Below are 53,942 nucleotides of genomic sequence, written 5' to 3'. Positions count from 1 at the left end.
AGCATCTGCCCAACAAATAAGTACCATTATGTCAGTAGGTGGCAATTCATCATTCACGCTAATCCACGTTGGAACTTTGGATTTCATGAAATTCACGGCTTTTTTCCACATTGCCCAACCACTATTTACACGATGGTAAACATCAAAAAGGTCTTCTTCACTTAGATCAGTTTTGACGCCTTCAGCAATATCAAAACAACCAGCATTCATATCAAATTCGAGTACATCTAGATGTCCGGGAATCCAATATTTTTCTTTAAAGAAAGGTAATTGTTCAGACCAAAAAGCTTGTTTTGTTTTTAAATCAATCATTACCTAAGCCCTCAAATATTCTTCTTTAGTCCACTCAACAAACTCTTTATAAAGCTGCTGGGCAGGTTTATTTAATCGGTTGTGATAGTCGATCGTTATGCGCCGCCAAGCAACTGGTACCGCATAATGCTTTGTTAGAAACATTGCTTGGTCCATGCCTTGCCGGACTATTACGTAGCCCAGCAATTGCAAGTAGTACATAAAACCAAGCATGTGTTTTTGGCTCACTTTCTTGTACTGATCTTTCATGTTAGAAACCGTCCACTAATAAATAATCAGGGGTAGATTCTTGTTGAGTAGGTGTAGGATTCTCTAATTCATAGCGGCGTTTTCTCACATACCCCATTAGCTTCGGTTGAATCTGCGGATCTCGTGCAGCCACGTCTATTTCCAAAGCATCTAGCGTTGTAAGGTCTGGTGCAGTTTGGATTTGAACCATTAAAGAGGGTGGCTCATTAGCAGATGCCTTTTCTTTTTCTAGCTCTTCAAGACGTTTGTGAGTGGCGAGAAGGATAGGCTTCATTTGTTCGTCATCCCATGTGCGGGTATAACGATAAACCGCATTTACTTCTGCAGGTGTTTTTGACTCTTTTACACGCTGTAGAAGAGTATCTAGGGTTTGCTGATACTCATTGTTTTTTTCTTGCTCAGGTGTAGGCTGAGTTAAAAAATCTTCAGGTGAAGACACATAAGGTTGTTCTGTAATAACAATCGCACTATCTAAAGCTGATCCTATATTTTCTGAAATATCTTCGGATTGCACCAATGAGTCTTTAGAAGTAGTTACATTTGTTTGCTCAGTAATAACAATTGTAGGTTGTTTAACTTCATCAACAATTTCAGAAGTCTTTTCTACAACTACTGTCTGTGCACCTTTTGATTTCTTAGCACGCTGTTTCTTTGGTTCGTCACCTAGGCGAATAACACTAAAATCGTCACTAACTTCAAAACCTAACGCTTTAGATAGTGCTTTTAATTGAAGCTTGGCGTTTTCTGCATCACGTTGAACAAAGCCGCTATTAATAGATTCAATTAATGCGGTGGTTCTAAAATTCACGACGTAAATAGAAGGCGAATATGTAGTAATTACAAAAACATCCTGTCCCTCCTCATATTCATCAATAGTTAATGGCTTTGTGAATGTAATGCCAGCCAGCTCAATAGTTTCGATTTTGATGCAGAATTCAAAACCCGGTTTACCAAAAACAGAAGCGGGGAATTGATCTAAGTCAGAAAAGTCCAACATGTCTCCAATAGGACGACATAGAACAGTTTTACCTTTTTGAAGTGCTGCAAATGCTTCTTGAGCAGTTAAAATATTTTTCATGCTGTCATCCCCGTTTTCGCTAAGGTTTCAATTTCTTGTTTAACTGCCTTAAGTTTTGCCGCTTCAATTTGGATAAGGGCATCGATACCTAAGTGCTCACAAACTGTTTTTACATCGAGGCCACGTTCAGCAATAAAGTTTTGAAGTTCATCTCTTTGTTGATCTGAGATACCGTTAAATTCAGGTGGACTAATCCAAGTGCCACGTTGCTTATCAAACGTGCAATTCAATGCTTTAGCCCTCATTAACATTGCTTGGCGCATGTTCTGGTAATACATATGTTCTTTATCAAGCGACTCAGTTAATTGATTAAGGTCACCTGCATGCTCAGCTTCTTCACAGCTTTGTTTCCAGTTTTCTAGCTCTTCTTGGGCTTTAGCTGCTGCAAGTTGTGCAGGCGTTAAGGTGTTAATGTGATCTTTAGCTTGAGTAATCAGGTCAGCCAAGAAAGTAGGATGTGCTTTAAGATCTGGTACCCATACTTCACCAGTTTCACCACCTAAAGCACCTGAGTTTTTCGCATGATGTGTAGGCGAGGGTTTAAAATTAATAACGCGGGCATTTTTACCTTCACCTGTAGTAACAGTTGTTAGATAACCCATCACATCTGCGATACGGTAAAGCTCGTTACGGTTTTTACCACCTAGATCTGGTCGGTAAATAATTTGATCACCGTTTTGATCTTCTGAAGCGTGTGCAATGAAAACAACGTCTTTACCTAAACTGATCAAAGTATTGATGTATTGCTTGAACGTTTGGTTCGCTAATCCTTGAGCCTTTAACTTTAAAGAACCATCTTTTTGACGGTTATTTGCCGTAAGTAACAGGTGGGTTTTAATGCATTCAAGCATTGCACCCACGGTATCAATGACTACGGTTTTATAGGGTGCTAAGTCCTGCGGCGTAAGGTTTGCAACATCACTCCATTGTTGAACCTGTACAACCGCACCTCGACGTAATTCACCAGTACGGTGAGCACCACGGTCAAAGTCAAAAGAAATTGCTTTTTCCGCAGTAAAGCCCATCGATGATTTACCTAAACCCGGATCAGCGTATAGGTACACAATAATTGCTTGAACTAATAAAGTTTGGTCAGCAGTAATAATCGGTAGAGCCATTTTTATTATCCTTATCTTGAGCCAGTGAAGCCGCGCTTAGTTTTATAAGCTTTGCGGTCATAGGTAGGGATGTTTGTTTCACGCAGTTTTATAGCGAGCTGCTTTCTGCGCTGAAAATCGATTTCTTGGGTGAGTTCATTCCAAACTTTTGGATAAGAAGTTTGGAACCTGAACACATTTAAAGGCGTCTTAACTCCGTCTTTAACTTTGTAAAGAACTGAGCCATTAGCATTAGATGCGTACACTTGCCAGCCAATGCGAACAGAGTAGAGGCCCTTATCATCACGGCCTAAAAATGACATGTAGCCATCAGGGTGCTTTTTGAAATTAGTCATCTTTAAGCCTCCACCAACTTGTTACGTTCGATGAAGCCTTTTAGAAGACCATTGATGTTTCGGATGTCTTCAAATTCGGTGAAATCGTTATATGACTTACCATTAATGTCAGTGATTTCATTTACAGTGAGTTGGGTAATATCAACAGCGGTGAATTCAGAACCTGGAACGCCGTAGCTGTCTGGATAGGCTTCAAAATCAAAGCTAACGTTTAAACGGAAGCTATCTAATTTGATGACGGCAACGCCAGAATCTTTACCTGTGATTTTCGCGGTTAACACACCGTAAGTACTTGGTTGAATTTTAGGTGTAAAAAGAGTAGGTACTTCTTTTGTTTGGAAAGCTGGCTGCAATTGGCAAGCAACTAAAGAACCACCAGAAATTGCAAGAGCAGCCATGCTGACAAATGCAAATGAGTTGAAAGGAGGAGCTTTTACGTTCATAATTGATCTCGCAGTTTTGCAAAAGCACATCGGACCTGGGGAGGGGCGGTGTGCTTTTTTGTTGTCTGTGAGATAAATATCGCATTTCCGATATTATTAGTCAATAGGTAATCCGATATTTTTATAGAAAATCCGATTTTTTATGCTTTAATAGACAAAAGAAAACCCACACGGGGTGGGTTGGGTGAGAAGGGTAGTGTTTGATTTTTATTTATTGCTCATTACTTTGCTTCTGGCCTCTCTCGCCTCTTTACGAGCCTTAAGGGTTTTCTCAAGCATAGATATTTCTTTTAAATCACTCCATGCCAAAAAGAAACTTAATATTGAGGTTAAGCCTACAGATAAGACTAATGCTAAAAGATGCTGATTTGATAGTAAATTCAATTCATTGAAAACATACATTCCAAAAACAATCACTATAAATAAAATGGCAACATATAGTGATGATTTGCTCCTTATATCCACAGTGGACGTGAGGCGATCCCGCTCTGATTGATTTAAACCATCAAGCTTCAATGCATCGAGCATACCTTTGTAGGCTAGATAAATTTGACTTAACGGTAATAACAAAACAAAGGAAAATTGAACCAAGTTGATATTTACATCAAGGGCAAGAAATTTAAAAGTAACTGAAAAAATGACAAATAGAGCTACTAACACTAATGCAATAAATTTAGCGTTGTTGTAAAACGGCAAGTAGCGTTTAGCCATGATTAATCACCAAAATTAATATTGGTAGTCATCCAATTGTACAATTGAACTTTAAGGCCGTCGTTATAAACTTTATTATTGATTGTTTCAACAGATATTTTTCCACTCATCTTTAAGTTATCCGCTGTGACCTTAGTACCATCTTCAAGAGTTATAACATAATCATCATTATGTCTCATAGATGATGCAACAGTATCAATTACTTTTTGCCCGCTTTTGGATGTTTTTCGATTATAGGTGAGTGTTAATTTAAGCTTTAAATTAGCGTCATCAAGGCCATCTTCAAGTTTTAAATCATCCAAATCGACACCAAATGCAGTTTTTAAAACATCAACCACATTTTCTTCAATTTTGTAATCAATCTTAGCTGGTACGTTCGACTCTATTTTGTGAATCGGTTGCAATTCTGTTGATCCAATTCCAGATGAGATTGAGATGGTCTTGGCTGGCGTTGATTCCAATTTTTCTTTAATTGCCGGGTTCGGAGCATCTTTTAAGATTAAGGCACTATTCGCTGGTAAGGCTTTAGCTGCTTCACCCAAAAGCCAACCTAAATAAGACTCAAGAGTTCTTGCTGTTAATGATCTGGATTGAATAATTGCAACATGATTATCAATCACTCCAAAATATAAAACACTATCAATAAATTCTTTGCGCACTACTTCAACAGATTCATCCTCATCATCAGGTAAATCTTCCGTTAAGTAAGTTTTGATTGGGAATTCGGTAGCACTATCATTGTCTATTTTTAAAACAGCTTGAGCTTTACCAGACTCCACTATGATTAGCTCTCCAAAGAACATACTTTGATGTGAACTTGCGTGATTTATAAGGATAAAATCATCTTTAGTAGCCGATACAAATTGCTGCCTATTAATAGCTTTATGATAAAAAGAGTCTTTATCTAATAGTTGGGCTTTAAGTAAGTTTCCAAGGTTCGCGCCTTTTAGAAAGTCTACTTTTTTGTAGTGTACGGTTTTGTCTTTTACAACTGTCTTACTCATTATTTTCCCCACCCGATCTGTTGTAAAGACTGTGTCGGGTTCACAGTTTATTAATCTTTTGTGTTATTAATTTTCTGTCCTAGCTTTCCTTCTTTTACCAACTGCACGACCTGCTCATTAGTAAGCACAGGAATAAAGACTTTGTCGCCAATATCTTTAGAAAGAATCTTTACCTCTTCAGCAGTCAGCACCAAAGCTTCACCATGTTTAGCTGCATCATTGATACGAGCAATAATCTGGTTGATTGGTAGTTTTGAATTGTCCATATATCACCTAAAACCTTAATTTAACTTTTTCTAACACGCTTTGGACGTGATCCGCCTAATGGTCTAAATGCATCAATAACTAAGCCTACGAGCTCCATACCATCTTCAAATTCAATAATATTGGGATGGAAGTTGGGGTTTAATGCTTGCAAGTATTTGCGCTGGTCGCTTTCAATTACAAGCTTCTTAAAGGTTGCGTCTGAATTATTTCTAACAACGATGAGGTCATCAGCGATTAGATCGCAAACTTGATAGTTTGGATTAACTAAAATGTAGTCTCCCTCTTCATATCTAGGGGAATTACTTACTCCAACTACTCTCAAATAAAAACAACCATCTGGATCATCTGCACTAAGTGGTGGCAACCATTCATTTATTTTATTAGGATCGATAGCTTCTACTGATGTCATTGTCCCTGCCTGCACCCAAGAAAGAACGGGAATTAGTTTTTTAGTTATAGGCTCAACATTATTGTCAAACTTACTGACAATTCCTTTTTTTAGCTCTTCTGCGGTAACACCAAGTGCGGTAGCCAGCTCAAGTATAGAGCCTGTCGATTTGGCATTCCCTGTTTCGAGATCAGAAATTACAGATTGTTTGACACCTGACTTCATAGCCAGTTCTTTTTGAGTCATTTTCTTAGCTTTGCGAATTGCTTTTAAGTTTTCGCCCAAAGTAGCCATAAATTTGTCCATCGTTACTTCTATCGGAATTCTGATACATATTTCAATCGGTTTGGCTATTGAATAAATATCGGAAAACCTATATATTTAATAAAAATTATCGGAGACCGCCCATGAATCAATGGCAGAAGATGATCTCTGAGTTAAGGGAAAAGGGTCTTACTCAGACATTTATAGCCGCAGAAATCGGGTGCTCACAGAATTACGTTAGTGATTTAGAGCGCGGGTTATGTGGGAAACGCCTTTCATATGATCTAGGAAGAAAACTAGAAAATTTATGGAAGGAATATTGTTCAAAACAATTAACCGCTTAGGAACTAAACCATGAGCAAAGTATCAACCGAATTGAGTGCAAGTGCGAGAAATAGCATTACAAGGGTTTTACGCATTCTTGCAAACAGTAATAACTCCCAGATTGCTGAAAAGTTGGGGCTAGATCCAACTACATTTTCAAGATTTAAAAATGACAAGAAAAACAATGGCTTGTCAGATATTGAGAATGTTTGCGCAATGTTGGATTTGCTTGAATTAAAAATCGTACCGAAGAAATACAAGTTAATTCACAAGGAAAAGTTGGCAGCGCTTTTGAATCTATCAAAGGCTTATATGGGACGCCTAGGTTCAGTCGATGATCTTTTTCAAGATGACATTGAAGACTTTGGAATTAATGAAGAACTCGGATATTAAAAAACCGCTTCCTGCGCGAACAGGTTAGCGGTCACGTTCAATCGGAGAAGGACCAAATGAACTATTCAATATTAGCAGACATTGAACTAAATCGGAAGATTAGTTTGTTTCAAAAAGCGGTTGAGGCTTATGTGCTTAATCGAACTCTCGAAAACTCTATGGCATTGGCTAAAGCAAAAGCTGATTTAGCTGCATTTGTATTGAGAGGTGTTTGATGGGTGCATCAATTCCAATTATTAAGTTGATTGAAGCTATGAACGAACAGCCAATAGCATTCAACAAGCACTATGTATTTTTAGGATGTGGGATCAATGGGGCATTAATGCTCTCTCAATTGGTCTACTGGACTTCTCGCACTAAAGACAGTGAAGGTTGGATCTTTAAAACACATCATGAGTGGACTCAAGAAACTGGTCTTACTCGTCGTGAGCAAGATACGGCCAGAGCAACACTTAAATCACTTAAATTCATCTCTGAGAAAAAGATGGGTGTGCCTTGTCGTGTTTACTACCGTGTAGAGCGTGAAAACCTATATCAAGCTTTGATCGAATACTCTGAAAGCATTGATATTAATAGTATGCACAATTCCGCCATACTGAATGCACAGAACAGCCATACTGAATGCACAAATCCGCCAGACTGTATGCACAATTCCGCCATACTGAATGCACAAATCCGCCCATCTAATACAGAGAATACATACAGAGAATACACAGAGAATACTACAGATATTATTTGTGCTGATTCAGCACCAAAAACACAAAAATTCAAAGCGAAAGATTTCTTGTTGAAAAACGGAGTATCTGAGCAAACAGCAACAGAATATCTTGATCTTCGCAACAAGAAGAAAAAACCAGTAACTCAACGTGCTTTACAACTTGTTTTCAAACAAGCTCAGGAAGCAAAGCTAAGCAATGAGCGTGTATTCCAAATTATCGTTGTTCGTGGTTGGGAATCTTTCAAAGCTGCTTGGAACTGGCAAGAGACAAATGCAGAGCTTGAGCAATTAGAAAATCCAGTTGCTGAGCAGCAACAAACTATCCATGAACAACCAGCAACACAATTCAAAGGTGTTGCTAAGAAATTTAAGGGGATGGACCAATGATTGAATTATTTTCTATCCCTGTTGAGCAAAGCATCTTGTCTACGTTCATGACAATCGATCAGGCAGCAGATGAGTTTATCTCTCAGATCGATGCACAAGATTTCTATGCATCACAACACCAGATCATCTTTGCCCACATCAAGAGCCAATTGAATAAGGGTGAAGCGTTTGATGAGGTGACTGTATTCGAGTTGATTAAAGCTAATCCGCTTGAAGCAAACCAAATCGATGAGCAGTTTCTTGTGAACCTCATGAACCGCGCAAGCAATGTGAGCTTGTTAGTAACACACATCAAAAAGCTAAAAGATTTCTCTACTCGCAGAAAGCTTCAAGAGACTAGCAAGTTGATTAGTTCGATCGCTAACGACATGGCAACTCACACTGCTGAATCTGCTGTGAACAAAGCACAATCGTTAGTTCAAAACTTAGATTTTGGTGCTGGTGAGGAAAAGCTTAAACATGCTCATGAGTTTTCAAAAGAAGCTGTAAAAGAGTTCCTTGATCGCCACATGGCAATTCATAACCAAATGCCTTATGAGGGCGGTATCAAGACTGGCTTTACTGCTCTGGACAACAAACTAGGTGAAATCAGCAAAGGCGATCTAGTCATCATTGGTGCGCGTCCTTCAATGGGTAAAACAACGTTTGCTCAAAACATTGCAGCAGACATGATGATTAACCAGTCTTTACCAGTTCTGTTTATCTCAATCGAAATGAAGGGCAGACAGATTGCACAGCGTTTAATTAGTGGCATTGGTGGGGTAGAGCTACGCAAAGTATTAACAGGACATATTGATCCAAATAGCGACGATACACAGAAGGTGAATAACGCTGCTCTGGTACTTGAGAAAGCACCTTTGATGATCGACGACAACAACCGCGCAACTGTGGCAACTATCCGCAGATCAGCTAAGAAGGTTCAAGCCAAATACGGAAAGATTGGCGCAATCTTTGTTGATTACATCCAGAAAGTAACACCACTCACTAAAAACAACTTTGGTCGTTCTGACAAAGATATCGGTGAAATATCTAATGAGCTTAAGCGTATGGCAGGTGACTTTGATTGTCCTGTGATCGCACTAGCACAGCTTAACCGTAACTTAGAGAACCGCCCAAACAAACGCCCTGTAAATGCAGATCTAAAAGAATCAGGCGACTTAGAGCAAGACGCAGACATCATCATGTTTATTTACCGCGATGAAGTCTACAACAAGGATTCTAAAGAAGCAGGTACAGCAGAAATCATCATAGGTAAGGCTCGTAACGGCTCAATTGGCACAGTTCGATTAGCTACAGACTTGTCACGCGCAACTTTCGCTGACTTAAGCCCTGAGTATTACCAGTCTATGGAAGAGAGAGGTGCAGCGTGAAAGCAATAAAACGAGTTAAAGCATTCCAAAACATTTTTGACATTTTGTTATTCGCTACACATGCAACACAACCTTTCACGATGAAGGATTTGCATGACCATGTGTTAGATGCACCTAACAACACTATCCAATGCTATGTGCAGGAATTAATTAAAAGCGGCTACTTGGAAAAGGACTCATACGCAACTTACAAAGCAACTCAGTTTGCAAAGGACTTGCTGAATGTTAAAGGGGAGCTGAAAGCATGATCGAATTTGCAGATTACACCTCAATGATGAAGCTGCGTAGAGCGTACAACCTCGGTACTCGTAATGAAGAAACAAGAGCAGCAGCGAACCTCTATGAGAAATTAAGAAAGCTGAAAATGCTAGACCAGCTTAAGCAGGAAGCCATGACTAGACGTTACAAGGAGGCGGTATGAAACCAGAACAGTTTATTCGTGAGTACAGGGTGGAGAAGGCGAGGGAGGTTGTTGCTAATCAGCCAAAAATGAATGCAACTCAATACAGGGCTAAAGACAAGAAATATTCGTCTCTGTTTAAACCAAGCCCAGAGATTGTTTATGTAGCTGACCTCAAGCGTCTGGTGGAGTCTATTGATTTAGTCGAATCATGGGGTGGCATTGAGGACTTAAAACTATATGACTTGTCTCATTGCAAAGATAAACCTGAATCTGCTGGATACAAGCTGCTTAAAGCAATTGCTGATTACGAATCAATATACGGAGGCGGTGAATCTCATGCCAACTAGATATAACACAGGCGAGTATAGCTACGATCTTGAATATCACTATGGAGATATGTCAGCAAGCATGGAGATGCTTAGAGCACGTTTAATTGAATTGTTGACTCCTCATCTGTCTGGCCGTTATGTGAAATGGAGAGAAGCATATTTCACATGGTTTACAAAGTGCGGCGGGGATTCGGGGTGGATGTTTTGTGTAGGTCCACACGAATTTCATATTGATGGGGCGTTAAGGCGCTATTACTCAGGTTCTATTGATATTACCTACAACCAGAAAGATCGATATTTCTTGGTGGGTGAGAAAAAGAAAGTCAAATGTAAGGCTTGTAAGGGGTTTGGCTTCATTCGAGATGATGGGTGGGGGCATATAGATAAATGTGAAATGTGTGATGCAGAAAAAGGAGCCAGCCATGAGTGAGTTTAAAAAAGGCGACATCCTAGTTAATCAAACGGCTGTTAATTCAGGTCTTGTTGAGCTGCTGTACGAACATAAGCACTACTTTCATGGCTTTAGCAAAGACTTTGGAATCATAACAATTGCTAAGAAGAAACTTGATAGGTATCGCAAAGCAACTGAAGCAGAAAAGCAGATAGGGCTCCGCATTGACTGCGAAGTATTAGACAAACCAGAAAACCACATCAGCCCGCTTTGTGAGGTGAAAGATCATGAGGCTAAATAAAAAACAACGCGAAGAGTTAAAACAGAAGTATGACGGCCATTGTGCCTATTGTGGTGAGTTGCTTGGCGATAAGTGGCATGCAGATCATCTAGTTGCAGTAGTCCGTGACTTAACTACAGGAAAGCCTGAAAAACCTGAAAACGATACATACGAAAACTTAATGCCAGCATGCACTGCTTGTAATCACAACAAGCGTTCATTGTCTTTAGAGTCTTAGCGCTCTCTTCTAGCGCACTATCGTGATATTCAAGTGCCTCGTGACTGCTCTCAGATACGCCACTTAATGCGCTTTGGATTGGTTGAGTTCATCCAGAAGCCTGTGACCTTTTACTTTGAATCAAAGGATGTTTGAGATGGATAAATATAAAGTTATCGCTGAAAAAATAACATATTCGTTAGATGGCTATATTGCTGATCACAATAATAGAAATTTTGGCGATGCAGATGGGTGGCTAAGACATGTAAGAAATGGATGGGAGGAATTTATTGAAGCTCATCCAGACAGCCTTAACCTTCATGAGTACTTACAGCACCATCAAGCGAAAGTGGACGAGCTTAAAGCCACAATAAAAGGTAATCATGGGCGCATTGCAGAACTTGAGCGCTTAAACCGTGTGAAGGCTCAGGCAATTATTGATTTGCATCAAGAAATTACAGAGCTTAAAGCATCTCATCACGGTGAAGTGATTGGTCATGAAGTTCACTTTAAAAAAATCAAGCAAGAGCGTGACGAGCTGCAAGCCCTATACACTCAACAAGGCATAAACATGTTGAAGCTGCAAAAGCGGGTGGATGCGGCATTAAAAGAGACTCAATTTGCTTTGCAGTATGTTGAAGAGGACATGCGCGGCAATCATGAATTTCTAAAAATGGCGATGATTCGAACCTTTAAAGCTTTAGAGCAAGTGCTCAATGGTGGTGAGCCTAAATGACATCGATGAGTTTAGCTGATTATCACTCTAAATTTCCAAACGGCCATAAAGCTAAAAATGGCCGTAATAAATTTAATGCTTCAAAAGTCACATTAGATGGGATGACTTTCGATAGCAAAAAAGAACTCAAGCGATATATCGAACTTAAAGCCATGTAGCAACGCGGTGAAATCTTTGGATTAGAGCACCATGCAAAATTTGAATTGGCTCCTAAAACTAAGATAGAGGGGGAAAAGAGAACAAAGCCGGCACTTAGATATTTTGCTGATTTTACTTACTACCTCATCAATGGCGAGTACATCGTTGAGGACGTTAAGTCTATTGCTACTAGGAAATTACCTAGTTATCGCAATAAGAAACATTTAATGAAAACTGTACACGGTATTGATATTAGAGAGGTTTGAGAAAAGTTTATGAGTGACATTGAAACGGTAGGCTGGACGGCAGATAAGCGGTTTTTCATATTAAAAATTAATATGGAAACGAATTTGACTACAGATGATTGTGAGGTTTTAGCAGGATTGTTTGTTGAAAAATATAGTCTGGAATTTTCAGGCTGCCAGTTTCATGGAAAGCTCGCAGTGATATGTGGAGATAAAGTTTACGTGAATCCTTGGGCGCTTGATCAAGAAGCAAGTGTAGATGAACCAGTTGAGGAACTGTCATTTAGTGAGTTCCAAACGTTATTGAATAATTAAGGTATAGGGGGTGCTTATCTTATGACTACAGTTGTAATGGATTGGTCAAGATTTTCTATTTTTGAATGGTTCGTTTGTGGCTTAAACCCGAAATCACCTTCATTTGGTGCTGCGAACGTTAGATGTACTGATGGGAGGTCAATAGACTTTCATGACAAATTAGGGGTGGTAGCTGCAATGGGTGAACAACTAACAAAATCAGTTGCAATGGTCATTATGACCGAAGGAAAGTCCCAACGGGATTATGAATATGTTCGCAATCATTTAGCTAAAATAATGATTGATGGGGCAGAGAAAGATAAAAGAAGAGAGCCTAAGGGGATAGCTATTTACCACTTAGCTTGGTTAATTGCTCGTATTGTTATTGATTTTGCTTTAGATCCCGAATTAGAAAACGCACATAAGGATCCTGGTCGACTTGTTTATGCCGGCATTAGAAGTTTCCAAATGGATCCGGAGGTATACCGCAAAACATGGAAACGATACGAAGATATGATGATTGCCGCGCTTAATGAAGAAATTTTAAAAGCTACTGTAATCGCTGAACGCTATAAGAAAGAAACCTTAAATGAAGCAAGAAATTAGTTTCCACTTTTGTGCTATTTGAGGTATAGTTTTATTAAATTGGTCGAAGTATAAATTAGACCAAATTGCATTTAAAAGCTCATCTAAACAGGTGGGCTTTTTTATGGCCTCATTAAAAGCTCGGGTCCTTAAGGATACCGAGTTTTTTTATTTTTAGTCTTAATTCTAGGAATAAACAGCATGACTATGACAAACGCTGAATTAGAGAATGAAATCAAAGCTCTTAAAACTCGCGTAACAGCTTTAGAAAATAAATAAATAAAAAAACTCGGTTCCAAAAGGGACCGAGTTTTTTGTATCGAGTAAAACTGGGGACGAAGTACTGCGGTAACAGTACCTCGACCTCCTGACAGCCTTAGCCTGTCAAAAGCAAGCCCAGCCTATCGTGCACACGACGGCAGAAGGCTATCAAAAATATAAGCTTTTGCACAGGAAAATTTTTATGAAATCAAAACCAATAATTCCATGGCAAGGTGGTAAAACCCGTTTGGCTAAGGATTTGTTGTGTAGGTTCCCAGAACATTCATGTTATGTGGAATTATTTTGTGGTGGAGCAGCATTATTTTTCTTAAGGGAAGAACCAGCAAGAACTGAAGTAATAAATGATCTGAATGGTGAACTCGTAAACCTTTACAGGGTTGTTCAGAACCATTTAGAAGAATTTGTGCGTCAATTCAAATGGTGCATTTCAAGTCGCCAGATTTTTGAATGGGAAAAACTAAAAGTACCAGACACACTAACGGATATTCAGCGAGCTGCAAGATTTTATTACCTTCAGCAACATGCGTTTGGTGGTAAGGTTTCTGGGCAGACATTTGGATATGCAACAACAGGCCGCTCTTTAAATCTCTTGCGGATAGAGGAAAGTTTAAGTGCAGCACATTTGCGTTTGAATGGAGTCTATATTGAAAACCTGTCCTGGGATATTTGCTTTGATAAGTATGACCGAGAACATACATTTTTTTATGCTGATCCGCCGTATCTAGATACAGCAGGTTATGGAGTGGATTTTCCATTAGATCAGTATGAACTTCTTTCTGAAAAGATGAAGACTTGCAAAGGGAAGGTAATGCTTTCAATTAATGATCATGAAAAGATTCGTGAAATCTTTAAAGGTTTTAATTTTGCATGTACTTCAATTAATTATTCTGTTGGTCGTGATTTGGCCGCTAAGAGTAAGAAAAGTAATGAACTGATAATTATGAATTATTGATCTCATAATTTGGTTTAAAAGTTTGCCGTAATAATTGCGGCGCAAACGGCCCCTCTAAAAAATGGTTATTGGAGGGGCTTTTTCTTTTGGAGAAATAAAAGTGCGTATGAGCCGATTATTACTAGCCACTACTGCTGGATTAATGGCCTTAAATACAAAATTAAGTGTTTTAAGCACCTTGGTTGCATCAGGTGGACATGCATCACCTTTGAGCTGTAAGGCAAATCCAGTAAAGAGCAAACCTAACAAACTAAGTCAAAAGAAAAAACGCCTTATTGCTCGTCGTCTTAATAAACATAAGTGAGCTGGATATATGGACAAAAACGAAGCTAAAAAAAATCTGGATAAATATTCACAGGAACTTGAGCGCTATCAAAATCTCTCCAGATCGGGTCTTAGCCGTGATGAAATGTTAGTTATCGATAGAATAATTCTTAGATTAAAAAAGCAAGTTAATAATTTACGGACTGCCTTATATGGACAGTAACGATTATTTTTGGCTCACAAGAAAAAAAGAACCAAGAACAAAACCCAAAAGCCGCCCATTACCCAAAGCAACTCAAAAATACCTAGAAGCTGAAGAAGAATTTACCCAGGCATTAGATGTGCTTGAAATCAAATATGAAAAGAAATTTAAGTTTAAATCAACAAAGCATTGGCGCTTTGATTTTCATTTAATTGAACATCGTATTCTGGTCGAAATTGCGGGTGGTCCATGGTCAGGTGGTCGAAAAGGTAAGCTCAAAGATAAAGCTTGGAGTATGGATCGATACGATGATGCTGAAGCAATGGGATATACGGTTGTTCGGTTAGAGGCAGCACCAAGTTTTAAAATTAATGAATCTGGCCCGTTACAGATACAAGCTCATTTTGCTAGTCAGTGGCTTAAAAACTTAAAGAGGCAAATATTTAATGGATCAGATCAGACCGTTTCCACCAACTGATTTTATTGATCAAGCTGAAGAAGAGGAAGCAATTCGTTTAATACCGGCTCCAGACCTAAAAAAATGGGTTGTGGCTAATTACTTAACGATTGGTGGGCCTCTTTATAATCCAGATCATGATCATATTGCTGAGTTACTTCATGATAATGAAGAGTTCTTGGCATTTGCTTGGGCCTCTTCTGCATATAAAAGCAAGCAGGCGATGGTACTGGGGCAGTGTGAAAAAGTAATGTTTAACGTCGGTGGCTGGCGTAAAGCTAGACAAGAGCAACAGATGCGTGACTGGTTCGGCTTTGTGCCAACATACTTGATCACCATTGATGCTACATTTTGCGACAAAGCAAATGATCGTGAGTTTTGTGCTTTGCTTGAGCATGAACTCTACCATATAGGCGTAGAACGTGATGAAGACGGTGAAATGATCTTTAGTAGCTCAACAGGTTTACCTAAACATTATTTAGCTGGTCACGATGTCGAAGAGTTTGTTGGTGTAACCAAACGGTGGGGGGCGAGTCAAAGCGTTAAACGTATCGTTGAAGCTGCAAAGAATCCGCCGTTTGTTTCGAAACTTGATATTTCAAAATGCTGCGGAAACTGCGTAATCAACTGAGCCGAATGGCTCTTTTTTTTGCCTTCTTTGCTAGACGTAGCTAGACAAAGGTGGGGGTATGGCTGCACTTAAAGAACAGGTAAAAATATTTATTGTTCAAGCGCTTGCCTGCATGGATACCCCTCAACAGGTAGCTAATGCTGTCAAGCAAGAATTTAACATTGAGATTGATCGAAAACAGGTACAACTTTATGACCCGACAAAAGCGGCAGGAAAGAATTTAAGTAAGAAATATAAAGACCTTTTTCATAAAACCCGAGAGGACTTTAAAAAGAATGTTTATGACATCCCTTTAGCTAATAAAGCCTATCGGCTTAAAGAACTTCAGAAGATCTATGAAGACTGGAAGAACAACAGGCTTATGAAGCAAGGGGTTATTAAACAGGTTAGGGAAGAAATGCAGGGTTATGACCTCATGCTTTTAAATCTTGAGTTAAAGCAACTTGAGATTGAAAAGTTAAGAGAGGGTGAAGGTGATGAAGATCCAACACCAGTCAAGGTAACTATTCAAGTTGTAGATGCGAGTAAAAAAGATGCCGAACATCAATCCGACACTGAATGTACCTCAGGCTAATTTTTTGCAGATGGAAAAGAAGTTCCGCGCATTTGTCGCTGGCTTTGGATCGGGAAAGACTTGGGTTGGATGCTCCAGTTTATGCAACAAAGCTTGGGAATTCCCAAAAGTACCTTTGGGTTATTTTGCTCCAACTTACCCGCAGATTCGCGACATTTTCTTTCCAACTATTGAAGAGGTTGCTTTCGATTGGGGGCTTAAAACTAAGGTTTATGAAACCAATAAAGAGGTGGATATCTATTATGGTCGGCAATATCGAACTACAATCATTTGCCGGTCTATGGAGAAACCAGCAACCATTGTAGGTTTTAAAATTGGCCACGCCTTGATTGATGAGCTTGATGTTATGGCCAAGGTCAAAGCTCAACAGGCTTGGCGTAAGATCATCGCTCGTATGCGTTATAAGCAAGCTGGTTTGCTCAACGGTATTGATGTGGCCACAACACCAGAAGGTTTTAAGTTTACATACGAGCAATTTGTTAAAGAGGCAAATAAATCAGAGGCTAAGCGTAAGCTCTATGGAATGATTCAAGCTTCAACTTATGACAATGAAGCTAATCTTCCAGATGACTACATATCATCACTTTATGAGTCTTATCCGCCGCAATTAATTTCAGCTTATTTAAGAGGGCAGTTTGTCAATTTAACCAGTGGTGCTGTTTACCCCGACTTTGATCGAGTTCTAAACCACACGGATGAAGAAATTAAGAAAGGTGAGCCTTTACTCATTGGTATGGATTTTAACGTGCTTAAAATGGCTGCTGTGGTTTATGTCATTAGAGAAGGGAAGCCAAGAGCTTTAGATGAACTGGTTGGCGTGAGAGATACACCGACGATGTGTCAACTGATTAATGAGCGCTTTCCAGATCACGATATTACTGTGATTCCAGATGCTTCAGGTCAGGCAACATCATCAAAGAACTTCAGTGAATCTGATCATGCAATCTTAAAGAAAAATGGATTCAAAGTTGAAGTTAATGGTGTGAATCCCGGTATTAAAGATCGTATCACTGCAGTTAATGCACAAATTCTGAATGCTGAGGGTGAACGACACTTAAAAGTGAACACAAACAAGTGTCCTAACTTTACGGCTACTTTAGAACAGCAAGTCTATGATGATTTTGGAATGCCAGATAAAAGCGCTGGTTTGGACCACGTTGGGGACGCTGGTGGATATCCAATAGCTAAGAGATTCCCAGTCATCATTCAGAAAATATTTAAACGGCGCGCAATCGCTGGTTTTTCTCGTTAATCAATGCACCTTCTCAGGTGCTTTTTTATTGGTGTTTTTATGGCAGTTACTGATAAACATCCGCAGTATATTGCTGCACAAAAAAGCTGGGAGATTATGCGGGACGCCGTTGCTGGTGAAGAGCAGATCAAACAGGCACAAACAAAGTACCTAGCTAAATCGGCCGGAATGATTGAGGCTGAAAAGCAAGGTGATACGACTGGAGAGATTTATAAGGCCTATCTAAGTCGAGCTCAGTATCCGCTATGGGTTCAGGACGCATTACGCACGATGATTGGTTTAGTTTCAAAGCTGGAACCTAACATCGTAATTGAAAGTTCTCTGTTAAAGGGTTTGATAGAGAATGCAACCAATGATGGTTTTGGGCTTAAACAGCTCTTTATTCGCATTTGTTCAGAGTTGCTAGAGTTTGGGCGCTGTGGTTTGCTTGTCGATGTTGATGGGGCTGGTGTGCCATATTTCGCTCTATATGATGCGCTATCAATCATTAACTGGAAGGAAAACAGCATTGGTGGCCGTAAGGATCTAAAGCTGTTAGTGCTCGAGGAACAATTCGAAAATAGTGAAGATGAGTTTGGGCATGATACAAAGACGGTTCACCGTGTTTTATCTATGGTTGATGGTGCGCTAACTGTACGGTTATTTGATGGCTCTGTTGAAGAAGATAAAACGCCAGATCTCGGCGGTAATCAGCTATCTTTCACGCCGTTTGTTTTCTGTGGAACGACCGATAATTCTCCACAAGTTGGAACGGTACCATTGCTTACCATGGCCAAGGCAGCACTCAAGTATTACCAGCTAAGTGCGGATTATTACCAGTCACTTCACCATACAGCTCATCCGCAGCCTTGGATTAATGGACTTGAGGGTGATGAAGATATTAGCGTTACTGGTGTGATGGCTGTCTGGAGCCTTCCTAGTGAATCTCAGTGTGGTTATCTCGAAATTTCAGGTAGTGGCATTGAACTCACTAAAAAGGAAATGGATGCTCAAAAGAATTCGGCATTAGAAGCTGGAGCAAAGGTGATTGATACCAACTCACAAGAATCAGGTGAAGCACGACGTGCGCGTCAGGATGACCAACAAGCAAGCCTACATAGCATTGTCACTTGTGCTGCTGCAGCTATTGAACAAGCTATCAAATATGCAGCTCAGTGGTTAAAGCTGGATTCAACAAAATATGCATTTACGGTTGAACCTGAATTTATCGTTCAGCAATACGATATCAATCTGGCCAAACAACTTTATGAAGGTGCTATTGCCGGAAAGAACTCTTTCCGCACATATTGGGAATACCTGATGACAGGTAAATTACCAGCTCACGACTATCAGGAAGAAGTGAAGCGGGTTGAAGGTGAACGGGACAGTATGCCGTTGTAGAGGTGACGTATGGCTTCAAAAGAAGATAAATCATTGATTGAAGTACTTACCCAACATCAGGCGTACTTATATCGGGTGTCTTCTCAATCTGTTAATGAGCTACTAAAAATCTTTAATGATGAGTCAATATTAATGTTGGCAAAGCTTCGGGATTTGCTTGATGAATTAAATGATTCTGAAAAGATGGCTCTAGCAAGTGGACAGTACACTACAACTAATCTTAAAGAAATTCGTGATCTGATTGCTCAGTGGTTTATAGGACTAAATACTGCATTACCTGAAGCTTTCGCAGTTTCTGCTACTGCCTTGGCAGTATATGAAGCCAATTATACGGCGAAGCTATATGGCGGCAAGATCAAAAAGCCAAATGGTGAAAAGCTTTATGCAGCAGCTAAAAAAGTACCGTTGGTGGGAGGAGCACTGGTTGATGAGCTGCTTTCTAAGATTGCTGAAACTGCACGCCAAAAAGTTGAGTATGCCATTCGGGATGGTATCAACTCAGGTAAAACAAATCAGGAAATAGTTCAGCGCATTCGCGGCACCAAGCGGCTTAATTATGAGGATGGGCTTCTAAGTAGCAGTAAGACTGATATCGACCGTACGGTGAGAACAGTTCGTAGTCATGTAGCCAATCAAGCTTATCTCAATAGCTTTAACCAGATTGGCTTTGAATACGTAAGACTGGTAGCAACTTTAGACGGAAGAACTTCAAAACTTTGCGCAACTCTTGATGGTTCCGTATGGGAGATTAACGATCCGGCAAAGCGCGTACCGCCGTTGCATCCTAATTGCCGAAGTATTCTGGTACCTGTAGAGAAAGACGGGAAATTAGTTGGTGAACGGCCATTTGTTATGGACGAACGTCGAGTTAAAGACATCCCGAAAGAAGAGCGTAGCCAGTTAATAGGGCAGCTAGATGCCAATACTACGTTTAGAGAGTTCTTCAAGAAGACAGATGATTTCTTTCAAAGAGAATGGTTGGGGCCGAAACGTTACAAGCTCTATAAGGAAGGAAAATTTGATTTTGATAAGTTCTTCGATCCAGAGGGGCGGTTATATACATTGGACCAACTTCGAAAGTTGGATGAGCAAACCTTTAAGGAGTTGGGCTTATGAGTGAGTCAAGACATTTAGTGCTAAAGCGTCACCCTACTTTGAAAGGTTATCTGGTTATTTGTGATGAAGAAACTGGACAACCACTAGCTGGACAAAGAGCAGTACAGATGAATTCTGATGCCTTAAATGGACCTGCAACAATTACTGTAACTTTTGAAGCATATGGTGCTCATGGTGTTCGCTTACTGACTGATGAACCAAGGCCGACTCAAACAAAGCAAATGTAGCGAAAGGTACTACAAATGTCTGAAAAGCAAATCAATATGTCGGATGCTCAATATATTCTGAGCACAAAATTAATTCTGGTGCCATTTCTTCAAATTAAGATTTCAAGAGCCATGGCAATTTATGGTTTTACTTTTGAAAGATTAAAAGCGATTGCACTCATCAATTAGAACTTAATTTTTAACCTTAGCACCTTCGGGTGCTTTTTTTGTGAGAAGAAAATGATCAAAGAAGTAACAGAGCAAGAGTTAGCTGAAAAGTCTGTGGCACCCCGAGTAACTAAAGCGCAAATTGATTCATTGATGGAGCGTGTTACATATACGGTTGAGCAACGCCCCGGTGGCACGACATCTACTTTTGTCCATGCATTTTTAGATGGAAAGTTTTTCCTAGCAACGGGTTTTAGTGCATGTGTGAATGCTGAAAACTTTGATGCTGAAATTGGTGAGCGTATGGCTCGTGGAAATGCAGAAAAGTCAGCTGAAAATAAACTTTGGGAGCTAGAAGGCTACCGTTTATTTGCAACAAATTACTAAGTTTTCAATCGAAATTTAGCGTCCTTAGGGGCGCTTTTTTAATGCCTTGAGATAAGTCTTTACCCAATCAAACGAGAGGTTTGAACATGTCATTGCCATTTATTGTTGATTCACTTGATGCAATCAAAGAAGAACACCGAGCTTTATATGTCGAGGAAAACGGGAAGTTTCGCCTCGACTTAGAAGGTTATGAAGATCCAAAAGGTTTGAAATCTGCACTTCAAAGCGAGCGAGATGCTGCTAAGAATGCAAAGTTGGAACTTCAAAAACTTCAGAAACAATTTGAAGGAATTGATCCTGAAATTGTTAAGAAAGTCTTTGCTCAAATTGACCAGGATGAAGAGGCCAAATTAATCGCAGAAGGCAAGGTTAACGAAGTGATTCAGAAGCGCACCGAGAAGATGCGTGAAGAGCATGAAAAGTTACTGAAGGCCGAAAAAGAACGTGCCGATAAAGCCGAAGCTTATGCTCAAAAGTTCAAGCAATCAGTAATTCAAAGCCAAATTGTGCAGGCTGCAATTGAACTTGAAGCATTGCCAGAAGCGACCCCTGATATCGCCTTTTTAGCTCAGTCAAAGTTTGCATTAGATGAAAACGGCAAAGCTGTGGCAGTTGATGAAAACGGGGAAGTAGTCATTGGTAAAGACGGCCAAACACCGATGACCCCAAAAGAATGGGTTGAATCTCTACGCGAGCAAAAACCGTATTACTGGCCTAAACCTAATGGCATGGGCGCACCTGGTAGCAACAATTCAAAAGGTCAGCCAGACATTCTCAAAGCAGATGGCTCGGTAAATATGACCAAATTGGCGCAATTACGAAATGAAAACCCGCAACTAGCTAAAGAGCTAGCGGCAAAACACGGTATTAAACTTTAAGGAGTAAAGCCTAATGGCTGAGACAAAAATTGCTGATGTAATCGTACCTGAGTTATTTACTCCGTACGTATTAAATAAGACTGCCGAGAAGTCTGCATTATGGCAGTCAGGCATTGTTGGGGAGCTTGATGAAAAAGTCGCTTTTGGTACAGAAGGCGGTACCACAGTAAATATTCCTTTCTGGAATGATTTAAGCGGTGAGTCCGAAGTACTTTCAGATGGTAAAGCTCTTGGGGTAAATAACATCACGGCTGGTAAAGATATTGCTATTTTGCATGCCCGTGGTAAGGCTTGGGGTGCAAATGATTTATCTAAAGCATTATCTGGTGATGACCCATTGGGTGCGATTGCTGATCTTGTAGCAGATTACTGGGCTCGTGAATTTCAGGGGTTTACCGTAAATACACTTAAAGGTGTATTTGGGTCTGCAAGCATGGCAGGTAATACCCATGACATTTCGGCTGGTACTGGAGCAGCAGCCGTAATTGATGGTCATTCATTTATCGATGCATCTTATAAATTGGGAGATGCTGTTGATAAATTAACAGCGATTTCAATGCACTCATTCACAATGGCAGCACTAGCCAAGCAAGGTTTAATTGAAACTGTGCGTGATGCTGATGGTGTGGTGCTTTACAAAACTTTTATGGATCGCCGTGTGATTGTCGATGACGGTATGCCAGTGGATGGTGATGTATTTACCTCTTTCTTGTTTGGCCAAGGTGCGATTGGTTTCCAAGATATTGGTGCACCAGTTGGTGTAGAGACTGACCGAGACAGCCTAGCAGGTACAGATATTCTTATTAACCGCCGTCACTTTGTATTGCATCCTCGTGGCATTAAGTGGGCAGGTGATACAGGTATTGCACCTAATAATGCTGGTCTAGCAACAGCCGCAAACTGGGAACGTGTCTACGATCCTAAACAGATCCGTATTGTGGCATTCAAGCACAAGATCAAATAACAAAAAGGCGGGTAACACCGCCTTATCTTTTTGGAGATCCACATATGGGACTTTCATCATTTAACCGTGCACGGGAAAGACAACAAATGACAGAAACAAAAATTGCTGAACTCGAAGAACAACTGGCAACAGTAAAGGGCGAATTTATTGCCTTTCAAAATGATACCGAAGCAATGAAAGCACGTATTGCTGAACTTGAATCAGGTGAAGGTGGTCAAACACCTGAAGATGACCAAAAACCAAGTGATACTCAACCACAACCAATTAACTATGCTGGTCTAAAAGTAGATGAGCTTCGAGCTGTACTAACTGAAAAAGGCATTGCATTTGAAGCAGGTGCTAAAAAGATGAACTTTTAGCATTAATTCCAAAGGAATAATTCATGAGCTTTATCACTGAACAAGAAGCGATAGAACATGTTGAAGGCTTTGATGCTTTATCTGCCAGTGATAAGGCTCAATACCTCCAAATGGCCGAAGCATATCTATTAGCACGTAACGTTAAGCCTTATGAAGATGCTACCCAAGTACCTGAACCTTTAAAAACGGCCTCCTATCAAATCATCAAGGGCATTATGAAAGGTGATCTATATCAAGGGCAGGAACAGGCACTAAAACGTAAGAAGGTCAAAGCTGATACGGTTGAGACCGAAAAGGAATATCAGGACGGATCAGTAAAGCTTAGTGCAATCGAACAATTCATTCTTGATTTGATTAAGCCTTACAGCAAACGAAAAGCTGTATTTTTTGTCAGGAAAATTTAAATGGGCTTACGTGAAGAAATTCAGGCAGATATTGCTGAAGCATTTAATGATGATTTAGCGGACGCCGTTCATTCATTTACTTGTGACCGGATCTCAAGAAAAGATTGGGATCCTAAAACTGAAACTTATGTCGAAGTTAAAGAAAACTATTCTGGTCGTGGCGTTCTGTTTGGCTCATACAGTCAATATGAGATTCAGACGCTTGGAGTACTGGCCACAGATAAAAAGGCTACAGTGCTGCAGAATGAAGTTACCAAAGAGCCAAAGATTGATGATGAGTGGTTAACAGCCTTAGGCTCATTCCGGGTAATTCATATTCAACAGGATCCAGCTTCTACTATTTGGAAATGTCAGTTGAGGAAGGTATAAGCTTGTATTGATTAATTTAGTTGATTTAAGCTATATACCTATTTTTAAAATACTTTCTTGGGGAAATTATGGGGTATATCGTTAAGTTAACCGATTCTGGTAAATATTTAATTCCAGACAATGAGGGATTGCTTACTACAACAGATTCAAAAGAAAAAGCTGTAGAATTTGGTCAAATAGATGATGAAGAGTCTGCTAAGTTAACTGCCCATAGTTTTAGTGGTGGAATGACAACTGGCGTTGATTTCATAATTGAGAAGGTGTAATTAAATTATGGCAACTCAAGCATATGTAATCGTCATTGAAATCCCAGAAAAGAAATGCCCAAATGTAAGAGGCAAAGCTAGTCTAATTAAAGATGGTAAGGCAAAAGTTTATCTTTCAAATAATACAACTTCTAGAGATGCTGAAAATGGCTTTGACCGATATGGAGTTACAGGTGGTCGAAATGCTGTAGTAGTAACTGAGGCAACATTTCCAAAATACGAAGAAGAAATTACTAACTATCTTAATCGAAGATTTGGAGAAGACTGGTCTTTAAAATTAGAAAAGTGCTCAGTTGCATAAATTAAAACCCACTTCGGTGGGTTTTTTAATGGGCGCAATTTAGGAGTTTGAATGGTAAATACAAACTACGTTCCTTTGTGGCTTATCTCACCATTTCAGCATGTGCATTACACATTAGTTCGAAATCAACTGCATATGGATTTGCTATTTGAGGACATGAATAAGGTCGATCAATTCTTGTCTATTGAAGGGGCTGCAGCTCAGGTTGATTTCTATTCCGAAGGTGCATATGCAGTTGTTCAGCTTGGTGATACTTCAGAAAGAAATCAGATTGAAGTGTATGGATTGCTTTTACATGAAGCTGTTCATGTCTGGCAAAAGATTAAAAAGCTCATGGGTGAACGAGAACCGAGCTCTGAGTTTGAAGCTTATTCAATTCAGGCGATCGCTCAGGATCTCTTTAAGATGTATGAGGAAAGCGAGGTTAAAAGTCATGGGGTGGAAGGGGAAAAAGCCGACTAGTTTTAGTCTTGATGTGTCTAAAGCAGCAGAAGCACATGTAAAGAATATTGTCATGGATACCGTGCAATCCTTAGTTAATTTAAGTCCTGTTGATACTGGAGCATACCGTGCTTCACATATTGTTTCGATTGGATCTGCTGATTTCGGCGTGCGTGAACCTGAAACAAACCCAATTCAAGATGCAGCAATTCAAGCTGTAAAGATTAAATTGGGCAATTTGGTTTATATCCAGAACAATAAAGCTTATGCACCCCGCTTAGAAAACGGCTGGTCTGATCAAGCACCACAAGGTATTTATGGCCTCACGTTTAACTTTATTTCTCAAAAGTACGGTGGTTAAGATGGCAATGACTTTAGAGCAAACAAGGCAAGCTATTATTGATCGTATGCAAAGCTTTACTGGTATTGCGCAGGACAGAATACAGTATCCAAATGCTCCAGGCTTTAATGTACCTAAAGATGGTGTTTGGTGCCGCTTAACGATTGCAGGTGGTCCCAGTTTTAATTCTGGCATTGCAGATAAGCCATGTACTCGCCGTACCGGTAATATCATGATTCAATGCTTTGCACGTCCCAATTCAGGAATAATTGAAATCACAAAATTGAGTGATGCATTACTTGCTCATTTTGAATATTTCACAATCGAACACTTAGAATGTTTGAATGGCCAATCTATTTATGCGGGTAAAGATGCTGATTTCATTCAGTATAATGTGAGCATTGGGTACAAGGTGAATTGATATGTCATGTATGCTGACTTTAGAAGAAATCGAAATTAAACGGCAAGAACTGGAACGGCATCTTGAAGATGTTATGTCTGTTGAGTTGAGCAAATGGCAATCTGAAAACAAGCTATGTGTTTCTGATGTGAATATACGCTTGGCTAATGTTGTTAGTCTCGGAGGGCCTAAACATAACGTTGTTACTGGAGTAAGTGTCGATTTAGATAATGAGCTTTGAGTTCAAGAAAAAGCTACTGCAAGGCGATTATTTTTAATGACCTCAGCATATTATCATTTGTGATTACATTCTGTTACAGTAATGGAAATTTATAACAAATGGTAAAACATGAAAAAATCAACTTTAGGCTGGGGTGCCGCAGGATTAGTAGCTTTAGGGATTTTTGGTTCAGGCAATGATAACTCTCCAAAACAAACTTCAGACTCAGAAAATGCGCAGAGTGCAGTAGAGGAAGTTATCGAATCAAAATATATCAACACTAATTCTTTAAATATTAGAGATAAACCAAACGGTCAAGTAGTAGGAAAGTTAGGACGTGGGGAAAAAGTTGATATTTATGAGATGAAAGGAAACTGGGCATGTATTTCCTTAAATTCCTCATCACCTCAGTGGTTATCAACAAAGCTATTATGTGAAACGGATGGCTGTTTTAAACAAAAGTCTCGATCAACCACGTCAAATAATTATCAGGCCTTAAAATCTCATCCTCATCATTCTGAAAGAAAACAGAAAAAAACCTACTACGATAGTGATTGTTCATGTGCTGTGGTGGATTATTGCGTGGGTCCTAGAGGTGGGCACTACTGTATTACGAGTGGAGGAAACAAGAGATATAAACCTAGATATTAATTAATTTGAATTATGAGACCTCCATTTTGAGAGGTACTTTATGTCTTAATCACTACCACCTCATCGGTGGTTTTTTTATGTCTATAGGAATCACTTATGAGCAATTTTGTATTTAAGCGTGGTGACACTTTCAACTTAAATCTTCAGCTAGTTGATATGGATGAAGCCCTGCAATATCCACCAGATGATGTGCGCCGTGCAATTGATCTTACAGGTTATACCTTCACTTCACAGGTTAAAGCTCTGGCTGATGGTGCTACTGTGGCCACATTAACTTGTACTGCATTAAGCCAAAGCACACAGAAAGGGTGGCTGAACATTAAATCTAGTGCAAGCACTGCAACTTGGCCTTTAGGGCTGTGTCAGATGGATATTAAAGCTGTAGTTAGTGGCACTACACAGCACACTGAAACTTTGACTTTCCAAGTGATTGACGGAGTAACAGCATAATGGCAAATCTTGTTTTTAAATTTAGTTGGGATCATCGGCCATTCCCATATAACGCCTCACAGGGCAAGCGGCAGTTTATGTTGCCATTTGCGTCAGGTATTCCCAATCTGGCACCCAACTTTTCTCAAGTAGTTGGTACTGCAGCTATCTCTCAAGGTGGAACGGGGGCAACTACAGCGGCTGGTGCACGAGCTAACCTAGGCGCAGCTGCAAGTGGGGTAAATAGTGATATTAGTGAGCTTAAGGGACTTACAACCCCTTTATCAATTTCTCAGGGAGGATTAGGAGCTGATAATGCACAGACAGCTAGAATGAATTTGGGGTTAGGAACTGCTGCTGTACTAGCGTCAACAACAAGTCAATATGATCCTACGCCGGGACGAGCACTAAGAGTCGGTGATTGGGGGATAGGGGCTGAAGGTTCTCGTGTATCTGATATGGTTGCTCCTCTTAATAATGGTTTTTTTCGAACAGATGACACTTTAACAAATGATACTGGTAATAGTATTGGTCCTTATGGTTTCTTTTTACACTGTACCCGACGCTCAATGGGTTTATATACAAATGGAAGTCATTCATTTCAGCTTGGGAAAGCTGCCTCATATTCTGCCCTGAAGTATCGATTTAATAATAGTGGTACTTGGTCTAATTGGTTTAATTTATTGACTGCACAAAATACTACAACTGATGGAAATGGTTTTATTAAAGCCGCTTCACCAGTCGTTAAGCTTTTCCAAAGTCATATTGAGCTAAATAACGATGCTGCCAAGCAACCGATCACTTTTGACAAATTAGGCACTGGTGACTATCTGATTAAGGGCTCTTTAGGCTTTGCACAGGAAGGTTGGTATATCGAAGTACCTAAGGATGCCAACGGTAATACGGTAGTAGCAGTTGAATATTCAACCTTAGAAAATGGTGATCTTTCTATTAAAACTTATAAACGTAAGTTTGATGTGGAAAAGGCAGCCATTGTAGCTGATCTCGAAAATCCACTTGATATTCCAGAAGGCCGCTGGATTGATATCCGTCTGCATGAAGAACCTGAACCAGAGCCTGAAGAGCCGTTGAGTGAAACACCAGTGGATTTCCAGCCGACTAACTTATCTCAGGCAGTTGCTGCAGCCATGAATGGCGTGGAACCGCCAGAAATCTCAGAAACAGACGAAACACTTTAATAACCCGCTTAAACAGCGGGTTTTTTATTGCCTAAATTTTGGAGAACCATAAATGAGTTCAGGCGCAAAAATTCGATTATATGCTTGTGAGGAAGCAGTTTTAGGAACAACTCCTGCAAATCCAGTCTGGTACACCGTTCGCCGTGTTACTGATAGTTTGACTGAAAATGTTACTACTGAAGATAGCAGTGAAGTAGTTGATTCACGTTTTCGCCAAGGCGCTGTTGTAACGGAAGCCGAAGTAACTGGTCAACTAGAGTTTGAATTATCACTAGGTACCTTTGACTTATTCTTAAATGTTCTCGCTTTCAATAACTGGGCTGCAAATGCTTTAAGTTTTGGTGGTGGAGTACGTAAGTCTCTTACCTTGGTAAAAGTCTTTGAAGATATTGGTCAAGTCTTTATTTATCGTGGTATTCAAGTGAATACAGGTGAAATGACGATCCAGACCACAGGCAAAATCACTGGTAACTTTGGTTTAGTAGGTAGCTCATTTACGCGACAGCAGGTTAATCCTGTTACAAATCCTATTCCAGCATCGACTCGCCCTCTGGTGAGTATGCCAAATGTTGAAAAGCTACTTATTAATGGTCAATCAATTCAGGGTAAAGCTTGTCTGCAGACACTTACCATCAACTTTAGTAATAATCTGGAAGCGATCCGTTGTATCGGTTCTGGTAAGTACACGCCTGAGTTTTACTTAGAGAAAATGATGGATATTGGCGTAAATGCTAATTTCATGTTTTCAGCAACATCTGCTTCTTGGATTGATGCTATTAAAACCCGTGATGTATTTACATTGACCTTCGATATTACAGATACCAAAGGCAGTAAGTACTCGTTTAACTTCCCGCAACTTGAAGTTAAGGAAGCAAATCACCCTGATGGTGGTGGCGATGACATTATTACAATAGATATCAATTTTGCCCAAGTGCGTACCAGTCCAACGATTGTACGTGCTCTTGTGTAATCAACTTATTCAGTAACAAAGCCTATGGAAACCCATGGGCTTTTTTATTTCTAAAAATTAGAGGTTGTTATGGCTTTAAAAGTCGGAATTATTAAAAGCTCAGACGTATCAAAATGGTGTGAATACAAGGGTGCTGATGGCGATGTACAGGCTGAGTTCAAAGTCCGTGGTATCGCTTATAAGCCTTTTCAGGTAGCTATTGAACGGGCAGGAAACCAGATCTCGTCTAAAGGCTATGATGTGATGGTCAAAGATGAAGATGCCAAGCTTTACCACGAGCTTTTAATGGATGCATGCGCGGCCCACTTAATCGAAGACTGGAAAGGTGTGGTATTTGCCGAAGTAGTGGATGGTAAAACTATTGAGTCTGAAAAGCCATATACACCTGAGAATGCCTCAAAGCTTCTTAATCTTGGTGATATTGGTATTTCGATCTGGCTATTTATTAAAGAACAGGCCCAGAAGATTCAGGAAGACGCAGACAAGGACAAGGCTTTAATTCTGGGAAAGTCATCGAGCTCTATAAGTACCAAAAGACCTATACGTCAAAAACGCCGCACGAAATCGAACAAATCAAGTTCTTAGGTGGCCACATTCCGGATCCGCCAGAATATTCTTATGCGGCTGATTCCATTCTTTCGGCTTTTAGTACTATTGCCAGATCCCGACGATATGAGCAGGGTATCCCGTTATCTTTAGATCAGCAGGCAATCAATGTCTATGCAGAGCATAATGATTTGCCAGTGGCTGCTCATATTTTTAATGACTGTATTTTTGCATTGGATAACTTGTTTTTAGATGAAGCCCATAAAAAAATAAATTCCAAGTCCTCAAAAAAGTAACCCTAGAGTTATTTACATATAATAACTCTAGGGTTATTATTATCTCATCAAGTTAATAAGGGATTGGTGTGAAAAGTCTGGATTTAATCAAAATGATTGAAGCAGATGGTTGGTATGAGGTTAGGGTTTCAGGAAGTCATCATCACTTTAAACACCCAACCAAAAAGGGGTTAGTTACAATCCCACATCCTAAAAAGGATTTACCAAACGGAACTGTTAAAAGCATTTTGAAACAAGCGGGTCTAAATTGACCCGCTGTTTCCCGACTTTAAATACTATATCCCTTACAACTAATCATAACGCAGTGGGCGATATGTTTATGCCAAGGGCATGGAGTGTTGAGATGTTATATCCAATTGCAATTGAACGAGGATCAGATACTGAGGCATTTGGTGTCACTGTTCCTGATATTCCAGGTTGTTTTAGTGCTGGTGACACACTTGAAGAAGCTATTGAGAATGTTAAAGAAGCTATTTCAGGCCATTTAGAAATATTGGCTGAAGATGGTGAGGAAATCCCATTAGCTTCCGAACTAGTTAAATTTGTCGATGATCCTGAATATAAAGGAATGATCTGGGCGGTTACCGAAGTTGATGTTAGTCGTTATCTGGGTAAACCAGAAAAAATCAATGTTACTTTACCAAGCCGTTTGATTCGTAAAATTGATGAGAATGTAGGTAAAGGTAAGAGATATACTACTCGATCGGCTTTCTTGGCTGCTGGTGCTGAAAAACTTTTACATGCATAGCCTGATTTAAAAAACCACCTTCGGGTGGTTTTTCTTAATGTGACATTTATTAACCTATTTGTTAAAGTTAAAACAACTTATAACAAATGGTGAAAATTCATGAAAAAAATATTGGCTGCGGGTTTATTGAGTTTGGGATTAGTTGGGTGTGCTACCACACCTCAGCAACCATCAGAACCTGTAAAATTTGAAAAGGTTTATCAAATAGATGGATTAAAGCAAGGGCAAATTTATGATGGCGCACGTCAATGGTTTGCTACAGCTTTTCGCTCGGCAAATGCAGTAATTCAGTATGAGGATAAGACTACGGGTTCAATTATTGGCAAAGGTAATATGCCATACCGTTGTTCTGGGTTTGCTGATTGTATGACTGTTACGGCTGGTGATCGAGTGGATTTCACAGTGCGTGTAGATACAAAAGATGGGAAAATGAAAGTGAGTTACGATAATCTTACTCACTATAAACCAGCGCAGGTAATTAGTGGAGTTCGATATAATGAAACTAATAGACCTATTACTGAAGACTATCCATCAGCTAAAATAATTATGGATGAATTAAATAAATCATCCGATCAAATGGCTGAAAAGATTAAAACTCAACAAAAAATTAATGCCGATTGGTAATTAACAAGAGCACTCATACCATGAGTGCTCTTACTTTATTAAGTATTACATTGTAGTGGTTGATATGAAAAAGATTGTTTTATTGAGTTTGGTTTTTGGGATGGCCGGTTGTGCGACAACAGCTAATTTTTTTGATATTCATCCAACACCTGTTAGTAATTCAGGTTATTGGACTGGTCAATTTGATCGGTTGGTTGGGACTTTAATACTAGAAAGTGATGGGACGGGTGTAATTTGCCAAGACCACCTAGGTACAGCTAGGGTAATGTCTGTAAAATTATTAAATGATAGACTCTATTCTCAGGATGGGACTTACTGGAAAATAAGTAATTTCACTCCAACATCTCTTGAGCTTAATTATGCGCTTGGAGGAGGATATAAAATGATAAGGGACAATGGGCTTAAATTCGCTTCACCAGCATGCAAAGATAAGCTAAACACAAAGTAATAGTTGTTCGAGAGAATTAACTTGACTAAACAGAATATTAAATGTGATTGGCTGAATAGATATGATATTGGATGACTATCTGGGGCATGCCGCTAATAGCAAGAAACTCGCACAGATTGCTATTAAAGAAAGGCGTTTTGACGATGCATGGAAACATTTAAACCATCAAAAAGATTACTATTTAAAGCATGCTAGTAGGATGGGTTTTTCTAAAACAGAAACACTGGTTATAGACTCCTCACCACATGAAGATATGGCAAATGTCTTAAGACTAGAGGGCAAGCATAAGAATGCTTTAAGCAGTATATCTTACACTTATAAGGCGGCTTATACAGCTAATCGACCAATTATTACATTAGAGAAAAAATTAGAGGCTTATTACAATCGAGCCTATAAAAAACAGCCGTTTAAAAAATTTTTATCGTTACTTAAAGCCCTACCCAATAGTGACTATATCTCTGTTCGAGATTTTGTTGAAATTTACTTCCCTCTGTCTCCTAATGATGATGAAGAGGTAGTCCCAAAAGAGAGAAATTTGAGTGAACAGGAAATAAAAAAGGTAAATGATAACTTTTTGAAGCAAAAATCTACTGCTCGCAGTAAAGAGCATATAGGTGTTCCTCCACCATTGAGCAATAGGCCAGTTAAATCAATCAAACCAAGCTACCCTGAGTCTAAGTATCCCACTAAAGTTATTGAACCGCAAAAAGATAATAATTTGCTCCTTGGTTATCCAGCATCCGAATGGATAATAGGAGTGGTGGTTGGCGCAATATTGTTAATTGGGTTTATTTGGTTACTATCGTAAAAAAGCACCCTAGGGTGCTTTTTAAGACACATGACATTTAGCAATCATTTTGTTGAATTGACTTAGATTTAATAACGGTGCGTTTATGAAAAAAGTTATATTTGCTGCTTTTTTAAGTTATTTTCTAATAGTAAGCTGTCAAGTTCAAGCCAGAACTATATACACAGCTGAGTATGTTAAGATTTTTGAAAATTTGAATAGCGACAAAAAACAGCTCTTCAATCAATCAAAAAAGTGGATAGCTAATAACTTTAATTCGGCTCAAGATGTAATACAGTATCAAAGCTTAGAAGAAGGTCAATTAATAATTAGAGGTATTGCTTCTCCTTTGTGCGATTTAACAGTTAGCAAAATGCAATGTAATGGGTACTCACAAGCCAAAATATCTTTTAATTTGGCAATAGATCTGAAGGATAAAAGAGCGCGTCTCAAATTCAATAATTATGGTTATGCAAAATTTGGAAACACACCAATTGATGATCCTATTACTTATAAGCTAATGCTTGGTAGATTTGATGCGTTATCTAGTGATTTTGAAAAAACTCTAAATGCAAGTATTGACAATGACAAGTGGTAGATTGAAAAATAAAGACTCAAATATTCACGTTAAAAAAGCACCCTAGGGTGCTTTTTTCATGCGATCAACAATCTTGTTGGCTATTTTTTCAATTACATCATCGGTAATAGTTGCTGATTCTCTGACCAAATCAAAATGTTTAGTTGGCTCTAAGCCTTTAGTCATCAATGTAATCATTGCTGTGTTTAAGGAAATATTTTTATTCTCGGCATAATTAGTTAAATCATCATAAAGTTCTTGTGGCATACGCACTTGAGTTCGCTTCCAGTCATCTTGCGAGACAATTCTGCCAGTCTTTGGATCTGCCATTTTGTGTTAACCTAAAAATGTATTTGACAAGATAATAACACTATGGAATACTGATTTCAATGGCAAGATAATAGTGTCATTAAAAGAAACCCCTTGCGACTCTCACATCAAACAAGGGGCTCTATCTAATCTCTAAGAGGAAATCAGATATGGTTAGTTTAACACAAATAAATAATACGCAAGTATCTGTTATAAATTTCAAATCTATTCCAGTTGTAACGACTGAAATGCTTGCAGGTTTTTATGGTACTGAGTCAGTGCGTATCCGTCAGAATCATAATGAAAATAAACAACGATTTATTGAGGGTAAGCATTTTTTTAAAATTGTTGGTCAAGAATTAAAAGATTTTGTGAGTAGTTTAAAACTACTTGCAAACTCCCCAACAATTTCAAATAAGGTTCGGTCCCTAATTCTTTGGACAGAACGTGGTGCAGCACGCCATGCCAAGATGCTCGATACAGATCAAGCATGGGAAGTATTTGAGCAACTGGAAGATTGCTATTTTGTTCGAAAGGAAATTTTAGCCAAAACCCATAAATCTGAACGCACACCATTACATGATGCTCATGCTTTACTTGTGGCTAAGACTAAACACCTAAATTCGAGTGATGCATGGAAAATTATTAATCAACGTTTTGGGACAAATCATATTGATGAAATCCCATATGACATGATTCCTGTAGCGGTTGAGTATGTTCATCATTTGATTGCTATGTACAGTAGCGCAGAGAAGAAAGGGCAAGGTTCATTGTTTGATGAAGATCAATTCAAACTCCTCAAGAGCCTGATTGATGCAATTATTACCCAAAACTTTGTTACCAGTCGAATCTATCGAGCAGTACATATGCTTGATAACGAGCAAGGACACCACTTAGCTGAATATGCTTTTAAAACTAATATTGCAGTTCTAAAACTTACTCGGGCAATGGATTTAAGAGGACCTCTTAATAGAAAAATCATTAGTGATGACTTAAAAACTATAAGCTATACAACAGGCAATCAACATTATAGCGACCGTTGGTTTCATCCATTGATGGAAGCGGGAATGCTAGCTGGTGCTTTGCGAATTTCTGGTGGTTGGTAGTCTGATTCGTCACTAATAAAATCAACTTAACAAAACCCACTCATCGAGTGGGTTTTTTGTTGCCGATTATTCATCCATTCTCTGTTGACACCATACACCTTGTGAATCTTTTCATCCCCCTTGACAAGATTTACTATTTTTTTAGCGAAGCCGACCTTAACAAAGTCGGCTTTTTTAGTGCCTGAGAAGTTATAGAGCAAAAAAATTGATGTTTTTTAGGTGCAGCACAATTTTGCTTTACCACTGGCTAGGGTAGCTCCCGAAAGGAAGATGGTCGTTTTGACTGTTCATACTTCTTCCCGCCAGTGTCTTTTTATTATGAGCAGTCGGAGTTCATATTATGAATATGATGTCAGTATTAAACTTAAGAGCTGTTGTTACACAGGAAAACGGCGAAGTTAAAACTACCAGTTACGCCGTGGCAGAAGCGTTTGATAAATTGCATAAGAATGTTATTAGGGACATTGAAAAATTACGCTGTTCTGAAAGTTTTAGAAAACTCAATTTTGAGCTTTGCTATGAAAACAATGAGTTACAGAACGGTAAGCCACGAAAGTTTTATCGTATGACTAAAGATGGCTGGATGTTTTTGGTTATGGGTTTTACTGGTGAAAAGGCAGATTTGATCAAAGAGCAATTCATTGAGGCCTTTAATTGGATGGCGCAGCAGCTCACTCAAACTTTTCAATCCAAGTGGGCTAGATACAATCAAATGTGTCTCGAATATAAAACTAGAAAAGAACAGGTGAGCTGTTCAGCACGCAATATGCGCTATTGGCAGGATGATAAGCCAGTATTCGAAAATGAGTTGAATAAACTGGAAAACGAGTTATCACCACAACTAAAGCTGGTTTGAATTTAACCCTATTAGATTTGAAATCCGAAAGGGCAAGCCGTTGCAACGCTTATTTGAATAATGAGCTAAATCATGAAACCAGTAAAACCTATGGGGGTGGATTTTAAATCCAGCCCTTTTTTATTGCCGAAATTTTGGAAGTAAATATGATAGATAAATCTAAATGGTTTGTTTTTAAGAAAAATGATCAAGCTTTTGGATGTTTCAGGATTAAGCCTTTTTCTGATCCTGAATTTGATAAGGCCTATAAAATGCTTTGTACCAAAAAAAGTATTTTTAGAATGAGTGCCATGCGATCAGCTCAAGAGTTTGCAAAAATTATCGCAAATCATCTTATACAGGATTGGGAAAATATTGAACTTTCAAAAACAGGAATAGCTGGTGAAAAAGAAACGCGTTATTCGCCAAAATCAGCTTATCAATTATTAATGTATGGAGATCTAGGGGCTGAAATAACTTCATGGATCTTGGAAAAGTCAAAAAGTATTGCCTAATTAAGTCTCGATTTATTGCCGCCGTTTATGGCGGTTTTTTATTGCCTAGAGGAAAGTCAAATGGCTCAAGAAGCTCGCTTAGTAATTGTTATTGATTCGGAACGTGCGAAACGCACTGCACAAGACTTATCTGTTGAATTGGATAGCATCACTAAAAAAGGGGATTTCGCCTCAAAATCTATGGACAGGATGTCTGTAGCAACTCGTGCACTAGCTGGGTATATGGCTGGGCTAGTAACAGTAAGTTCTGCTATTTCAAAGATGGATACATATACTGGACTACAAAACCGCCTTAAGCTGGTCACTAATAATCAAGTTGAACTAAATAAAGCAACGGAAGACACTTTCCGAATTGCTCAAAAAACCTATTCAGCTTGGGATTCTGTTTTACAGGTGTACCAACGTTTTAGTGACAATGCTAAAACACTGAATTTAACCATGGACGATACTGCTCGTTTGACTGAAACAGTGTCAAAAGCAGTGGCTATTAGTGGAGCAAGCGCAGAAGCGGCGGATGCAGCTTTAGTCCAATTTGGGCAGGCTTTAGCAAGCGGCACATTACGTGGTGAAGAACTTAACTCCGTTATGGAGCAAACCCCAGCACTAGCAAAGGCTATTGCTAAAGGTATGGGTATTACAGTAGGTGAATTACGTTCAGTAGCAGCTGAAGGAAAAATCACTTCACAGGAAATCGTTAAAGCACTTAAAAATGTCCAAGATGAAGTTGATGCTCTTTTTGCTAAAACTGACATTACAATTGGTCAATCTTTAACTTTACTTAATAATGAAATTACTAAATTTGTAGGTGAGGCTGGTAAAGGAAGCGGAGCAGCACAGGCTTTATCAGGATCGATTCAGTTACTAGCAAATAATTTGAATTTAATTGCAGACAGTGCATTTGCCATAGGTATTGGCTTAATGACAAAAGCCGTTTTAACAAAAACGGTTGCTGTACAAGCGAGTATTGCTGCATCAACCAAACAAGTGTTTGCCACAATTGCTGAACGTAATGCAAATATTGCAGCAGCAAAAGCTGAAGTGGAATCTGCGCTTGCCGAAGCACAAAGTACGCAGGTGACACTAACGAACATCAAAGCTACTCATGCTCAGATCATGGCAGAAATAGAACTCGAAAAAGTTCGTTTAAAAGCCCAAATCACTGAACAAGGTCGCACGGCTACCATCACACGAATGGCTCAGCTAGGACGATTACAAGCTCAAGTTGCGTTAGAGGTTGCTGCCGCAGAAACAGCTCAATCAGCATCATCTGCAAGATTATCAGCAGCCTTAACAGCGCAATCTGTTGCTACAAGTCGTTTAGCTTTGGCAAAGTCAGCGCTTATGGCGATTTTTAGCCCAATGGGTTTAGCAATTGCAGCAACAGCCGCATCTTTCTATTTACTAAGCAGCAGTTCGGATGAAGTCAAAGAGTCTCTTGCAACACAATCTGACTCGGTTAGTGATTTAACAGATAAGTACATAAAGTTAAATACTGTGCAAGCATTAACAGAGGGTGTGCGGTTACGCAAAGAGATTGAGCAGCAAAATGATGCAATTGATGATGCTAGTGGAGCTATCAAACGTTTTGCTTATATCCAAAAGGAATTATTTAAATTATCTGGCAGTGATTATGAAGATTATCAAAATGCCATTAAGTCTATTGCTACAGGTGCAAGCGATGCAGGTGATCTCTTAAAAAAGATGATTTCATCTGGTCGTTTTAGTCAGACTCAAATTGATAAACTTATTGAGTTCTCTAGTGCAGTAGCAGAATCAAAAAATAAGATTGAGCAGGGTAATACTGCTCTAAAACTCTTAAATGCTACTTCTGGACAACATGTTGAGGTAACGGCCGAATCAATTAAGCAATTAACTATTCAAACCAACTTAACAAAAGTCGCTACTCAAAATTTCACTGACATGAAAACACAAATGCTTGATTCATTACGAGCACAATTGGAATTCATTCGGTTAAATGGTGGTAGTGAAGAACAAGTTAAATCGTTGAATAAGGTAATTCAGGCATATTCTTTAAATCAAATTTCAGCAACTGATGCTGTGAGTAAGTTCAACAGTACCGCCAAAGTTCCGGTTGATAACATTAAGAAATTGCAAGAATATGCCATTAAAACGGATCAGTCTAAAATTGCGTTAAATCAGGCTAATGCTGAGCTGAAGAAACAAAACGACTTGCGTAATGAGTACCTAAAACAACATCAAACTGTACTTGGTGCTCAACAAGGAGAAACAAATGAATTAAATAACCAAGTCGCTGCACAAGAAAAGCTAAATAAATTACGAGACAATGCCAACAAAGATAATCTGAAAAATGATTTTCTTATAAAAAACACTAAGGCATTTGGTGGTGGCGAAAAGGGTCTTGATAAGGCGCGTGCGGCATCAGAGTTTTATACCGACAATAAAATTCCGATGACTAGAAGTTTAACTAGTCAGGAAGCTGCAATTTTTGAGGCTTGGTATAAGAAGCAGAAGGAAGCCAAGGACTTACAAGAAAGTATTTCTGAGTCTACCAGAAAGCAAACAAAAGAGGTTGAAAAACAAACCAAAGAGTCTGCCAAACAAGCTGTTCTACTTGCGGGGAATAATGAGCGAGTGAGAAATATGCTTCGGGTTTACCAATCCTTCCGTAATGCAGGCTTAGGCGATAAACAAGCTCGTGTAATGACAGCTCAAGTTGGACGAGAGACTGATTTTAGAAATGAGGCAATGTTTGGTAGTCACAAAGATGCCAATAATGGTTATACCAACACAGGATTTTTATCATGGCAAAAAAGTCGCTCAACTAAGTTAATGCAGTCTTTACAAGGGCAAGGAGTCTTGGATAAAAACGGTAAAATCCAGCAAACTCAAGATGCATTGGATGCAATGGCTAAACATGCTGTGCAAGAGGCGATGACCGATAAAAGTTATAGTAAATCTAAAGCAGCTCTTCTTAATGACGATTTAGACTATCGAAGTTTAGAGAGAATTGTTGCCAAAAATTTTGTTGGCTGGGACTATGACGGGAAAAAGCTTGGCAAAGCTAAAGCTTCACAGCATTTAGCCAAACAAGACTCTTACTATAATCAGCTTAGTAAAATTTTAGGGGATAACCCCGAAGCAGCCTCAAAAGCAATTAGTGATCTTTCGAAATTCGAAGATGAAGCATATAAGGCACGTGCAAAAACTCTTGAGGAAATTAAGCAGCTCCAAGCAACATATGATTCAGAAACAGTTGCTAGAAGCAAAAAACGTGAGGAGGAAATCAACAAAGCAACCATTTTAGGTCAATCAAATTTAATCCCAAAAATTAATGAGCGTTATGATGCTGAAGATAAGTTAGCTCAGAAGCAATTTGATTTTGAAGTAAATGGTTATAAGTGGACTGAGAAGCAAAAGCTTGAGTACACATATGAAATCAATTCTTTGCGATTAGTTGCTGAAGGCAAACTCTCTGAAGATCAAAGAAAGGTTGCTTTAGATGGCCTGGAATTGCAAAAGCAGCAAGAGTTAGGATTACTAAAACTTGCTCAGGAACAGCGGTTGTTTCAGGCTGAGCAATTCATGCTGGGAGAAATGGAGCGTATCAAAAAACGTTATGCGCTTGAGTATGATGAAATATCAAAAATCACTGATCTTGAAGAGCGTAGAAGGAAGATGAGTGCATTTCAGGCTGATTTTATTCGTAATGGTGTGGGGAATCCAACAATTGATCAGTATGATACCTCTAGTCAGTTTCTTAAATCGACAAACTACACCAAGCCCAAGCAAACCAATATGCAAGTATTGGATGAAGATTACGCTCAAACTTATCAAAAGTTGAAAGATAATCTTGCGGCTGTTTTGGAGTCTGAAAAAGCAAGTTATCAGGAACGATTGGAGGCGCAGCGCGTATTCAAAGAAGCAAGACAGCAAATGGAGGATGAGTATTATCTTAAAGCCGTTGACGCTCGAAAGTCCGATTATGAAAATCAATTAATGCAACTTGGGAGTTTAACAAGTCAGCTTGATAGTTATTGGTCGAATATGACTGGAATTGTTAAGAATGCTGCAGGCGAGCAATCTGGCTTATATAAGGGGATGTATATAGCTCAACAAGCATTTGCAATTAGTTCAGCCACAATTAGTGCATTACAAGCGTATAACCAGATTTTAGCAAGTCCATGGTATTTGGATGTAATTAGCAAATCGACAGCAGCCAATCTTGTGCTTGGCATGGGTATGGCTAACGTCGGTTTGATTGCTGGGCAAACAATAGCTGGATTCTCAGATGGCGGTTTTACTGGATCAGGTGGAAAATATGAACCTGCCGGTATTGTCCATAAAGGAGAGGTGGTCTGGTCGCAAGAGGATATTCGCCGTTGGGGTGGTGTTGGGTTAGTTGAAAATATGCGTAAGAGTGCAAACCCTGAAGCTTTTCTCAATAACAATGCCTCAGCTGATAGTGTCATGCGCCGTGCAATGATGAGCTCTAGTGCCTTTATAGAAAGCCAAAAGCAAGCTGACATCTTTAATCAACCGGTTCAAGATACTCAGATTATCTATAAAGGTAATAGAGACACACCTAAGTTAGCGTCTTCGGCAAATTCCGACTTATTCCATGATGGCAAGGTCTACTTCTCATCTAATGGTTTAGTTCAGGATCGTTCAAATCTGGATGATGTTCAGGATTTTACTTTAGGACGTACTTCACGCCCTCAAGCTGAAATTATGCCTTCAATTGAGCCTGCTTCACCGACAATCAATTTTAAAATTGAAGTGATTAATCAGGTGAGTGGTGCGACAGTTGAAGCCGAACAACTGGATGAGCAAACTGTCCGGATCATTGTTAAAGATGAATTGGATAAGCAGCTTCCAAGAACGGTACCTAAGCTTGTAAGTGATCAAATCGCAAATCCAAACTCAACCATTAGTCGGTCTTTGACTGAGAATACGACAGCAAGACGGAATCGTTAATTTAAAAGCTACCTTTAGAGGTAGCTTTTTTAAATAAATTAGGACAAAATTTCAAAAAATTGGTGAATATTCTTATGCTTCCTCCAGTTCCTAAAACTAAGTCATCAGAAGTAACCGATATTATTAACTCTGCTGTTCCTACTGGATCGATAAGTGAATTTCAGTATTTTAGATGTAAACGGTTGCTTAATGATATTAAAGAAACTGAGCCATTAGATTGGTTTTTATTAAGCAATAGTATTATTGAAATGTATTTTGATAATCCTGTTCTTGCGCATCAATACGCTCGAGAAGTACTGAAAATTAGCAATAGTGTATCGATTTTATCGAATCTTTATTTTGTTTTTCTTAGCTCAGTAGATTTTTCTGGCGCTAATGAAAATATTGATAAAATTATTAGTTTGTGTAGTAAACAAAATTTACCCTTAGAAAGTTTTATTCCTATAGACTTCAAACCTATAACTTATTTTCTAGACGGAATTTTAAATGATGATTTAAATTATTATAAAAGATTGAAAAAGGAAGACTTTAATGAATTTATTCAGCTTTTTGAAATTAAAAATAAACTAGAAATTGATTCTAGTGTCTTGAAACATATCGGTTCAATTCTTTTTAAATGCTTTAACTCTAGGAATGTTAGGTGCCGAAAATATGAATATAGTTTTATTGATGATGAATTTTTGATATTGCTTTATGTCGATAGAAGTTTTGATGAGATTGATGCCATGAATTCAGAAATATTTAGTAAATGCTATGATGAGGGCTTAATTGATGAACTGAATAAACTTTCATATTTTATTATTCCTTATGAAGTGGGCGTGGATTGAAAAATGGCTACTACAGATACTCTAAATTACTGTTATGAGCTATTAGGTAATTCCACAAAATATGATGAATGCCACAAAAGGAATATTATAGGGCGTGCTTATTACCATGCTTTTTATGAAGTCCGGCATCATTTAGAACAACGACTATTATGGCCAGTAACAAACACAAAATGTGGAGCTCATGAAAAAGTCTATAGCAGACTTAGTGGTTACCCTGCGGGTTCAACGTCTGTAATGATTCAGAAAAGAGCTGCTGAAATCAAAAATCGAATACAAAAATTAAAGAGGTTTAGAACAACAGCTGACTATCATCTTCACCTAACGATTTCAAATAAATTAATAAACTATATTTTACATGAATCTAGTCAGATATCTGAAGAAATATCAAGACTTTAGTTGTTAAAGATACTTTTATACCGACCCATTATGAGGTCGGTTTTTTATTGACTAAAGGAAAGTTATGTACAAGTTAAAGCTAAATCCTCAGACCAGCGGCTATGGCGTAACACCGGGTGATGATGTGAAACGTCAGCAGATGGATGGCGGTCGTGGTCGCTATTACATCGATGTGAAACGTAACAGCCACATTGTTGATGTGAACTGGAACTTAAGTAAAACAGATTTCAATAAAATGATGGCTTTCTGGCGGATCTATCAGAATAAGCCAGCTTCATTCTATGCAGACTTGGTGATTGATCAGGGAACACGTCAGCAATATTTATGTAACTTCATTCCCAACTCGTTCAAGACCAATGAAGTGAATGGCAACCTTTACCGGGTAAATGCACAGCTCGAAGTTGTTCAAAACCAGCCTAACCTTATCGCTGATCAGGCACTTATCAAAGATTGGGAGGTCTAATGGATAACGAATATGCCAAATTCTTTTTCAATCGAAAAGTAGATGTTTATCAACTGGAATGTATTGAACTATCACACCCTTCTTTTATGAATACTTACCGGGTGGTACGTAATGATGACCGTGGAGTGTATGTTCAGCACAATGAAGGCGCGGGGCAAGTATTTTACGAATACCTACCAATGACAATTCAAAGATCCGGAATGCTCGGTGATTTGGACCAAACTTTGACCGTTTCAATTTCTGGACTTGGTGACATTTTGCCGGATGAGTTTGAACGGGTAATAGAAGGTCAATTTCCGGATGTAAAACCAACAGTTAATTATCGGCTTTATAGTTCAGATAATTTAAATACACCGATGCATTATCTGCTTGGCTTACAACTCGCCGGTGTTTCAATGAACCATAAAGCTGTGACGTTCAAAGCTGAATCTCCACGATTAAATACCGCTAAAACTGGAGATATCTTTGCACTAGACCGCTTTACTGGTCTCAAGGGGGCTATATGAAAAGTCATGATCATTTGCTTGATAGACAATATGACGAGGAAAACTACAACTGTGTTCATTTTGCTCATGAAGCTGCATTGGATCTATATGGAATAGACCGGGCGGAAGCACTTGAATTTTTTATGAAGCCTATTAAAGAAAAGGTATTTCTACCATCAAGGTTAAAACTTTTAAATCCACTGCCCATGCCCAAGGAAGGCTGCATAGTCGCCTTTCACTCGAGATACCGAAACAACCCCCCACATGTGGGGCTTTTTCGTTTGGGGCGTATTTTGCATTTGCAGGAATCAGGCGTTTCATGGATGCCAATTCAAGTCGTTCAAGCATTTGGATTTAATCGTGTGAGTTTCTATGATTAAGATTATTTATAAACAAGACCCTTTATCCGAAGACAAAACAATTGAACACGCCGAAACTTTGGGTCAATGGCTTACTTCAAAATATGACCATATGCCTGAGCATGTCCGTATTTTTCATACCATAAGCAATATGGATCATGCGGAAATTTCATTTGCGAATGAAGTCACACCGAAGAATGCATATGAATTAAAGCAGCTCGATTTCTTGCCAGGCACTTTCATTGTAATTGAGAATCCCAAGGGTATAGACCCCATAACTCTAGCTTGGATAGCGGTTGCTTCTATAGTTATGGGTGTGGCTGTTGCATTATTAATGCCTGTGCCCTCAATTACCCAAACCAACCAGAATAACAATCAATCCTCGTCTGCAAATAACGAATTATCAAACCGTGAAAATAAAACTCGCGTAAATGGTCGTATCGCAGATATTTATGGTGCCGCTCACGATACCCCTGATCTGATTACTGTGCCTTACAAGGTATATGAAAACAATGTCGAAGTAGAGCATGTTGTTGGTTGTATTGGTCGTGGTCACTATAAAATTAACGGTGCATATGATGGTGAAACCAACATTGTTGATATTGCCGGCGCATCGGTAGAAGTCTTTCGACCAGGTGTAGATATTGTTTCAGGTGAGCCATATTTTTCGCTTGGTACCGAAATTACCACGCCGCCACTAACGGTTCAGCATCAAACTTCTGTTAATGGCCAAGTTCTCCGTCCAGCAGATACACAGTCTTTAGAAGGTACGAACTATCTTCATTTTGCATATCCAAACGAGATCCTTCGGGCATCTGCAAACAATACGGATTTAACCACTAAGTTTGTAAGTAATGACCGCGTAGAAATCACCAATGCCTCATTCACGTTTAACGGCCAGACTTATGATTTAAACGGCACTTACAGCGTTCTATCGGTAGCTGATGATCGAATGACGTTATCAAATCCGGCGGCCGTTAATGCTAACTGGTTAAAGCTTAAAGAGTTAAATAACCAACAAACTGCAGCTTTGTCACCAAAGATCAGTTCAATAGGTGAAAAATGGATTGGTCCATTCATTCTGGACAATGTCGAACGAAGTCGGGTGCTGTGTAATTTTGTGGCCACCAATGGACTTTACACAGTTTCTTCAGGTGGAAATCAGGGAGCTGTAAACGTCACGATTGAAGTTGAAGTAACCCCGGTTAATGAATCTGGTGCAGCCATTGGCAATCCAATGCTGAAGCAGATCATCCTAAAGGGTTCAGCAAAGTCACGTCAGACAGTTGGTGCAACGCTGGATATGGTGACATTTCAAGGTCGCTGTAGTGTCCGCGCACGCCGTTTAACACCAACACCGGCGGTTACAACGGTAGTAGATGAAGTAAAGTGGCAGGCGCTTTACGGTGCTTATCCTTTACAAAGCACAGTGTATGAGCATGAAACGGTTTTTCGTGCGCGTACTTATGCAACCACTGGAGCTTTATCTGTTAAATCACGCAAGATCAATTTTGATCTTCAGCGGATGTTGCCGACTTATAAAAACGGCGCAATGACGACAGAGCTATTCCCAACATCAAGCTTTGCTGATGCACTGGTTTCAATGGCACTGGATGACAAGATTGGTCGCCGTACGATCGACGAAATAGATCTGGAAAATATCTACCGAACTTATAACGATGTAGTTGATTATTTTGGAACACCACTAGCGGCTGAGTTCTGCACCACAATTGATGATACAAACCTGTCTTTTGAAGAGCTGGTCACCAATCTTTGTGATGCAGTGTTTTGTACCGCTTATCGACAAAACAACAAGCTCAAGCTTTATTTTGAACGGCCAACTGATAACTCGGTAATGCTGTTTAACTTCAGGAATATCATTCCAGATAGTTACAAGCATGATCTGACCTTTGGTGTGATGGATGACTACGATGGACTGATCTATGAATACACGGATCCGACCGACGATAGCCGTATCAATATCTATTTGCCAGACAAAGGAGCAAAGAACCCCAAAGAAGTGAAGTCTGTTGGTGTACGGAACAAGTGGCAAGCTCATTTCAATGCTTACCGGCTCTGGAATAAGCTTCGGTTTCAACGTAAATCCATTACCTTTGATGCGGCACCAGAATCAGAATTACTGGTTTTACGTGACCGGATTGCTGTAGCGGATTATCGCAATGGTATTCATCAAAGCGGTGAGGTGGTGCAGCAAGAGGGTTTAATCCTGACTTTAAGCCATGATGTAGATTTTATTGCAGGCAAGAGTTATGTGATTTATTTGCAAATGGGGGATGGTACCGTGGACCTTATTCCTGTTACCGCAGGATCTGCCAAGAACAAGGTAGTTTTAGGCCGATTACCGAACGGTGCATTAAAGCTAAGTCCTGATGATTTTGTGAATACTATCTATACGGTGGTTAATGACGATACCAAAGGCTCACTGCCTTATCTGGTTGCAAAAAGAGAACCGGCTGACCAGTTCTCTAATACCATTACTGCAATTAATTACGATGAACGTTATTACCTCAATGACAAGGACTTTATTGACGTGCCGGTAGATGATTCACCGATTTACATTCGATATGACCAGCTAGATATAAATCTGGCTCGTTTGTATCAAATGCAAAGAGGGGATTTGCCAACGACTGGAGAAATCAGTTTTGTAGTTGAAGCAGGTGCACTGGTTTCAAGTTCAAGTTCTTATCGACCGGAAACCAGATTTGTCTATAAATTCGACTATAAGTCTAGTCCTGCAAAACGAGAGTATATCGTTCCAGCTGCATCAGAATTACCTGCTATTGATACTGGTGAGTTCCCACCTGATCTCGTGGTAAATTTGACTATTAAAGGTGCTGTTGTTGGACGTGGTGGAGATGGCGGGTTGCCACATCTAGCTTACGGAGATTGGGAAAAAGATTCTGACTTCAATTTTACCAAAACCCGCCGTGATGGGTTTCAGGGAGCACCCGGTTTGTTGAACCGGCACAGCAAACTAAACCTGATTATCGATGGAGGGACGTTAGCTCGAGGCGGCTCAGGTGGTGGAGCAACACCAAGTGGTATTTACACTGGATCATCTTATGGGGTTCAGGGAATTCCCGGTGGTGCTGGAGCACCATTTGGTCGGGTCATGACTGGACAGCCGATTTCAAATGACTCACAAGATTATCGCCTCTATCTGGAGAGTTATTTATTGGTTATGAAAATCACTGATGCTGAAGCTTCGGTACCCGGTAAAGGTTATCGAACCCAAAATGACCGTTATGGATCTCCATTATCAGGCGATGGCGGAAACTGGGGCGAACGTGGTACCAAGTCCACCAATGATGGAACATGGAATTGGCAATACCATGGCACAACTGAAGGTCAGCCGGGGCCGGGTGGACCTGCAATTGTTGGGGTGGCACCGCTAACAACTCAATTGATTAACGGAGGGAAAATCTTACAAACCCTTTAAACTTTAAAAAAACTTTGAGCACCCAATTCGGGTGCTTTTTTATTGTCTGAAATATCTGGAGAAATTTATGGAACCAGTTTCCACTAGCGGTTTTACAGCACTTTTAAAATTATATGGGGTTGCAATCATGGTGACTTTAGCAGTCGGCTTGGTTGCAGCAGTTGTATTAATGACTCGTATGCCACGCTCACCACAAGAGTGGGCAGTTGGTTTGATCTGTACGGTTGTATCAAGTTTGGCTGGCGGCTCATTCATTATTGTGAAGTGGGGACTTCATGAATGGGTTACTGATGTATGGGGGATGATTGCTCTAGGTGGGTTCTTCTTTGTTTGTGGTTTACCCGGTTGGGCTTTAGTCCGTTGGATTTTTAATTTTATAGATAAACAGGAAGGTAAAACGATCGTTGAAGTGATCAAAGAGTTTAAGAATGCCAGAAAAGACATTGAAAACAGTTAATACCGCCTTCGGGCGGTTTTTTTATATCTGAAGGAAACCGAAATGAATATTGAAAAATATCTTGATGAATTAATTAAGCGTGAAGGCGGGTATGTAAATAACCCAGCTGATCGGGGCGGTGCAACTAAGTATGGAATTACTGAAGCAGTTGCTCGAGCAAATGGATTCAAAGGCAATATGCGAGATTTACCGCTTGATGTGGCTAAAGCGATTTACAAGAAGCAGTATTGGACAGCTCCGCGATTTGACCAAGTAAATGCTGTTTCTTCTGCTGTAGCTGAAGAGCTTTTAGATACTGGTGTGAACTGCGGTACCGGATTTGCAAAACCTCTTTTACAACGAGCTTTGAACTTGCTTAATAACCAAGGTAAAGCTGGATATGCAGATTTAGAGGTTGATGGTGTTTATGGCTCAGCAACGCTAGGTGCCCTTAAAACATACTTGTCAAAACGTGGGAAAGAAGGTGAGAAGGTTCTGGTGCGAGTGCTCAATATTATGCAAGGGCAACGCTACATTGAAATCTGTGAGCGTAATCCAAAGCAGGAACAGTTTTTCTATGGCTGGATTGCTAACCGGATCGGCTAGCATGAAAATCTTTCACAGTAAGCGAACTAAGTTTGCTTCGATTATTACTGTGCTGTGTATTCTATTATCGGGCTGCACAGCCCATACGATCAAAAATAATATTAGAGTCAGCATTTGCGTACAGTGTGTTGTTAATTGACATTTTGTACCAACTACCTAAGGTTGGCCAAAGCAGCTGCAGTATTTGGCCAACTTCTCGATATTAATTTAAGTTATTGAAAAATAGTAACTAGAGAAAAAATAACATTTATGTTTGATTGGCATTTTGTATCAAAAAATAGAAGAGTAATTAAAATAGCCTTTTTCTTCTGAGAATAATTTTGCGCAAAAATATCAATATTAAGCAAATATGAGCATAAATTTGCGCAATACACTTAACTTACTTGAACGATGGATTGATGTATCATTATTAAAATTACTTTGAATTATTGTTATGTCTTCACAGTTAATCAAAATTCATTATCATGCATATTCTCGCGTTGCAGATCTATTAGCAGATCTAGATAAGAAAGGAGAGGTCACTAAAATTTATGACCTCAATGGCAACGAATTAAAAATTAATTTCTTGCGTGACGAAGTTTATTATAAAAAAGTCTGGTGGAATTTTCAGAAGAAGCAAGGCGGTTAAACCGCCCAGCTATCCACAATATTAGCCCAGTCCTGTAGCATTTTTCGCCTGCTTTCTAAATATTTGGCATGGTTATATGTGGCCCTAGTTTTATTACCATCTGCATGCGCTAATTGTTTTTCAATCCATTTGTCATCGTAATCCTTTTCATTTAACAAGGTTGATGCAGTGGCACGAAAGTCATGAGCAGTGACATCAGACAAGCCAATGTAATCGAGCATTTTATTCATTGTAGTAGCGGAGAGCATCCCATCTTGATAGATGGCTGGAAAAACATATTCACGATTACCTACAATGTTGCGCTGTTCTTGAAGAATATTAAAAACTTGGTCAGACATAGGAACGATATGAATACGTTTCTTTTTCATCATCTCTTTTGGGAATGTAATTGTTCTAGCTTCAAAATCAACATATTCCCATTTCATGCGGCGGATCTCGATAGTCCTGAGCATAGAGTAGAGCATTACAAGGCCAGCATTTTTAACTGTAGTAGATCCACCATAGCTATTTAATTTATTTCTAAGTTGCACAGCCTCATATTTTTCCATGGGTCTGGCATGTTCTATTTCGGGACGTTCTACAACGTTTTTAACGGCATAGGTTGGATCATAGTCGGCTCTAAGTGTGGCGATTGCATAACGCATTACGCCGCCAATAAAAGTACGATTTTGAATTGCTGACACTTCGCCAGTACCATGGTTTTTTTGACGCTTAACTCGTGCAATCGTCTTTTTCATGATAGTCAAAACGTCTGCTGAGGTGACTTCTTTAATATCCTTATCACCAATAACTTTTAAAATATCTTTATCTAAGGCGCGTTGAAAAGCTTCTTGATACCTTTCTGAACGATTATTTAATTTTTCTGCTTTATATTCTGCAGCAACATGTTTAAAGAGAACCCTATTGTCATACTCATCAGATTTAGCCTTTTTTTGGTTTTCTTTTTCTTCAACTGGATTTATACCGCTTGCAACTAAAGATTTAGCTTCATCTCTTTTAGTACGGGCTTCAGCTAATCCCACAATAGGGTATTCACCTAAGCTCATCATTTGTGTTTTTTTGAGCCATTGAAAACGATAGCGCCAATACTTCTTGCCATTAGGTTTTATTTCAACACACAAACCATCGGAATCACCAAGCCTATAAAGCTTTTCTTTCGGTTTTGCACTTCTAATTTTTGAGTCACTTAACATGAAATCTTGAGTATCCGGTTATGATTTTTAGGGTCATACTCAAAATGATACTCAAGATTGGTGATTTTGCATAGTTTGCTTAGATTTGCCTAGATTTGTAATTTTAATAAATTTCAATAATTTGTGATTTTCAAAATTTTGCTAGATTTTTTTAGATTTGTTCAATACTTCTTTTCGATCATTAGAAGCATGATGAACTTAACCTCATGATAATTAAAATATATTTAATAAGTGACTAAAAAGTTACCCATATTGATACCTGTTTACAGAAAAGGCTTTTTAGGTTTGAAAAATAAGAAGCCGTTTTCTAATGGGCTAATATAGCAAAAAAAGAAGTAACCAGTTTAACTATTTCATTCGCTAGAAATTTGCAGAAAAAAGGGCTTTAAGAGGTGAGGCTTTTTGAAATTATAGATAACTACAATTAAGGCAGAATAAGCTTCTATTGTAAATAAAAAAACTATTCTGCCTTGGTCATACAAGAAGATTAAATCTTACGTGTGTTATAAATCAACCAATCTAAAACATCGCCAGATAAATGTTCAGCCAGTCTTTCTTGAACAGTTTGATGATAACTATTTAACCAGTCTTTCTCTTCATCCGTTAGCATGTCAACGACGATACAATCTAAATGAATCGGGCAAAGTGTCAGCGTTTCAAATTCTAAGAAATCGCCGTAGGTTTTCTCAAACCCTGAGTGAAGTCTGTTTGCAACCAGATTTTCAATACGAATACCGTATTGTCCCTCATGGTATAAGCCCGGCTCGTTGGAAAGAATCATACCTTCACGCAACTTACTATAGGCATGAATAGGTGCGTAATAAGAAAGCACTTGCGGCCCTTCATGTACGTTAAGCGCAAAGCCTACGCCGTGACCTGTGCCGTGGCGATAATCTAAACCATGTTGCCATAAAGTATGGCGACAAATTGAATCGAGTAGAGGAGCGGCTAAACCTTCCGGATAAATCGTTTTTGCCAAAGCAATATGACATTTTAAAACCAGAGTATAGTCACGTTTTTGTTGCTCTGTTGGTGTTCCTACAGGAACAACACGGGTAATGTCGGTAGTGCCGTCTACGTATTGTCCACCAGAATCAATCAGTAATAGCCCATCGCCTTCAATGAATGAGTAATGTTCTTCAGTTGCACGGTAGTGAGGTAGAGCACCATTGGCATTAAAGCCGGCAATCGTTGAAAAGCTTGGGCCTATAAAACCCTCTTGTTGAGCACGGAAAGCCGTAATTTTCTCATCAATGGTGAGTTCTGAAATGCGTTGACTTTGATGAAATGCTTTTTCTAACCAGTGGAAGAAATGGCAAAGGGCAACACCATCTTTCACCATGGCATGACGGATATGAGCTATTTCACTTTCATGCTTACGCGATTTAAAAAGTGTACTTGGGTTGATGTCGTAGACAACCTGAATATCTTTTGCGATAGCTTGCTCATGATAAATCGATACTTTGGCGGGATCTAACAGCACAGATGCATTAGAAATATTTGCTAAAAACTGAGCTGAATCTTGATAGTCACGAATCTCAATGCCATCAGCTTTAAAAGCCTGTTGGGTGGTTAAATCAACTTTGTTACTATCAATGAATAAAACAGCCTGTTGAGCACTGATATATAAATGCGAAAGAAATACAGGGTTATATTCTACATCTTGTCCACGTGCATTTAAGACCCATGCAATATCATCTAAAGATGAAATGAAATGTCCTTCAATCGCTTTAGTTTTTAACGTTTCGCGTATTGCCTGAATTTTTTCTTTACGAGATAGGGCATTTAATCCTTCAGGCATTAAATGAATCTGCTCTAAAGGAAGTTCAGGGCGGTTTAACCAGATCAAACCAATTAAATCTTGCTGTGTTTCAAGCTTAAAGCCAAGTTGCTTTGCTGTATTTTCCAACGCTTTAAATTGTTGGATTGAAAGTGTTTGCCCATTTACTGAAATAACCGAACCCGCCGGTAGATTTTTCTCAATCCATGCGAGATGGGTAGAAGATTCATCACTGGTCAGTTTTTGTAACTGAAAGCCAGTTCCAGCGAGTTGCTGTTCGGCTTGTACCCAATAGCGCCCATCGGCCCAGAGTCCTGCAAAGTTTTGGGTCACAACTAAAGTGCCAACAGAGCCACTAAAACCGCTTAACCACTGCCTTGCTTTCCAATAGTCTGGTAAATATTCAGACATATGGGGGTCTGCACTCATGACAACCAAAGCATCAATACTTTGATTGGTCATGAGTTCACGAAGTTTCGCTAGTTTTTCTGGAACAGTTAAGTCGTTCATATCGTTTCCAAATCAGGTTGAACTTTGTTGGTACTTTTGTCCATTAATTTATTCATTGGTTTCTTTAATAAAAATAACACGATTGCGCCAATAACCAAGGCTAATACACAGCGCATAAATAGGCTAGGTAAATGATTAATACCATCTGCCGAGACTTGCCCGCCAATTAAACCTGCCATAAGGTTGCCAAGAGCTGTACCTGTAAACCATAAACCCATAATTTGACTACGTATGACATCAGGTGCAAGTTTGGTCATGGTTGATAAGCCAATTGGGCTTAAGCAAAGTTCACCTATGGTAAGAAGAAATAAAGTACCGACTAACCAAAATGGTGAAACTACTCCGCCATGAATAGCAAAATGACTGGCTAGAGACATAAGTAAAAAGCCACCTGCTGCGAATAACAACGCAATAATAAATTTGCTGATATAGCTTGGATCTTTATTCGCTTTACCTAGCTTCGCCCATAGCCAAGCTGCAACTGGAGCAAAGATAATAATAAAAAGAGCATTGATTGATTCAAACCATACAGTTGGGATTTCAAATCCGAAAACAATACGGTCCGTATAATCTTGCGCAAATAAAGTAAAAGTCGTGGGTTTTTGTTCGAAAGCTGACCAAAATAGGGCAGAGGCTGCTAATAAAACGAAGCAAATAATTATTTTAAATTTTTCATGTTGCTCTAAATTCAGGAAAAGTAGTAAATATGCAAAATAAGCAATAATCCCAATGCTAATACCTACGGTTAAATAGGTTGCGACAGCGACGGGATTGATGTGAATGATACCGAGGAAGGTTAGCGCAATAACGACTGCAACTGCGAATAAAAAGCTAAATACAATTTTAGGCGCATTTTTATTTTCTACAACAGGTTTGCTACAGCTATTGGCTTCTTGGCGTAGCTCATTAAATGTTTGGAGCTGAGGCATTGCCATAAAACGGAAAATTAATAAAGCAATTAACATCCCAATGCCACCAATACCAAAGCCTAAATGCCAGCCATGGTCTTTCGCCAAAAGCCCTGTAATAAGTGGGGCAATAAATGACCCCATGTTAATTCCCATATAGAAAATGGAAAAACCTGCATCACGTCTTGCATCATTGGCTTTATATAGTGTTCCCACGATCACGGAAATACATGTTTTAAATAATCCGGTACCTAAAACAATCAGTACTAAACCTAAGTAAAAGAAAGATTGATCAAATACAGATGTAAGGGCAATTGATAAGTGACCTAAGGCAATAATAATTGAACCGTACCAGACAGCACGTGCTTGGCCTAACCAGTTATCAGCAACCCATCCCCCAAAAACGGTCATTAAATACATGGAGCCTGCAAATAATCCAACAATCGCTGCGGCAGTTGGTCGATCAAGTGCTAGACCGCCGTCATTGACCATCGCAATCATATAAAGAACGAGTAAGGGTCGGATTCCATAATAAGAAAATCTTTCCCAAAGCTCTGTAAAAAATAGCGTTTGTAATGGTTTAGGATGGCCGAAAAAAGCTTTATCCGATTGTTCAAAGTCATATTTCATTATTCAAATCCTTGAATGCTTTTAAGTTTTTTGTAAACATAACTTTTGGTTTGTTTATTTATAACAAAAATTTATGCATATAGTTTTTAGTTTTTTTTAATAATAAAAGCAAGTTTGGCCTGTATAAAAAAAGTGAATGAAAAAGAACATGAATAGTAAAATTTATTTTTTGCTGAGTAATGTGAGATCTACTATATGTGGTCTTATTAACTGCTTAGATAGCGACTAAATAGTGCGTTTATTTAGAGAAATTCATAAAAATGAAAAATAATTATTAGATTTTAACTAAAGCAGAAGGCATTTAACTGATGGTTTAAGTCATAAATTTAAGTTGCTGAAATAAACCAAAGGAACTCATTGGGGAAGATCGATGTCAAAGGAGTGATTATTTTCAAGTAATCCGATAAGAATCTCAGCATTATATATAAGAAAGTATTATGATCATGGACGACTGTTAGAAATTGATGCAGCGG

Annotated in this window: 73 protein-coding genes and 3 pseudogenes (1 of these 76 cut by a window edge); 62 read left to right on the top strand and 14 right to left on the bottom strand. The window is 39.1% G+C overall.

Going from position 1 to position 53,942, the window contains the following annotated elements; genetic code table 11:
- The 10 genes from EG365_RS02390 to EG365_RS02345 all read right to left on the bottom strand — a co-directional run.
- Nucleotides 1-312, bottom strand: partial view of a DUF551 domain-containing protein gene (locus EG365_RS02390; RefSeq protein ID WP_000566262.1) — the 5' portion only. The gene continues 138 nt to the left of window position 1, outside the view; 312 of the gene's 450 nt are visible here — the first part of the coding sequence; it begins with the start codon at nucleotides 310-312; the stop codon falls past the left edge of the window.
- Nucleotides 313-315: 3 nt separating this feature from the next.
- Entirely contained in the window at nucleotides 316-561 is a 246-nt protein-coding gene (locus EG365_RS02385) for a hypothetical protein (RefSeq protein ID WP_000654847.1), read from the bottom strand.
- A gap of 1 nt (nucleotide 562) precedes the next feature.
- Nucleotides 563-1,639, bottom strand: a complete 1,077-nt coding sequence (locus EG365_RS02380) for a hypothetical protein (RefSeq protein ID WP_000789909.1) — start codon at nucleotides 1,637-1,639, stop codon at nucleotides 563-565.
- Complete coding sequence (locus tag EG365_RS02375) at nucleotides 1,636-2,757, bottom strand: ATP-binding protein (protein WP_004793763.1); 1,122 nt, start codon at nucleotides 2,755-2,757, stop codon at nucleotides 1,636-1,638. Before EG365_RS02375 ends, EG365_RS02380 begins: the two co-directional genes overlap by 4 nt.
- Before the next feature lie 11 nt (nucleotides 2,758-2,768).
- On the bottom strand, nucleotides 2,769-3,092 hold the full coding sequence (locus tag EG365_RS02370; protein WP_000181048.1) for a hypothetical protein: 324 nt from the start codon (nucleotides 3,090-3,092) through the stop codon (nucleotides 2,769-2,771).
- 2 nt (nucleotides 3,093-3,094) lie between these two features.
- Entirely contained in the window at nucleotides 3,095-3,535 is a 441-nt protein-coding gene (locus EG365_RS02365) for a hypothetical protein (RefSeq protein ID WP_001101029.1), read from the bottom strand.
- A 207-nt stretch (nucleotides 3,536-3,742) separates the two neighbouring features.
- Nucleotides 3,743-4,246, bottom strand: a complete 504-nt coding sequence (locus EG365_RS02360) for a hypothetical protein (protein ID WP_001129671.1) — start codon at nucleotides 4,244-4,246, stop codon at nucleotides 3,743-3,745.
- A 2-nt stretch (nucleotides 4,247-4,248) separates the two neighbouring features.
- Nucleotides 4,249-5,250, bottom strand: coding sequence for a hypothetical protein (locus EG365_RS02355; protein ID WP_000048049.1), 1,002 nt, complete (start codon nucleotides 5,248-5,250; stop codon nucleotides 4,249-4,251).
- A gap of 50 nt (nucleotides 5,251-5,300) precedes the next feature.
- Nucleotides 5,301-5,516, bottom strand: a complete 216-nt coding sequence (locus EG365_RS02350) for a hypothetical protein (RefSeq protein ID WP_000370477.1) — start codon at nucleotides 5,514-5,516, stop codon at nucleotides 5,301-5,303.
- Between the two features lie 20 nt (nucleotides 5,517-5,536).
- Entirely contained in the window at nucleotides 5,537-6,199 is a 663-nt protein-coding gene (locus EG365_RS02345; protein ID WP_000212391.1) for a LexA family protein, read from the bottom strand.
- A gap of 113 nt (nucleotides 6,200-6,312) precedes the next feature.
- On the opposite strand from EG365_RS02345, the gene EG365_RS02340 reads away from it, so the two are divergent.
- The 49 genes and pseudogenes from EG365_RS02340 (at nucleotide 6,313) to EG365_RS02115 (ending at nucleotide 33,088) form a co-directional block, all read left to right on the top strand.
- Nucleotides 6,313-6,513, top strand: coding sequence for a helix-turn-helix domain-containing protein (locus EG365_RS02340; RefSeq protein ID WP_001077693.1), 201 nt, complete (start codon nucleotides 6,313-6,315; stop codon nucleotides 6,511-6,513).
- A gap of 10 nt (nucleotides 6,514-6,523) precedes the next feature.
- On the top strand, nucleotides 6,524-6,886 hold the full coding sequence (locus EG365_RS02335; protein WP_000049346.1) for a hypothetical protein: 363 nt from the start codon (nucleotides 6,524-6,526) through the stop codon (nucleotides 6,884-6,886).
- Nucleotides 6,887-6,942: 56 nt separating this feature from the next.
- Nucleotides 6,943-7,101, top strand: a complete 159-nt coding sequence (locus tag EG365_RS19280) for a hypothetical protein (RefSeq protein ID WP_001109646.1) — start codon at nucleotides 6,943-6,945, stop codon at nucleotides 7,099-7,101.
- Nucleotides 7,101-7,991 (top strand): hypothetical protein, encoded by an 891-nt coding sequence (locus EG365_RS02330; RefSeq protein WP_000501263.1) that lies wholly within the window; start codon nucleotides 7,101-7,103, stop codon nucleotides 7,989-7,991. Before EG365_RS19280 ends, EG365_RS02330 begins: the two co-directional genes overlap by 1 nt.
- Nucleotides 7,988-9,361: a replicative DNA helicase gene (locus EG365_RS02325; RefSeq protein ID WP_000571050.1), complete on the top strand. Its 1,374-nt coding sequence runs from the start codon at nucleotides 7,988-7,990 to the stop codon at nucleotides 9,359-9,361. The genes EG365_RS02330 and EG365_RS02325 overlap by 4 nt, the downstream gene beginning before the upstream one ends.
- Nucleotides 9,358-9,609 carry a hypothetical protein gene (locus EG365_RS02320; RefSeq protein ID WP_000644293.1) on the top strand — a complete coding sequence of 84 codons (252 nt, stop codon included), beginning with the start codon at nucleotides 9,358-9,360 and terminating at the stop codon, nucleotides 9,607-9,609. Before EG365_RS02325 ends, EG365_RS02320 begins: the two co-directional genes overlap by 4 nt.
- Nucleotides 9,606-9,782 carry a hypothetical protein gene (locus EG365_RS19275; RefSeq protein ID WP_000568881.1) on the top strand — a complete coding sequence of 59 codons (177 nt, stop codon included), beginning with the start codon at nucleotides 9,606-9,608 and terminating at the stop codon, nucleotides 9,780-9,782. Before EG365_RS02320 ends, EG365_RS19275 begins: the two co-directional genes overlap by 4 nt.
- Nucleotides 9,779-10,111, top strand: a complete 333-nt coding sequence (locus tag EG365_RS02315) for a hypothetical protein (protein WP_000801898.1) — start codon at nucleotides 9,779-9,781, stop codon at nucleotides 10,109-10,111. The genes EG365_RS19275 and EG365_RS02315 overlap by 4 nt, the downstream gene beginning before the upstream one ends.
- Complete coding sequence (locus tag EG365_RS02310; RefSeq protein WP_001143186.1) at nucleotides 10,101-10,523, top strand: hypothetical protein; 423 nt, start codon at nucleotides 10,101-10,103, stop codon at nucleotides 10,521-10,523. The genes EG365_RS02315 and EG365_RS02310 overlap by 11 nt, the downstream gene beginning before the upstream one ends.
- Nucleotides 10,516-10,785, top strand: coding sequence for a hypothetical protein (locus tag EG365_RS02305; protein WP_001288626.1), 270 nt, complete (start codon nucleotides 10,516-10,518; stop codon nucleotides 10,783-10,785). The genes EG365_RS02310 and EG365_RS02305 overlap by 8 nt, the downstream gene beginning before the upstream one ends.
- Nucleotides 10,772-11,137, top strand: a pseudogene (locus EG365_RS02300) (HNH endonuclease). Before EG365_RS02305 ends, EG365_RS02300 begins: the two are co-directional and overlap by 14 nt.
- Before the next feature lies 1 nt (nucleotide 11,138).
- Nucleotides 11,139-11,717, top strand: coding sequence for a hypothetical protein (locus tag EG365_RS19440; protein ID WP_000362169.1), 579 nt, complete (start codon nucleotides 11,139-11,141; stop codon nucleotides 11,715-11,717).
- Nucleotides 11,714-12,121, top strand: a pseudogene (locus EG365_RS02290) (DUF1064 domain-containing protein). The gene EG365_RS19440 and the pseudogene EG365_RS02290 overlap by 4 nt, the downstream one beginning before the upstream one ends.
- A 9-nt stretch (nucleotides 12,122-12,130) precedes the next feature.
- On the top strand, nucleotides 12,131-12,415 hold the full coding sequence (locus EG365_RS02285; protein WP_001279873.1) for a hypothetical protein: 285 nt from the start codon (nucleotides 12,131-12,133) through the stop codon (nucleotides 12,413-12,415).
- 21 nt (nucleotides 12,416-12,436) lie between these two features.
- A complete protein-coding gene (locus EG365_RS02280) occupies nucleotides 12,437-13,000 on the top strand; it encodes a hypothetical protein (protein WP_000214488.1) in 564 nt (187 codons plus the stop codon).
- A gap of 442 nt (nucleotides 13,001-13,442) precedes the next feature.
- Complete coding sequence (locus EG365_RS02275) at nucleotides 13,443-14,213, top strand: DNA adenine methylase (protein ID WP_000837653.1); 771 nt, start codon at nucleotides 13,443-13,445, stop codon at nucleotides 14,211-14,213.
- A 61-nt stretch (nucleotides 14,214-14,274) separates the two neighbouring features.
- Nucleotides 14,275-14,517, top strand: coding sequence for a hypothetical protein (locus EG365_RS02270; protein WP_000234406.1), 243 nt, complete (start codon nucleotides 14,275-14,277; stop codon nucleotides 14,515-14,517).
- A gap of 9 nt (nucleotides 14,518-14,526) precedes the next feature.
- Entirely contained in the window at nucleotides 14,527-14,700 is a 174-nt protein-coding gene (locus tag EG365_RS19270) for a hypothetical protein (protein ID WP_000359988.1), read from the top strand.
- Nucleotides 14,690-15,157: a hypothetical protein gene (locus EG365_RS02265; protein ID WP_000377940.1), complete on the top strand. Its 468-nt coding sequence runs from the start codon at nucleotides 14,690-14,692 to the stop codon at nucleotides 15,155-15,157. The genes EG365_RS19270 and EG365_RS02265 overlap by 11 nt, the downstream gene beginning before the upstream one ends.
- On the top strand, nucleotides 15,126-15,767 hold the full coding sequence (locus tag EG365_RS02260) for a putative metallopeptidase (RefSeq protein ID WP_123806484.1): 642 nt from the start codon (nucleotides 15,126-15,128) through the stop codon (nucleotides 15,765-15,767). The genes EG365_RS02265 and EG365_RS02260 overlap by 32 nt, the downstream gene beginning before the upstream one ends.
- A gap of 58 nt (nucleotides 15,768-15,825) precedes the next feature.
- Nucleotides 15,826-16,341 carry a DUF2280 domain-containing protein gene (locus tag EG365_RS02255; protein ID WP_000729387.1) on the top strand — a complete coding sequence of 172 codons (516 nt, stop codon included), beginning with the start codon at nucleotides 15,826-15,828 and terminating at the stop codon, nucleotides 16,339-16,341.
- Nucleotides 16,301-17,593 (top strand): terminase large subunit domain-containing protein, encoded by a 1,293-nt coding sequence (locus EG365_RS02250; protein ID WP_001132930.1) that lies wholly within the window; start codon nucleotides 16,301-16,303, stop codon nucleotides 17,591-17,593. Before EG365_RS02255 ends, EG365_RS02250 begins: the two co-directional genes overlap by 41 nt.
- Nucleotides 17,594-17,632: 39 nt before the next feature.
- Nucleotides 17,633-18,973: a DUF4055 domain-containing protein gene (locus EG365_RS02245; protein WP_000301495.1), complete on the top strand. Its 1,341-nt coding sequence runs from the start codon at nucleotides 17,633-17,635 to the stop codon at nucleotides 18,971-18,973.
- A 9-nt stretch (nucleotides 18,974-18,982) separates the two neighbouring features.
- Entirely contained in the window at nucleotides 18,983-20,089 is a 1,107-nt protein-coding gene (locus EG365_RS02240) for a minor capsid protein (protein ID WP_000146970.1), read from the top strand.
- Nucleotides 20,086-20,316: a hypothetical protein gene (locus tag EG365_RS02235; protein WP_000004550.1), complete on the top strand. Its 231-nt coding sequence runs from the start codon at nucleotides 20,086-20,088 to the stop codon at nucleotides 20,314-20,316. The genes EG365_RS02240 and EG365_RS02235 overlap by 4 nt, the downstream gene beginning before the upstream one ends.
- Before the next feature lie 15 nt (nucleotides 20,317-20,331).
- On the top strand, nucleotides 20,332-20,484 hold the full coding sequence (locus EG365_RS19265) for a hypothetical protein (RefSeq protein WP_001291451.1): 153 nt from the start codon (nucleotides 20,332-20,334) through the stop codon (nucleotides 20,482-20,484).
- 51 nt (nucleotides 20,485-20,535) lie between these two features.
- Nucleotides 20,536-20,850 (top strand): Gp49 family protein, encoded by a 315-nt coding sequence (locus tag EG365_RS02230; protein ID WP_000589038.1) that lies wholly within the window; start codon nucleotides 20,536-20,538, stop codon nucleotides 20,848-20,850.
- 86 nt (nucleotides 20,851-20,936) lie between these two features.
- A complete protein-coding gene (locus EG365_RS02225) occupies nucleotides 20,937-21,728 on the top strand; it encodes a hypothetical protein (protein WP_000056390.1) in 792 nt (263 codons plus the stop codon).
- Nucleotides 21,729-21,741: 13 nt separating this feature from the next.
- Entirely contained in the window at nucleotides 21,742-22,692 is a 951-nt protein-coding gene (locus tag EG365_RS02220; protein WP_000852265.1) for a major capsid protein, read from the top strand.
- Between the two features lie 44 nt (nucleotides 22,693-22,736).
- A pseudogene (locus EG365_RS02215) lies at nucleotides 22,737-23,071 on the top strand (HeH/LEM domain protein).
- A gap of 3 nt (nucleotides 23,072-23,074) precedes the next feature.
- Nucleotides 23,075-23,455: a hypothetical protein gene (locus tag EG365_RS02210; protein WP_000008459.1), complete on the top strand. Its 381-nt coding sequence runs from the start codon at nucleotides 23,075-23,077 to the stop codon at nucleotides 23,453-23,455.
- A complete protein-coding gene (locus EG365_RS02205; protein WP_000524257.1) occupies nucleotides 23,456-23,824 on the top strand; it encodes a hypothetical protein in 369 nt (122 codons plus the stop codon).
- Nucleotides 23,825-23,892: 68 nt separating this feature from the next.
- Nucleotides 23,893-24,090, top strand: coding sequence for a hypothetical protein (locus EG365_RS02200; RefSeq protein WP_000540685.1), 198 nt, complete (start codon nucleotides 23,893-23,895; stop codon nucleotides 24,088-24,090).
- A 7-nt stretch (nucleotides 24,091-24,097) separates the two neighbouring features.
- A complete protein-coding gene (locus EG365_RS02195) occupies nucleotides 24,098-24,391 on the top strand; it encodes a hypothetical protein (protein WP_000235282.1) in 294 nt (97 codons plus the stop codon).
- Between the two features lie 51 nt (nucleotides 24,392-24,442).
- A complete protein-coding gene (locus EG365_RS02190; RefSeq protein ID WP_000248411.1) occupies nucleotides 24,443-24,853 on the top strand; it encodes a hypothetical protein in 411 nt (136 codons plus the stop codon).
- Nucleotides 24,825-25,193, top strand: coding sequence for a hypothetical protein (locus EG365_RS02185; protein WP_000539749.1), 369 nt, complete (start codon nucleotides 24,825-24,827; stop codon nucleotides 25,191-25,193). Before EG365_RS02190 ends, EG365_RS02185 begins: the two co-directional genes overlap by 29 nt.
- A 1-nt stretch (nucleotide 25,194) precedes the next feature.
- Complete coding sequence (locus EG365_RS02180) at nucleotides 25,195-25,593, top strand: phage tail terminator-like protein (RefSeq protein ID WP_001251864.1); 399 nt, start codon at nucleotides 25,195-25,197, stop codon at nucleotides 25,591-25,593.
- A gap of 1 nt (nucleotide 25,594) precedes the next feature.
- The gene (locus tag EG365_RS02175; RefSeq protein ID WP_001277696.1) at nucleotides 25,595-25,813 is read left to right on the top strand and encodes a hypothetical protein; all 219 of its coding nucleotides are present in this window, start codon (nucleotides 25,595-25,597) and stop codon (nucleotides 25,811-25,813) included.
- A gap of 108 nt (nucleotides 25,814-25,921) precedes the next feature.
- A complete protein-coding gene (locus EG365_RS02170) occupies nucleotides 25,922-26,443 on the top strand; it encodes an SH3 domain-containing protein (protein ID WP_000749907.1) in 522 nt (173 codons plus the stop codon).
- Between the two features lie 96 nt (nucleotides 26,444-26,539).
- The gene (locus EG365_RS02165) at nucleotides 26,540-26,893 is read left to right on the top strand and encodes a hypothetical protein (protein ID WP_000064593.1); all 354 of its coding nucleotides are present in this window, start codon (nucleotides 26,540-26,542) and stop codon (nucleotides 26,891-26,893) included.
- Entirely contained in the window at nucleotides 26,893-28,071 is a 1,179-nt protein-coding gene (locus EG365_RS02160) for a hypothetical protein (RefSeq protein WP_000002408.1), read from the top strand. The genes EG365_RS02165 and EG365_RS02160 overlap by 1 nt, the downstream gene beginning before the upstream one ends.
- A 52-nt stretch (nucleotides 28,072-28,123) precedes the next feature.
- Complete coding sequence (locus EG365_RS02155) at nucleotides 28,124-29,041, top strand: phage tail tube protein (RefSeq protein ID WP_000094278.1); 918 nt, start codon at nucleotides 28,124-28,126, stop codon at nucleotides 29,039-29,041.
- 69 nt (nucleotides 29,042-29,110) lie between these two features.
- Nucleotides 29,111-29,626, top strand: a complete 516-nt coding sequence (locus tag EG365_RS02150) for a hypothetical protein (protein ID WP_062939314.1) — start codon at nucleotides 29,111-29,113, stop codon at nucleotides 29,624-29,626.
- 325 nt (nucleotides 29,627-29,951) lie between these two features.
- Entirely contained in the window at nucleotides 29,952-30,134 is a 183-nt protein-coding gene (locus tag EG365_RS02140) for a type II toxin-antitoxin system HicA family toxin (protein WP_000838146.1), read from the top strand.
- Nucleotides 30,135-30,226: 92 nt separating this feature from the next.
- Nucleotides 30,227-30,631, top strand: a complete 405-nt coding sequence (locus tag EG365_RS02135) for a type II toxin-antitoxin system HicB family antitoxin (protein ID WP_000966688.1) — start codon at nucleotides 30,227-30,229, stop codon at nucleotides 30,629-30,631.
- Nucleotides 30,632-30,730: 99 nt separating this feature from the next.
- Nucleotides 30,731-31,255, top strand: coding sequence for a DUF4468 domain-containing protein (locus EG365_RS02130; RefSeq protein ID WP_000721574.1), 525 nt, complete (start codon nucleotides 30,731-30,733; stop codon nucleotides 31,253-31,255).
- 64 nt (nucleotides 31,256-31,319) lie between these two features.
- On the top strand, nucleotides 31,320-31,703 hold the full coding sequence (locus EG365_RS02125; RefSeq protein ID WP_000725052.1) for a J517_1871 family lipoprotein: 384 nt from the start codon (nucleotides 31,320-31,322) through the stop codon (nucleotides 31,701-31,703).
- A gap of 61 nt (nucleotides 31,704-31,764) precedes the next feature.
- Entirely contained in the window at nucleotides 31,765-32,511 is a 747-nt protein-coding gene (locus EG365_RS02120; RefSeq protein ID WP_000599537.1) for a hypothetical protein, read from the top strand.
- An 85-nt stretch (nucleotides 32,512-32,596) separates the two neighbouring features.
- A complete protein-coding gene (locus EG365_RS02115) occupies nucleotides 32,597-33,088 on the top strand; it encodes a DUF4468 domain-containing protein (protein WP_000755583.1) in 492 nt (163 codons plus the stop codon).
- A 42-nt stretch (nucleotides 33,089-33,130) separates the two neighbouring features.
- On the opposite strand, the gene EG365_RS02110 is transcribed toward EG365_RS02115, so the two are convergent.
- Nucleotides 33,131-33,397 (bottom strand): hypothetical protein, encoded by a 267-nt coding sequence (locus EG365_RS02110; RefSeq protein WP_000774879.1) that lies wholly within the window; start codon nucleotides 33,395-33,397, stop codon nucleotides 33,131-33,133.
- 149 nt (nucleotides 33,398-33,546) lie between these two features.
- Between EG365_RS02110 and EG365_RS02105 the strand changes: the two genes are divergently transcribed.
- From EG365_RS02105 to EG365_RS02045, 13 genes are all read left to right on the top strand, one after another.
- Nucleotides 33,547-34,482 (top strand): ORF6N domain-containing protein, encoded by a 936-nt coding sequence (locus tag EG365_RS02105; protein WP_000254125.1) that lies wholly within the window; start codon nucleotides 33,547-33,549, stop codon nucleotides 34,480-34,482.
- A 340-nt stretch (nucleotides 34,483-34,822) separates the two neighbouring features.
- A complete protein-coding gene (locus EG365_RS02100; protein WP_001056868.1) occupies nucleotides 34,823-35,338 on the top strand; it encodes a Rha family transcriptional regulator in 516 nt (171 codons plus the stop codon).
- 146 nt (nucleotides 35,339-35,484) lie between these two features.
- Nucleotides 35,485-35,832: a hypothetical protein gene (locus EG365_RS02095; protein ID WP_000566029.1), complete on the top strand. Its 348-nt coding sequence runs from the start codon at nucleotides 35,485-35,487 to the stop codon at nucleotides 35,830-35,832.
- A gap of 60 nt (nucleotides 35,833-35,892) precedes the next feature.
- Nucleotides 35,893-40,788: a tape measure protein gene (locus EG365_RS02090; RefSeq protein ID WP_000046183.1), complete on the top strand. Its 4,896-nt coding sequence runs from the start codon at nucleotides 35,893-35,895 to the stop codon at nucleotides 40,786-40,788.
- A gap of 74 nt (nucleotides 40,789-40,862) precedes the next feature.
- Nucleotides 40,863-41,615, top strand: a complete 753-nt coding sequence (locus EG365_RS02085; protein ID WP_000937386.1) for a hypothetical protein — start codon at nucleotides 40,863-40,865, stop codon at nucleotides 41,613-41,615.
- Between the two features lie 3 nt (nucleotides 41,616-41,618).
- Nucleotides 41,619-42,011, top strand: coding sequence for a hypothetical protein (locus EG365_RS02080; RefSeq protein ID WP_000246070.1), 393 nt, complete (start codon nucleotides 41,619-41,621; stop codon nucleotides 42,009-42,011).
- Between the two features lie 64 nt (nucleotides 42,012-42,075).
- Entirely contained in the window at nucleotides 42,076-42,474 is a 399-nt protein-coding gene (locus tag EG365_RS02075; protein WP_000277440.1) for a hypothetical protein, read from the top strand.
- Complete coding sequence (locus EG365_RS02070; RefSeq protein WP_000368389.1) at nucleotides 42,474-42,980, top strand: DUF1833 family protein; 507 nt, start codon at nucleotides 42,474-42,476, stop codon at nucleotides 42,978-42,980. The genes EG365_RS02075 and EG365_RS02070 overlap by 1 nt, the downstream gene beginning before the upstream one ends.
- Nucleotides 42,977-43,339, top strand: a complete 363-nt coding sequence (locus EG365_RS02065) for a hypothetical protein (RefSeq protein WP_000835167.1) — start codon at nucleotides 42,977-42,979, stop codon at nucleotides 43,337-43,339. The genes EG365_RS02070 and EG365_RS02065 overlap by 4 nt, the downstream gene beginning before the upstream one ends.
- Nucleotides 43,332-46,778, top strand: coding sequence for a host specificity factor TipJ family phage tail protein (locus tag EG365_RS02060; RefSeq protein ID WP_000590481.1), 3,447 nt, complete (start codon nucleotides 43,332-43,334; stop codon nucleotides 46,776-46,778). The genes EG365_RS02065 and EG365_RS02060 overlap by 8 nt, the downstream gene beginning before the upstream one ends.
- 67 nt (nucleotides 46,779-46,845) lie before the next feature.
- Nucleotides 46,846-47,235 (top strand): hypothetical protein, encoded by a 390-nt coding sequence (locus EG365_RS02055; RefSeq protein WP_000433912.1) that lies wholly within the window; start codon nucleotides 46,846-46,848, stop codon nucleotides 47,233-47,235.
- 42 nt (nucleotides 47,236-47,277) lie between these two features.
- Nucleotides 47,278-47,820 (top strand): glycoside hydrolase family 108 protein, encoded by a 543-nt coding sequence (locus EG365_RS02050; protein ID WP_001019389.1) that lies wholly within the window; start codon nucleotides 47,278-47,280, stop codon nucleotides 47,818-47,820.
- Nucleotides 47,821-48,253: 433 nt separating this feature from the next.
- A complete protein-coding gene (locus EG365_RS02045; protein WP_000098297.1) occupies nucleotides 48,254-48,448 on the top strand; it encodes a hypothetical protein in 195 nt (64 codons plus the stop codon).
- Here EG365_RS02045 and EG365_RS02040 read toward each other — a convergent pair.
- The 3 genes from EG365_RS02040 to EG365_RS02030 all read right to left on the bottom strand — a co-directional run bounded on the left by EG365_RS02040 (nucleotide 48,445) and on the right by EG365_RS02030 (nucleotide 53,469).
- On the bottom strand, nucleotides 48,445-49,641 hold the full coding sequence (locus tag EG365_RS02040) for a tyrosine-type recombinase/integrase (RefSeq protein WP_000947611.1): 1,197 nt from the start codon (nucleotides 49,639-49,641) through the stop codon (nucleotides 48,445-48,447). The genes EG365_RS02045 and EG365_RS02040 overlap by 4 nt on opposite strands.
- Nucleotides 49,642-50,128: 487 nt before the next feature.
- On the bottom strand, nucleotides 50,129-51,931 hold the full coding sequence (locus EG365_RS02035; RefSeq protein ID WP_000999148.1) for an aminopeptidase P family protein: 1,803 nt from the start codon (nucleotides 51,929-51,931) through the stop codon (nucleotides 50,129-50,131).
- Nucleotides 51,928-53,469, bottom strand: coding sequence for a peptide MFS transporter (locus EG365_RS02030; protein WP_000872622.1), 1,542 nt, complete (start codon nucleotides 53,467-53,469; stop codon nucleotides 51,928-51,930). Before EG365_RS02030 ends, EG365_RS02035 begins: the two co-directional genes overlap by 4 nt.
- Between the last annotated feature and the right edge of the window lie 473 nt (nucleotides 53,470-53,942).

It is taken from the genome of Acinetobacter sp. FDAARGOS_494 (assembly GCF_003812225.1).
In the GTDB taxonomy this organism is placed as follows: domain Bacteria; phylum Pseudomonadota; class Gammaproteobacteria; order Pseudomonadales; family Moraxellaceae; genus Acinetobacter; species Acinetobacter baumannii.
This window is presented reverse-complemented; position numbering and strand designations above follow the sequence as displayed.

Bases quoted from the DNA above. Each gene is read 5' to 3' on its own strand.
- EG365_RS02245 (WP_000301495.1), top strand. From the start codon at position 17,633: ATGGCAGTTACTGATAAACATCCGCAGTATATTGCTGCACAAAAAAGC.
- EG365_RS02070 (WP_000368389.1), top strand. From the start codon at position 42,474: ATGGATAACGAATATGCCAAATTCTTTTTCAATCGAAAAGTAGATGTT.
- EG365_RS02155 (WP_000094278.1), top strand. From the start codon at position 28,124: ATGAGTTCAGGCGCAAAAATTCGATTATATGCTTGTGAGGAAGCAGTT.
- EG365_RS02135 (WP_000966688.1), top strand. From the start codon at position 30,227: ATGTTATATCCAATTGCAATTGAACGAGGATCAGATACTGAGGCATTT.
- EG365_RS02125 (WP_000725052.1), top strand. From the start codon at position 31,320: ATGAAAAAGATTGTTTTATTGAGTTTGGTTTTTGGGATGGCCGGTTGT.
- EG365_RS02325 (WP_000571050.1), top strand. From the start codon at position 7,988: ATGATTGAATTATTTTCTATCCCTGTTGAGCAAAGCATCTTGTCTACG.
- EG365_RS02050 (WP_001019389.1), top strand. From the start codon at position 47,278: ATGAATATTGAAAAATATCTTGATGAATTAATTAAGCGTGAAGGCGGG.
- EG365_RS02310 (WP_001143186.1), top strand. From the start codon at position 10,101: ATGCCAACTAGATATAACACAGGCGAGTATAGCTACGATCTTGAATAT.
- EG365_RS02030 (WP_000872622.1), bottom strand. From the start codon at position 53,469: ATGAAATATGACTTTGAACAATCGGATAAAGCTTTTTTCGGCCATCCT.
- EG365_RS02210 (WP_000008459.1), top strand. From the start codon at position 23,075: ATGAGCTTTATCACTGAACAAGAAGCGATAGAACATGTTGAAGGCTTT.
- EG365_RS02060 (WP_000590481.1), top strand. From the start codon at position 43,332: ATGATTAAGATTATTTATAAACAAGACCCTTTATCCGAAGACAAAACA.
- EG365_RS02235 (WP_000004550.1), top strand. From the start codon at position 20,086: ATGAGTGAGTCAAGACATTTAGTGCTAAAGCGTCACCCTACTTTGAAA.
- EG365_RS02385 (WP_000654847.1), bottom strand. From the start codon at position 561: ATGAAAGATCAGTACAAGAAAGTGAGCCAAAAACACATGCTTGGTTTT.
- EG365_RS02345 (WP_000212391.1), bottom strand. From the start codon at position 6,199: ATGGCTACTTTGGGCGAAAACTTAAAAGCAATTCGCAAAGCTAAGAAA.
- EG365_RS02085 (WP_000937386.1), top strand. From the start codon at position 40,863: ATGCTTCCTCCAGTTCCTAAAACTAAGTCATCAGAAGTAACCGATATT.
- EG365_RS02105 (WP_000254125.1), top strand. From the start codon at position 33,547: ATGGTTAGTTTAACACAAATAAATAATACGCAAGTATCTGTTATAAAT.
- EG365_RS02120 (WP_000599537.1), top strand. From the start codon at position 31,765: ATGATATTGGATGACTATCTGGGGCATGCCGCTAATAGCAAGAAACTC.
- EG365_RS02240 (WP_000146970.1), top strand. From the start codon at position 18,983: ATGGCTTCAAAAGAAGATAAATCATTGATTGAAGTACTTACCCAACAT.
- EG365_RS02100 (WP_001056868.1), top strand. From the start codon at position 34,823: ATGAATATGATGTCAGTATTAAACTTAAGAGCTGTTGTTACACAGGAA.
- EG365_RS02200 (WP_000540685.1), top strand. From the start codon at position 23,893: ATGGGGTATATCGTTAAGTTAACCGATTCTGGTAAATATTTAATTCCA.
- EG365_RS02075 (WP_000277440.1), top strand. From the start codon at position 42,076: ATGTACAAGTTAAAGCTAAATCCTCAGACCAGCGGCTATGGCGTAACA.
- EG365_RS02035 (WP_000999148.1), bottom strand. From the start codon at position 51,931: ATGAACGACTTAACTGTTCCAGAAAAACTAGCGAAACTTCGTGAACTC.
- EG365_RS02165 (WP_000064593.1), top strand. From the start codon at position 26,540: ATGAGCAATTTTGTATTTAAGCGTGGTGACACTTTCAACTTAAATCTT.
- EG365_RS02335 (WP_000049346.1), top strand. From the start codon at position 6,524: ATGAGCAAAGTATCAACCGAATTGAGTGCAAGTGCGAGAAATAGCATT.
- EG365_RS02065 (WP_000835167.1), top strand. From the start codon at position 42,977: ATGAAAAGTCATGATCATTTGCTTGATAGACAATATGACGAGGAAAAC.
- EG365_RS02080 (WP_000246070.1), top strand. From the start codon at position 41,619: ATGGCTACTACAGATACTCTAAATTACTGTTATGAGCTATTAGGTAAT.
- EG365_RS19265 (WP_001291451.1), top strand. From the start codon at position 20,332: ATGTCTGAAAAGCAAATCAATATGTCGGATGCTCAATATATTCTGAGC.
- EG365_RS02370 (WP_000181048.1), bottom strand. From the start codon at position 3,092: ATGACTAATTTCAAAAAGCACCCTGATGGCTACATGTCATTTTTAGGC.
- EG365_RS02115 (WP_000755583.1), top strand. From the start codon at position 32,597: ATGAAAAAAGTTATATTTGCTGCTTTTTTAAGTTATTTTCTAATAGTA.
- EG365_RS02160 (WP_000002408.1), top strand. From the start codon at position 26,893: ATGGCAAATCTTGTTTTTAAATTTAGTTGGGATCATCGGCCATTCCCA.
- EG365_RS02355 (WP_000048049.1), bottom strand. From the start codon at position 5,250: ATGAGTAAGACAGTTGTAAAAGACAAAACCGTACACTACAAAAAAGTA.
- EG365_RS02255 (WP_000729387.1), top strand. From the start codon at position 15,826: ATGGCTGCACTTAAAGAACAGGTAAAAATATTTATTGTTCAAGCGCTT.
- EG365_RS02095 (WP_000566029.1), top strand. From the start codon at position 35,485: ATGATAGATAAATCTAAATGGTTTGTTTTTAAGAAAAATGATCAAGCT.
- EG365_RS02285 (WP_001279873.1), top strand. From the start codon at position 12,131: ATGAGTGACATTGAAACGGTAGGCTGGACGGCAGATAAGCGGTTTTTC.
- EG365_RS02170 (WP_000749907.1), top strand. From the start codon at position 25,922: ATGAAAAAATCAACTTTAGGCTGGGGTGCCGCAGGATTAGTAGCTTTA.
- EG365_RS02365 (WP_001101029.1), bottom strand. From the start codon at position 3,535: ATGAACGTAAAAGCTCCTCCTTTCAACTCATTTGCATTTGTCAGCATG.
- EG365_RS02185 (WP_000539749.1), top strand. From the start codon at position 24,825: ATGGGGTGGAAGGGGAAAAAGCCGACTAGTTTTAGTCTTGATGTGTCT.
- EG365_RS02195 (WP_000235282.1), top strand. From the start codon at position 24,098: ATGGCAACTCAAGCATATGTAATCGTCATTGAAATCCCAGAAAAGAAA.
- EG365_RS02375 (WP_004793763.1), bottom strand. From the start codon at position 2,757: ATGGCTCTACCGATTATTACTGCTGACCAAACTTTATTAGTTCAAGCA.
- EG365_RS02265 (WP_000377940.1), top strand. From the start codon at position 14,690: ATGGACAGTAACGATTATTTTTGGCTCACAAGAAAAAAAGAACCAAGA.
- EG365_RS02190 (WP_000248411.1), top strand. From the start codon at position 24,443: ATGGTAAATACAAACTACGTTCCTTTGTGGCTTATCTCACCATTTCAG.
- EG365_RS02220 (WP_000852265.1), top strand. From the start codon at position 21,742: ATGGCTGAGACAAAAATTGCTGATGTAATCGTACCTGAGTTATTTACT.
- EG365_RS02305 (WP_001288626.1), top strand. From the start codon at position 10,516: ATGAGTGAGTTTAAAAAAGGCGACATCCTAGTTAATCAAACGGCTGTT.
- EG365_RS02180 (WP_001251864.1), top strand. From the start codon at position 25,195: ATGGCAATGACTTTAGAGCAAACAAGGCAAGCTATTATTGATCGTATG.
- EG365_RS02175 (WP_001277696.1), top strand. From the start codon at position 25,595: ATGTCATGTATGCTGACTTTAGAAGAAATCGAAATTAAACGGCAAGAA.
- EG365_RS02090 (WP_000046183.1), top strand. From the start codon at position 35,893: ATGGCTCAAGAAGCTCGCTTAGTAATTGTTATTGATTCGGAACGTGCG.
- EG365_RS02260 (WP_123806484.1), top strand. From the start codon at position 15,126: ATGGATCAGATCAGACCGTTTCCACCAACTGATTTTATTGATCAAGCT.
- EG365_RS02275 (WP_000837653.1), top strand. From the start codon at position 13,443: ATGAAATCAAAACCAATAATTCCATGGCAAGGTGGTAAAACCCGTTTG.
- EG365_RS02250 (WP_001132930.1), top strand. From the start codon at position 16,301: ATGCCGAACATCAATCCGACACTGAATGTACCTCAGGCTAATTTTTTG.
- EG365_RS19275 (WP_000568881.1), top strand. From the start codon at position 9,606: ATGATCGAATTTGCAGATTACACCTCAATGATGAAGCTGCGTAGAGCG.
- EG365_RS19440 (WP_000362169.1), top strand. From the start codon at position 11,139: ATGGATAAATATAAAGTTATCGCTGAAAAAATAACATATTCGTTAGAT.
- EG365_RS02110 (WP_000774879.1), bottom strand. From the start codon at position 33,397: ATGGCAGATCCAAAGACTGGCAGAATTGTCTCGCAAGATGACTGGAAG.
- EG365_RS02225 (WP_000056390.1), top strand. From the start codon at position 20,937: ATGTCATTGCCATTTATTGTTGATTCACTTGATGCAATCAAAGAAGAA.
- EG365_RS02270 (WP_000234406.1), top strand. From the start codon at position 14,275: ATGGTTATTGGAGGGGCTTTTTCTTTTGGAGAAATAAAAGTGCGTATG.
- EG365_RS02055 (WP_000433912.1), top strand. From the start codon at position 46,846: ATGGAACCAGTTTCCACTAGCGGTTTTACAGCACTTTTAAAATTATAT.
- EG365_RS02380 (WP_000789909.1), bottom strand. From the start codon at position 1,639: ATGAAAAATATTTTAACTGCTCAAGAAGCATTTGCAGCACTTCAAAAA.
- EG365_RS02340 (WP_001077693.1), top strand. From the start codon at position 6,313: ATGAATCAATGGCAGAAGATGATCTCTGAGTTAAGGGAAAAGGGTCTT.
- EG365_RS02045 (WP_000098297.1), top strand. From the start codon at position 48,254: ATGTCTTCACAGTTAATCAAAATTCATTATCATGCATATTCTCGCGTT.
- EG365_RS02150 (WP_062939314.1), top strand. From the start codon at position 29,111: ATGGCTTTAAAAGTCGGAATTATTAAAAGCTCAGACGTATCAAAATGG.
- EG365_RS02230 (WP_000589038.1), top strand. From the start codon at position 20,536: ATGATCAAAGAAGTAACAGAGCAAGAGTTAGCTGAAAAGTCTGTGGCA.
- EG365_RS02280 (WP_000214488.1), top strand. From the start codon at position 12,437: ATGACTACAGTTGTAATGGATTGGTCAAGATTTTCTATTTTTGAATGG.
- EG365_RS02350 (WP_000370477.1), bottom strand. From the start codon at position 5,516: ATGGACAATTCAAAACTACCAATCAACCAGATTATTGCTCGTATCAAT.
- EG365_RS02040 (WP_000947611.1), bottom strand. From the start codon at position 49,641: ATGTTAAGTGACTCAAAAATTAGAAGTGCAAAACCGAAAGAAAAGCTT.
- EG365_RS02330 (WP_000501263.1), top strand. From the start codon at position 7,101: ATGGGTGCATCAATTCCAATTATTAAGTTGATTGAAGCTATGAACGAA.
- EG365_RS19270 (WP_000359988.1), top strand. From the start codon at position 14,527: ATGGACAAAAACGAAGCTAAAAAAAATCTGGATAAATATTCACAGGAA.
- EG365_RS19280 (WP_001109646.1), top strand. From the start codon at position 6,943: ATGAACTATTCAATATTAGCAGACATTGAACTAAATCGGAAGATTAGT.
- EG365_RS02360 (WP_001129671.1), bottom strand. From the start codon at position 4,246: ATGGCTAAACGCTACTTGCCGTTTTACAACAACGCTAAATTTATTGCA.
- EG365_RS02205 (WP_000524257.1), top strand. From the start codon at position 23,456: ATGGGCTTACGTGAAGAAATTCAGGCAGATATTGCTGAAGCATTTAAT.
- EG365_RS02315 (WP_000801898.1), top strand. From the start codon at position 9,779: ATGAAACCAGAACAGTTTATTCGTGAGTACAGGGTGGAGAAGGCGAGG.
- EG365_RS02130 (WP_000721574.1), top strand. From the start codon at position 30,731: ATGAAAAAAATATTGGCTGCGGGTTTATTGAGTTTGGGATTAGTTGGG.